Origin of the sequence: Corallococcus silvisoli, from assembly GCF_009909145.1 — a bacterium.
Taxonomy (GTDB): domain Bacteria; phylum Myxococcota; class Myxococcia; order Myxococcales; family Myxococcaceae; genus Corallococcus; species Corallococcus silvisoli.
The window spans coordinates 114,513-169,904 of record NZ_JAAAPJ010000014.1 but is presented as its reverse complement, the minus strand read 5'-3'; the positions used below and the strand labels follow the sequence as shown (position 1 = coordinate 169,904).

49 protein-coding genes, 2 pseudogenes and 2 riboswitches (1 of these 53 cut by a window edge) are annotated in these 55,392 nt (G+C 71.6%); of the genes and pseudogenes, 27 read left to right on the top strand and 24 right to left on the bottom strand.

The annotated features are described in order from the left end of the window. Window positions 1–73 precede the first annotated feature (73 nt). From GTY96_RS26790 to GTY96_RS26760, 7 genes are all read left to right on the top strand, one after another. Window positions 74–1,171 carry a type III polyketide synthase gene (locus tag GTY96_RS26790; RefSeq protein ID WP_143902714.1) on the top strand — a complete coding sequence of 366 codons (1,098 nt, stop codon included), beginning with the start codon at window positions 74–76 and terminating at the stop codon, window positions 1,169–1,171. Next, window positions 1,165–1,740: an isoprenylcysteine carboxyl methyltransferase family protein gene (locus tag GTY96_RS26785; protein WP_143902712.1), complete on the top strand. Its 576-nt coding sequence runs from the start codon at window positions 1,165–1,167 to the stop codon at window positions 1,738–1,740. The genes GTY96_RS26790 and GTY96_RS26785 overlap by 7 nt, the downstream gene beginning before the upstream one ends. Then, the gene (locus tag GTY96_RS26780) at window positions 1,733–2,008 is read left to right on the top strand and encodes an acyl carrier protein (protein WP_143902710.1); all 276 of its coding nucleotides are present in this window, start codon (window positions 1,733–1,735) and stop codon (window positions 2,006–2,008) included. Before GTY96_RS26785 ends, GTY96_RS26780 begins: the two co-directional genes overlap by 8 nt. Beyond that, entirely contained in the window at window positions 2,005–3,759 is a 1,755-nt protein-coding gene (locus GTY96_RS26775; protein ID WP_161666215.1) for a fatty acyl-AMP ligase, read from the top strand. Before GTY96_RS26780 ends, GTY96_RS26775 begins: the two co-directional genes overlap by 4 nt. Window positions 3,760–3,838: 79 nt before the next feature. Next, complete coding sequence (locus GTY96_RS26770; protein ID WP_143902706.1) at window positions 3,839–4,936, top strand: NAD(P)/FAD-dependent oxidoreductase; 1,098 nt, start codon at window positions 3,839–3,841, stop codon at window positions 4,934–4,936. Window positions 4,937–5,033: 97 nt separating this feature from the next. Beyond that, on the top strand, window positions 5,034–5,594 hold the full coding sequence (locus GTY96_RS26765; protein WP_143902704.1) for a gamma-glutamylcyclotransferase family protein: 561 nt from the start codon (window positions 5,034–5,036) through the stop codon (window positions 5,592–5,594). Between the two features lie 148 nt (window positions 5,595–5,742). Next, entirely contained in the window at window positions 5,743–7,203 is a 1,461-nt protein-coding gene (locus tag GTY96_RS26760; protein WP_161666214.1) for a DNA/RNA non-specific endonuclease, read from the top strand. A 9-nt stretch (window positions 7,204–7,212) separates the two neighbouring features. Here GTY96_RS26760 and GTY96_RS26755 read toward each other — a convergent pair whose 3' ends face one another. Next, window positions 7,213–7,905, bottom strand: coding sequence for a RibD family protein (locus tag GTY96_RS26755; RefSeq protein WP_161666213.1), 693 nt, complete (start codon window positions 7,903–7,905; stop codon window positions 7,213–7,215). A 105-nt stretch (window positions 7,906–8,010) separates the two neighbouring features. Continuing rightward, the gene (locus tag GTY96_RS26750) at window positions 8,011–8,256 is read right to left on the bottom strand and encodes a hypothetical protein (RefSeq protein ID WP_143902698.1); all 246 of its coding nucleotides are present in this window, start codon (window positions 8,254–8,256) and stop codon (window positions 8,011–8,013) included. A gap of 404 nt (window positions 8,257–8,660) precedes the next feature. Here GTY96_RS26750 and GTY96_RS26745 point away from each other — a divergent pair, with 404 nt between their 5' ends. The 3 genes and pseudogenes from GTY96_RS26745 (at window position 8,661) to GTY96_RS26735 (ending at window position 11,215) form a co-directional block, all read left to right on the top strand. Then, window positions 8,661–10,001, top strand: coding sequence for a S41 family peptidase (locus GTY96_RS26745; RefSeq protein ID WP_161666212.1), 1,341 nt, complete (start codon window positions 8,661–8,663; stop codon window positions 9,999–10,001). Window positions 10,002–10,378: 377 nt separating this feature from the next. Then, window positions 10,379–10,519, top strand: a pseudogene (locus GTY96_RS26740) (transposase); the annotation flags it as partial. A gap of 213 nt (window positions 10,520–10,732) precedes the next feature. Next, complete coding sequence (locus GTY96_RS26735; RefSeq protein ID WP_161666210.1) at window positions 10,733–11,215, top strand: DUF4156 domain-containing protein; 483 nt, start codon at window positions 10,733–10,735, stop codon at window positions 11,213–11,215. 218 nt (window positions 11,216–11,433) lie between these two features. Here GTY96_RS26735 and GTY96_RS26730 read toward each other — a convergent pair whose 3' ends face one another. Together GTY96_RS26730 and GTY96_RS26725 are read right to left on the bottom strand one after the other, a co-directional pair. After that, window positions 11,434–11,913 (bottom strand): hypothetical protein, encoded by a 480-nt coding sequence (locus tag GTY96_RS26730; RefSeq protein ID WP_161666209.1) that lies wholly within the window; start codon window positions 11,911–11,913, stop codon window positions 11,434–11,436. Window positions 11,914–11,939: 26 nt separating this feature from the next. Then, complete coding sequence (locus GTY96_RS26725) at window positions 11,940–12,668, bottom strand: NIPSNAP family protein (protein WP_161666208.1); 729 nt, start codon at window positions 12,666–12,668, stop codon at window positions 11,940–11,942. A gap of 91 nt (window positions 12,669–12,759) precedes the next feature. Between GTY96_RS26725 and pdxR the strand changes: the two genes are divergently transcribed. The 5 genes from pdxR (at window position 12,760) to GTY96_RS26700 (ending at window position 16,983) form a co-directional block, all read left to right on the top strand. Beyond that, window positions 12,760–14,409 carry a MocR-like pyridoxine biosynthesis transcription factor PdxR gene (gene pdxR / locus GTY96_RS26720; protein WP_161666207.1) on the top strand — a complete coding sequence of 550 codons (1,650 nt, stop codon included), beginning with the start codon at window positions 12,760–12,762 and terminating at the stop codon, window positions 14,407–14,409. 61 nt (window positions 14,410–14,470) lie between these two features. Beyond that, window positions 14,471–14,842: an ArsR/SmtB family transcription factor gene (locus tag GTY96_RS26715; protein WP_328701017.1), complete on the top strand. Its 372-nt coding sequence runs from the start codon at window positions 14,471–14,473 to the stop codon at window positions 14,840–14,842. Beyond that, window positions 14,839–15,294: an SRPBCC family protein gene (locus GTY96_RS26710; protein WP_161666206.1), complete on the top strand. Its 456-nt coding sequence runs from the start codon at window positions 14,839–14,841 to the stop codon at window positions 15,292–15,294. The genes GTY96_RS26715 and GTY96_RS26710 overlap by 4 nt, the downstream gene beginning before the upstream one ends. 37 nt (window positions 15,295–15,331) lie before the next feature. Then, window positions 15,332–15,916, top strand: a complete 585-nt coding sequence (locus GTY96_RS26705; protein WP_161666205.1) for a hypothetical protein — start codon at window positions 15,332–15,334, stop codon at window positions 15,914–15,916. Beyond that, a complete protein-coding gene (locus GTY96_RS26700; protein WP_161666204.1) occupies window positions 15,889–16,983 on the top strand; it encodes an MBL fold metallo-hydrolase in 1,095 nt (364 codons plus the stop codon). Before GTY96_RS26705 ends, GTY96_RS26700 begins: the two co-directional genes overlap by 28 nt. A gap of 33 nt (window positions 16,984–17,016) precedes the next feature. Here the strand turns inward: GTY96_RS26700 and GTY96_RS26695 are convergent, their stop codons facing one another. Genes GTY96_RS26695 through GTY96_RS26685 form a run of 3 tightly spaced genes read right to left on the bottom strand, consistent with a single transcriptional unit; the run spans window position 17,017 to window position 19,052 of the window. After that, window positions 17,017–17,604 (bottom strand): Uma2 family endonuclease, encoded by a 588-nt coding sequence (locus GTY96_RS26695; protein WP_143902677.1) that lies wholly within the window; start codon window positions 17,602–17,604, stop codon window positions 17,017–17,019. A gap of 52 nt (window positions 17,605–17,656) precedes the next feature. After that, window positions 17,657–18,697: a class I SAM-dependent methyltransferase gene (locus GTY96_RS26690; protein ID WP_143902675.1), complete on the bottom strand. Its 1,041-nt coding sequence runs from the start codon at window positions 18,695–18,697 to the stop codon at window positions 17,657–17,659. 31 nt (window positions 18,698–18,728) lie between these two features. Continuing rightward, window positions 18,729–19,052 (bottom strand): MXAN_6627.5 family MYXO-CTERM protein, encoded by a 324-nt coding sequence (locus tag GTY96_RS26685; RefSeq protein WP_143902673.1) that lies wholly within the window; start codon window positions 19,050–19,052, stop codon window positions 18,729–18,731. Window positions 19,053–19,178: 126 nt separating this feature from the next. Between GTY96_RS26685 and GTY96_RS26680 the strand changes: the two genes are divergently transcribed. Continuing rightward, on the top strand, window positions 19,179–20,498 hold the full coding sequence (locus GTY96_RS26680) for a response regulator (RefSeq protein ID WP_143902671.1): 1,320 nt from the start codon (window positions 19,179–19,181) through the stop codon (window positions 20,496–20,498). Window positions 20,499–20,535: 37 nt separating this feature from the next. Here GTY96_RS26680 and GTY96_RS26675 read toward each other — a convergent pair whose 3' ends face one another. Then, complete coding sequence (locus GTY96_RS26675) at window positions 20,536–21,177, bottom strand: hypothetical protein (protein ID WP_143902669.1); 642 nt, start codon at window positions 21,175–21,177, stop codon at window positions 20,536–20,538. 57 nt (window positions 21,178–21,234) lie between these two features. Here GTY96_RS26675 and GTY96_RS26670 point away from each other — a divergent pair, with 57 nt between their 5' ends. The 5 genes from GTY96_RS26670 (at window position 21,235) to GTY96_RS26650 (ending at window position 26,216) form a co-directional block, all read left to right on the top strand. Further along, window positions 21,235–21,732 carry a hypothetical protein gene (locus GTY96_RS26670; protein WP_186001934.1) on the top strand — a complete coding sequence of 166 codons (498 nt, stop codon included), beginning with the start codon at window positions 21,235–21,237 and terminating at the stop codon, window positions 21,730–21,732. Between the two features lie 55 nt (window positions 21,733–21,787). Beyond that, window positions 21,788–22,420, top strand: coding sequence for a thioredoxin-dependent thiol peroxidase (gene bcp / locus GTY96_RS26665; RefSeq protein WP_235685888.1), 633 nt, complete (start codon window positions 21,788–21,790; stop codon window positions 22,418–22,420). 238 nt (window positions 22,421–22,658) lie between these two features. Then, entirely contained in the window at window positions 22,659–23,180 is a 522-nt protein-coding gene (locus tag GTY96_RS26660) for a hypothetical protein (RefSeq protein WP_161666203.1), read from the top strand. Window positions 23,181–23,317: 137 nt separating this feature from the next. Next, window positions 23,318–23,662, top strand: a complete 345-nt coding sequence (locus tag GTY96_RS26655; protein WP_161666202.1) for a hypothetical protein — start codon at window positions 23,318–23,320, stop codon at window positions 23,660–23,662. 208 nt (window positions 23,663–23,870) lie between these two features. Next, window positions 23,871–26,216, top strand: a complete 2,346-nt coding sequence (locus tag GTY96_RS26650; protein WP_161666201.1) for a Kelch repeat-containing protein — start codon at window positions 23,871–23,873, stop codon at window positions 26,214–26,216. A gap of 12 nt (window positions 26,217–26,228) precedes the next feature. Here the strand turns inward: GTY96_RS26650 and nagZ are convergent, their stop codons facing one another. The 4 genes from nagZ to GTY96_RS26630 form a co-directional block, all read right to left on the bottom strand. Beyond that, window positions 26,229–27,293 carry a beta-N-acetylhexosaminidase gene (gene nagZ / locus GTY96_RS26645; RefSeq protein ID WP_201756430.1) on the bottom strand — a complete coding sequence of 355 codons (1,065 nt, stop codon included), beginning with the start codon at window positions 27,291–27,293 and terminating at the stop codon, window positions 26,229–26,231. A 196-nt stretch (window positions 27,294–27,489) separates the two neighbouring features. Continuing rightward, window positions 27,490–29,589 (bottom strand): BatA domain-containing protein, encoded by a 2,100-nt coding sequence (locus GTY96_RS26640; RefSeq protein WP_161666199.1) that lies wholly within the window; start codon window positions 29,587–29,589, stop codon window positions 27,490–27,492. Continuing rightward, window positions 29,586–30,467, bottom strand: a complete 882-nt coding sequence (locus tag GTY96_RS26635; protein WP_143902659.1) for a DUF58 domain-containing protein — start codon at window positions 30,465–30,467, stop codon at window positions 29,586–29,588. Before GTY96_RS26635 ends, GTY96_RS26640 begins: the two co-directional genes overlap by 4 nt. A gap of 12 nt (window positions 30,468–30,479) precedes the next feature. After that, window positions 30,480–31,508, bottom strand: a complete 1,029-nt coding sequence (locus GTY96_RS26630; RefSeq protein ID WP_161666198.1) for an AAA family ATPase — start codon at window positions 31,506–31,508, stop codon at window positions 30,480–30,482. A 529-nt stretch (window positions 31,509–32,037) separates the two neighbouring features. On the opposite strand from GTY96_RS26630, the gene GTY96_RS26625 reads away from it, so the two are divergent. Then, a complete protein-coding gene (locus GTY96_RS26625) occupies window positions 32,038–33,171 on the top strand; it encodes a hypothetical protein (RefSeq protein ID WP_235685887.1) in 1,134 nt (377 codons plus the stop codon). A 24-nt stretch (window positions 33,172–33,195) separates the two neighbouring features. On the opposite strand, the gene GTY96_RS26620 is transcribed toward GTY96_RS26625, so the two are convergent. Genes GTY96_RS26620 through GTY96_RS26610 form a run of 4 tightly spaced genes read right to left on the bottom strand, consistent with a single transcriptional unit; the run spans window position 33,196 to window position 35,195 of the window. Beyond that, on the bottom strand, window positions 33,196–33,612 hold the full coding sequence (locus GTY96_RS26620) for a type II toxin-antitoxin system VapC family toxin (protein ID WP_161666196.1): 417 nt from the start codon (window positions 33,610–33,612) through the stop codon (window positions 33,196–33,198). Then, window positions 33,605–33,994, bottom strand: a complete 390-nt coding sequence (locus GTY96_RS26615) for a type II toxin-antitoxin system Phd/YefM family antitoxin (RefSeq protein WP_161666195.1) — start codon at window positions 33,992–33,994, stop codon at window positions 33,605–33,607. Before GTY96_RS26615 ends, GTY96_RS26620 begins: the two co-directional genes overlap by 8 nt. A 48-nt stretch (window positions 33,995–34,042) precedes the next feature. Then, a complete protein-coding gene (locus GTY96_RS37910) occupies window positions 34,043–34,405 on the bottom strand; it encodes a hypothetical protein (protein WP_235685886.1) in 363 nt (120 codons plus the stop codon). A 1-nt stretch (window position 34,406) separates the two neighbouring features. Beyond that, window positions 34,407–35,195, bottom strand: a complete 789-nt coding sequence (locus GTY96_RS26610) for a hypothetical protein (RefSeq protein WP_235685885.1) — start codon at window positions 35,193–35,195, stop codon at window positions 34,407–34,409. Between the two features lie 178 nt (window positions 35,196–35,373). Here GTY96_RS26610 and GTY96_RS26605 point away from each other — a divergent pair, with 178 nt between their 5' ends. Both GTY96_RS26605 and fliB read left to right on the top strand, forming a co-directional pair. Next, window positions 35,374–38,982, top strand: a complete 3,609-nt coding sequence (locus GTY96_RS26605) for a TIGR02266 family protein (protein WP_161666194.1) — start codon at window positions 35,374–35,376, stop codon at window positions 38,980–38,982. A gap of 11 nt (window positions 38,983–38,993) precedes the next feature. Then, on the top strand, window positions 38,994–40,352 hold the full coding sequence (gene fliB / locus GTY96_RS26600; RefSeq protein ID WP_143902647.1) for a flagellin lysine-N-methylase: 1,359 nt from the start codon (window positions 38,994–38,996) through the stop codon (window positions 40,350–40,352). 9 nt (window positions 40,353–40,361) lie between these two features. Here the strand turns inward: fliB and GTY96_RS26595 are convergent. Further along, window positions 40,362–40,925 (bottom strand): annotated as a pseudogene (locus GTY96_RS26595) (DsbA family oxidoreductase); the annotation flags it as partial. A 182-nt stretch (window positions 40,926–41,107) separates the two neighbouring features. Here GTY96_RS26595 and GTY96_RS26590 point away from each other — a divergent pair. Then, window positions 41,108–43,138, top strand: coding sequence for a prolyl oligopeptidase family serine peptidase (locus GTY96_RS26590; RefSeq protein ID WP_161666193.1), 2,031 nt, complete (start codon window positions 41,108–41,110; stop codon window positions 43,136–43,138). Between the two features lie 37 nt (window positions 43,139–43,175). On the opposite strand, the gene GTY96_RS26585 is transcribed toward GTY96_RS26590, so the two are convergent. From GTY96_RS26585 to GTY96_RS26555, 7 genes are all read right to left on the bottom strand, one after another. Next, the gene (locus GTY96_RS26585; protein WP_143902641.1) at window positions 43,176–43,454 is read right to left on the bottom strand and encodes a hypothetical protein; all 279 of its coding nucleotides are present in this window, start codon (window positions 43,452–43,454) and stop codon (window positions 43,176–43,178) included. Window positions 43,455–43,535: 81 nt separating this feature from the next. Further along, window positions 43,536–44,231, bottom strand: coding sequence for a DUF4142 domain-containing protein (locus GTY96_RS26580; protein ID WP_143902639.1), 696 nt, complete (start codon window positions 44,229–44,231; stop codon window positions 43,536–43,538). Window positions 44,232–44,461: 230 nt separating this feature from the next. Next, complete coding sequence (locus GTY96_RS26575) at window positions 44,462–46,222, bottom strand: peptidase MA family metallohydrolase (RefSeq protein WP_161666192.1); 1,761 nt, start codon at window positions 46,220–46,222, stop codon at window positions 44,462–44,464. Next, the gene (locus GTY96_RS26570; protein ID WP_143902635.1) at window positions 46,219–49,362 is read right to left on the bottom strand and encodes a DUF4175 family protein; all 3,144 of its coding nucleotides are present in this window, start codon (window positions 49,360–49,362) and stop codon (window positions 46,219–46,221) included. Before GTY96_RS26570 ends, GTY96_RS26575 begins: the two co-directional genes overlap by 4 nt. Before the next feature lie 241 nt (window positions 49,363–49,603). Next, window positions 49,604–50,152 (bottom strand): MarR family winged helix-turn-helix transcriptional regulator, encoded by a 549-nt coding sequence (locus tag GTY96_RS26565; RefSeq protein WP_143902633.1) that lies wholly within the window; start codon window positions 50,150–50,152, stop codon window positions 49,604–49,606. Between the two features lie 275 nt (window positions 50,153–50,427). Next, entirely contained in the window at window positions 50,428–50,742 is a 315-nt protein-coding gene (locus GTY96_RS26560; RefSeq protein ID WP_201756425.1) for a ComEA family DNA-binding protein, read from the bottom strand. 35 nt (window positions 50,743–50,777) lie between these two features. Then, window positions 50,778–51,020, bottom strand: a complete 243-nt coding sequence (locus tag GTY96_RS26555; protein WP_161666267.1) for a hypothetical protein — start codon at window positions 51,018–51,020, stop codon at window positions 50,778–50,780. A gap of 266 nt (window positions 51,021–51,286) precedes the next feature. Continuing rightward, a riboswitch (cobalamin riboswitch) is annotated at window positions 51,287–51,525 on the top strand. Window positions 51,526–51,585: 60 nt separating this feature from the next. Between GTY96_RS26555 and GTY96_RS26550 the strand changes: the two genes are divergently transcribed. After that, a complete protein-coding gene (locus GTY96_RS26550; RefSeq protein WP_201756402.1) occupies window positions 51,586–53,607 on the top strand; it encodes a TonB-dependent receptor plug domain-containing protein in 2,022 nt (673 codons plus the stop codon). Then, window positions 53,588–55,186, top strand: a complete 1,599-nt coding sequence (locus GTY96_RS26545) for an MXAN_6577-like cysteine-rich protein (protein WP_161666191.1) — start codon at window positions 53,588–53,590, stop codon at window positions 55,184–55,186. The genes GTY96_RS26550 and GTY96_RS26545 overlap by 20 nt, the downstream gene beginning before the upstream one ends. A gap of 42 nt (window positions 55,187–55,228) precedes the next feature. After that, window positions 55,229–55,392: riboswitch (cobalamin riboswitch) on the top strand (it continues 61 nt past the right edge of the window).

Here is a 55,392-nt window from a genome sequence, read left to right as displayed (position 1 = left end):
GACCATCGCATCCGGCCCGCCAGCCGATTAAGCCAGTGGACTCGACCTCCAGGGTGGGACTCTCCAGGACTTCATGCCCAGCACGACCGTTCACGACCTCGCGCCATCCCCTTCCGTGAGCGCGGTGGGTCGCGCGCTCCCTTCGCATTACGCCAGCCAGGATCAGCTCATCGCGGCCCTGCGCGACCTGTGGGCGACGAAGCACTTCAACCTGGGGCGCCTGGAAGAGCTGCACCGCAACGTGCAGGTGGGCGGACGGCACCTGGCGCTGCCCCTGGAGGAGTACCCGGCGCTCGCGACGTTCCAGCAGCGCAACGACGCGTGGATCCGCGTGGCCACGGAGCTGTCGGAGCACGTCGCGCGCCAGGCGCTGTCGCGCGCGGGCCTCACGCCGAAGGACGTGGACCACGTCTTCTTCGTCACGGTGACGGGCATCGCCACGCCCAGCGTGGACGCGCGGCTGGTCAACCGCATGGGCCTGCGCGAGGACGTGAAGCGCACGCCCATCTTCGGCCTGGGCTGCGTGGCGGGCGCGGCGGGGCTGGCGCGGGCGGCGGACTACCTGCGCGCGTTCCCCCAGCAGACGGCGCTGCTCATCGCCACGGAGCTGTGCTCGCTGACGCTCCAGCGCGAGGACCTGTCCATCCCCAACATCATCGCCTCCGGCCTCTTCGGCGACGGCGCGGCGTGCGTGGTGCTGCGGGGCGCGGAGGCCCCGGCCTCCACCGCCGCCCCGGGCCCGCGCGTGGTGGCGTCGCGGTCGGTGTTCTACCCGGACACTGAACGGGTGATGGGCTGGGACGTCGTGGACACGGGCTTCAAGGTGGTGCTGTCCGCGAAGGTGCCGCAGCTGGTGAACGAGCACATCCGGGGCAACGTGGACGGCTTCCTCGCCGGGCACGGGCTGACCCGCCGGGACGTGAGGCACTGGGTGGCGCACACGGGCGGGCCCAAGGTGCTGGAGGGCTTCGAGGCCGCGCTGGAGCTGGAGGCAGGCGCGCTGGAGCGCTCGTGGAGGTCGCTGCGGCAGGTGGGCAACCTGTCCAGCGCGTCCGTGCTCTTCGTGCTGGGCGAGACGCTGGAGGAGGCGGGCGCGAAGCCGGGTGACTGGGGCGTGGTGATGGCGATGGGACCGGGCTTCTGCGCGGAGATGGTGTTGGTGCGCTGGTGACCGGCACCCAGGGGTTGTTCGCGGGCTTCATGGGGCTGCTCGTCGCGGAGCGGCTCCTGGAGCTGGTGCTGTCCAAGCGCAACGCGGCGCGGGCCTTCGCGCGCGGGGGCGTGGAGACGGGGCAGGGGCACTACCGGTTCATGGTGGCGTTCCACACGCTGTTCCTCGTGGCGTGCGCGGTGGAGGTGTTCGGCTTCCACCGGCCCTTCTGGGGCGCGTGGAGCTGGGCGGCGCTGGCGGGGGCTGTGGTGGCGCAGGGCCTGCGGTACTGGGCCATCGGGACGCTGGGGGACCGGTGGAACTCGCGCATCATCGTGGTGCCGGGGCTGGCGCCGGTGACGGGCGGGCCGTACCGGTTCCTGCGGCACCCCAATTACGTGGCGGTGGTGCTGGAGCTGTGGTGCGTGCCGCTCATCCACGGGGCGTGGGTGACGGCGGCGGTCTTCACGGCGGGCAACGCGGCCCTGCTGTTCGTGCGCATTCGCGCGGAGGAGGCGGCGCTCGGCGCGGTGTATTCCGAGGCGTTCGCCGACCGTCCGCGCTTCATTCCGGAGGTTCGCCGTGGTTGATGCCGTGACGGAGGTGCTGGCGGAGATCCGCCGCATCGCCCGCGAGGAGCTGGAGTTCGAGGGCGCGGTGGAGCCCGCGCATGACCTGCTGCGCGACCTGCACCTGGACAGCCTGGGGCTGACGGTGCTGGCGGTGGGGCTGGAGAACCGCTTCCGGGTGATGCTGTCGGAGGAGGACGCGCAGGGCGTGCGCACGGTGGAGGACCTGGCGCGGCGCGTGGCCGCCCGGGTCGCGGAGTCGAAGCAGGACGCGGGAGCGCACCCGTGAAGGGGCCGCCCCTGCCGGCGCTGAAGCACGCCACGGTGAACGCGATGTTGAAGGCGACGTCGCGCACGTCGCTGGGGCTCGTGTTCGTGGACGCCTCCGAGCACGAGACGTCCCTGCCGTGGTCGCAGGTGTACCGGAGGGCGAAGCGCGCGGCCGCGGGGCTCGCGCGGCTGGGCGTGAAGCCGGGGGACCGGGTGGCCCTGCTGCTGCCCACGTCCCCCGCGTTCATGGACGCCTACTTCGGCGCGCTGCTGGCGGGCGCGGTGCCGGTGCCGCTCTATCCGCCGGTGCGGCTGGGCCGGCTGGAGGAGTACCACCGGTCGACGGCGCGCATGCTCCAGCTCACCGGCGCGGTCGTGGTGCTGACGGACACGCGCGTGCGGCTGCTGCTGGGCCCGAGCGTGGAGCAGGCCCGGCCCCCGCTGGGCTGTCACACCGTGGACGCGGTGATGCACGGCGACGAGGACCTGGAGGTGGAGGTGACGCCCGACGCGCTGGGGCTCATCCAGTTCTCGTCCGGGTCCACGGTGGATCCAAAGCCGGTGGCGCTGACGCACGGGGCGCTGGTGGCGCAGGTGGCGGCGCTGGAGGTGGCGATGCCGCTGTCCCCGGGCGTGATGCCGGTGGGCGTGAGCTGGCTGCCGCTGTACCACGACATGGGGCTCATCGGCTGCGTGCTCGCGGCGCTGTACTACCCGGGCAGCCTGGTGCTGATTCCGCCGGAGGTCTTCCTCGCGAAGCCCGCGCTGTGGCTGCGCGCGCTGTCGCGGCACCGGGGCTTCGTGTCGCCCGCGCCGAACTTCGCCTACGGGCTGTGTCTGAAGCGGGTGAAGGACGCGGACCTCCAGGGCGTGGACCTGTCGGCGTGGATGCACGCGCTCAACGGCGCGGAGCCGGTATCCGCGGACACGCTGCGCCGCTTCGCGGAGCGGTTCGGGCGCTGGGGCTTCTCCGCGCGAGCGCTGCGCCCCGTGTATGGGCTGTCCGAGGCGTCGCTGGCGGTGACGTTCCCACCGGAAGGCCGGGGGCCCCGGGAGCTGGGCGTGGATCCGGAGGCGCTGGCGCGCGAGGGCCAGGCGCGCGACGGGGCGCGGACGCTGGTGAGCGTGGGCGCGCCGGTCGCGGGCTTCGAGGTGCAGGTGCGCGGCGAGGACGGCGCGGCGCTGCCGGAGCGCCGGGTGGGGCGCGTGTTCGCGAAGGGGCCGTCGTTGATGCGCGGCTACTTCGGGGACGCGGAGGCGACGGCGCGCGTGATGGGGGGCGAGGGCTGGCTGGACACGGGCGACCTGGGCTTCAGCGCGGACGGCGAGCTGTACCTGACGGGCCGCGCGAAGGACCTGGTCATCATCCGGGGCGCGAACCACTCGCCCCAGGCCTTCGAGGAGCCGCTGCTCCAGGTGGAGGGCGTGCGCACGGGCTGCGCGGTGGCGCTGGGCTTCACGCCCGAGGGCAGCGAGGACGAAGCGCTGCTCATCCTGGCGGAGTGGGCGGAGCGGGGCGACACCGCGTCGGTGGAGGCGGACATCCGCGCGGCGGTGGTGGAGGCGACGGGCGTGCAGCCGCACACGGTGCGCCTGCTGGAGCCCGGGACGCTCCCCCGCACGTCCAGCGGCAAGCTGCGCCGGAGCGAAGCCCTGCGGCGCTACCTGGCTGGAGCGCTGACGGCGCCGAGGAAGGTGGGCGCGGTGGGGCTCGCGGTGGAGATGGCGAAGAGCGCGCTGGCGATGGTGCGCGCGGAGCACGACTCGTGACGCACGGGCGTGGAGCGGCCTCCGTCGCGGCGCGGGCGGACGGCTTCGGCCGCGCGGTGGCGCGAGGAGCGCGCGCCCCGTGAAGCGCCACGACGTGGTCGTGGTCGGTGGGGGCCCGGCGGGGCTCGCGGTGGCCATCGCGGCGGCCCAGCGGGGGCTGGACACGGTGGTGCTGGAGCGCTCCGCCGCGCCCGTGGACAAGGCGTGCGGCGAGGGCCTGATGCCTTCGGGGCTCGCGGCGCTGGAGCGGCTGGGCGCGCTCGCGCACCTGGACCGGCGCGACAGCGCGCCCTTCGTGGGCATCCGTTATGTGCAGGAGGACGGCGGCACGGCGGAGGGGCGGCTGCCGGCGCCCGGAGGCCTGGGCGTCCGCAGGCTGGCCCTGTCCTCGGCGCTCACCGCGAGAGCGCGGGAGGTGGGCGTGGACCTGCGCGAGCACACGCACGTCGTCTCGCACCGGCGCATGGGCCCGGGGGTGAGGCTGGAGACGCCCGTGGGGGCCGTCGAGGCCCGGTTCCTGGTCGCGGCGGACGGCCTGGGCTCACCGCTGCGCCGCGCGGAGGGGCTGGAGGTCGAGCCCACCGGCCCCCGGCGCTTCGGGCTGCGGCGGCACTTCCGGCGCGTGCCGTGGTCGCCCTTCGTGGAGGTGCACTTCGCCTCCGGCGTCGAGGCGTACGTGACGCCCGCGGGCGCGGAGCGCGTGGGCATCGCGTTCCTGTGGGAGGACGGCACCGTCCCGGGGCGCGTGGCCTTCGAGACGCTGCTGGAGCGCTTCCCCCGGCTGGCGGAGCGGCTCGCGGGCGCGGAGGCCGACTCGCAGGCGCGCGGCGCGGGGCCGCTGGCGCGCATGGCCCGCTCGCGCATCGCGGACCGCTTCGCCCTGGTGGGGGACGCGGCGGGCTACGTGGACGCGGTGACGGGGGAAGGGCTCACCCTGGCCTTCGCCTGCGCGGAGTCCCTGGGCGCGCTGCTCCCGGACGCCCTCGCCAGGGGCGCCGCGCGGGACACCCTGCTGCCGTACGAGCGCGCCTTCCAGCAGGTGTTCCGCAAGTACGCCTGGACGACGCAGGCCCTGCTGATGCTCGCGCGCCGTCCACGCCTGCGCAGGCCCGTGGTGCGGCTGCTGGGGCGGGCCCCCTGGCTCTTCGAGCGCATCCTCGCCGCCGTGGTGACGTGAGCGGCGGTCGGGGGTTCCGGAGAAAGGCCGGATCCTCCGCGCGGATCCGTCCCCCTGGCCCTTGTCCCATCGCCGCGCGCCGGGGACACTCGCGTCCATGGCATCTGGCCCCGTGGCTTCGCGTCCGTGGTTCGCGTTCTCCCTCGACCTGGCCCCGGCCGCGGCGAGCCGGCACCTGCACGGCCTGCCCCCGGTGCCTGACTTCCCGGAAGGCGAGCTCGCCGAGGCCCTGGACGTGGACGTCGTCTACGACGTCCACGTGCCCAACTGGGGCGGCCGGGTCGCACGGCTGGTGGATGCGCCCGGACACCGGCTGTATGGCCGCCTGCGCGCCGTCGCCTCCGAGGCCTGGCCCGCCCTGGCCCGCCTGGAGACCGCCCTCGCCCTGGCCACCGAGGAGCGCCCCGTGCGCGTTCGCACCGCGTCGGGCGCCGTGGTGGAGGCCCATGCGTTCACCCCCGCCAACCGCGACACCTCCTCGCAGGGGCCGGTCAGCGAGGCCTTTCTGATCACCCTCGCCGTCGCCGCCGAGCGCGCGCGGCTGCCCACCCCCGTCATCGAAACCCTCCAGGCCGAAGCCCGCATCGTCCACACCGTCCAGCACGCCCGCCCCGACGGCCACCGCCCTCCGGCCCCTTCGAAGCCCGGCATAAAGTGACAGCCGTGTAGAGCCGGACCAAAAAACGCTCGGTCCCCCAAGAAAAAGGCCTGTGTGACGCAACCGTGACACGCGTCGATTCGACGATGGGTGGAGGGGCCCACTCTCCCTGATCGTCTCCCCCGCTGGCCCCGAGGACGTTCACCGCATGTCGCTGCGAATCCCGACGCGAGCCCTCTCTCCGAGCTCCACGCCCGCGAATGCCGCCGACACCGCCGCCGTGCCCGCGAACGCCGCGGTGCCCGCCGGAGCGGAGCTGCCCACCAACGCGCCCGCTGGCAACGCGGTGGTGGCGCCCACGGGGGGAAGCTGGAAGCGCTCCGCCGCGAAGGAAGTGGCCATCTCCGACCTCCAGCAGAAGTTCGGCTGGACGGATGAGAGCTGGCAGGGGCGGCTGCTGAAGGCGGCGGACGACGGTGGCACGGGCCGCCGGGCCCACAATGGCAAGGTGTCCGCGGCGGAGCTGGAGACGTACCTCTCCGCGCCCACGGACGCGCAGTTCCTCTCGTCCACGGCCCTGCAGCAGCAGCGCGCCGCGCTGGACGCGAAGCTCGCGGGGGGCGCGCAGACGGCTTCGGTGGACAGCTTCGACAGCCCGTGGCAGCGGTCGGTGGCGAAGCGCGCGGACCTGCTGGGCGGCAACGGCGACGGGCAGCTCTCCTCGGAGGAGCTGACGGCGTACATCAACGCGTCCAAGGCGAACCAGGCGAAGGGGACGGGGACCGCGGCGAACACGCAGTGGGTGCCGGATCAGCAGATGGCGGCCTTGGAGAGCCGCGTGGCGGAGGTCGCGGGCGAGGTGGATCCGCTCCAGGGCGTGGGCGCTGGGGGCGCGACGCCCGGGTTGAACCTGGTGAAGGAGTACTCGCGCACGCTGCTGGACACGGACAAGAACGTGCCCACGTTCGTGAGCTACATGCTGTCCGCGGCGGACGTGAAGGAGACGCCGGCGGACGTCAGCCGGCTCACCAGCACCTTCGTGCGTGACCCGGAGCTGCGCAGCGGCGGGGTGACGGACTCCGACTACAACAACACCGGTTTCGACCGGGGGCACATGAAGCCGGCCGAGGACTCGCCCACGCAGGCGGCGATGAACGAGAGCCACTACATGACCAACATCGCCCCCCAGCAGGGCAACCACAACCAGCAGGTGTGGCGCACGCTGGAGCGCGGGGTGGGCGACCTGGTGAAGAAGACCGGGGGCAAGGCGTACATCGTCACGGGCAACCTGTTCCTGGACGCCAAGGGCAAGCCGCTGCCGCCCGAGTCCATCGAGACGACGGGCTCGAAGGACCGGAAGATCGCGGTGCCCACGCACAACTTCAAGACGGTGCTGTTGGAGCTGCCGAACGGCAACCTGTCGATGTTCGCGTACCTGGTTCCGAACGCGAAGGACGGCCCGTCGAAGAAGGAGCAGATCGTCCCGCTGCTGGAGTCGTCGCGCGTTCCGGTGGACCAGCTCGAGGAGCTCCTGGGGCAGGACCTCTACGCGCAGCTGCCCAAGAGCGTGCAGGAGAAGCTGGAGAAGGACCCCGCCGCGTCGGGCATCTTCCAGCAGCAGAGCCTCTACGAGTCCGCGACGCTGCTGCGCGCCCAGCCGTCCAAGTAAGCGCGGGGCTCAGCGGGCGGCGGGGCGCACGCGGTACCGCAGCCAGACGATGCCGGAGTCCCGGCGCTCCACGTGGGTGAGCTCCAGGGCCGCGCCCATGCCGGTGGCGCCCTGGGGCCGGTCGAAGAGGGTGGGGGTGCCGGGCAGGCCGTCGGCGGTGGGGTGCACGAGCAGGCTCACCTCGTCGATGAGGCCCGCGTCGAGCAGGGTGCCGTTGATGCCGCCACCGCCCTCCAGCAGCACCGTCCGGATGCCGAAGGCGCGGCCGAGCGTCTCCAGCACGCGGGCGAAGTCGATGTCCCGCGCGCCGCCGAAGACGTAGGAGACGCCGCGCTCGCGCAGGTGGGCGAGGTGGGCGTCGGGGACGGCTTCGGTGAGGACGATGACGAGGTGGTCCTCGTCGAGGGCGCCGGACTCCCAGTTCAGCTTTCCGTGCGCGTCGACGGCGATGGCGAAGGACTCCGCGTCCTCGCGGGCGATGAAGTCCGTGCGGGGCAGGGGAGACGCGGGTGGGGGTTTGGGCACGTCCTCCGTCGCGGCGAAGTCCTGCATGGTGATGCGGCCGCACATCCACGCGTCGGCGCCGAAGGAGTCGGCGGTGCGTTCATATTCGCGGTGCATCGAGTCCCGGTCGGGCCAGTGCGTGACGACGATGCGGCCGTCGATGGACGACAGCATGTGGCAGATGACGAGGGGCTTCATCGGTGGGCTCCAGGCGGCGGGGGCGCCCGGAGGGTTCCCCAGTGAGCACGGCCTGTCGAACCGGATTCCGCGAGTCCGTTCACAATCCCGCGCCCGGGCGAGCCGCTACCGCGTCGCGCTGGAGGCTTCGGCGGTGGGGGACTCCGTGGTCGGAGCGGACTCCTCTGCCTTCTCGGGCTTGGGGGTCTCCAGGGTCTTGATGGGCTCGGGTTCGGGCTTGCCCACGCGGATGATCGCGGCGCCCGGTCGCGAGGAATAAGGACCGATGCTGTTGTCCGGGGTCGTGGCGAGGCCCACGTAGGAGCAGCCGACCAGGGCGAACCACGGAATGGCGGCGAGCAGGCGACGCATGGAGTGGACTCCCGGGCCAGGGCGAGATTCGGGCGCATTCAACTGGACGCCTCGGTGGGAAGTCCAGTCACGGGGGCCATTGCCCCCGTGGCTCTTCGGGGCCCGGGGCTCCTGGATCCGCTCCCGTGAGAGTGTGTAGTTCGGCCCTTGGTTGGTGGCTGCCCAGCTGATGCGGACTCCACCGACTGCGTTGCCAGGGTCCATCGGCGGAACGTCGGCTGGAGAGCCTCACGCCCGTCAGCGGGCGCCGGGTACGTGCATCCACAAGGACTCCGTGAATACGACTGCCCTTTGGGCGTGACCCGCGCACGCTGTCGCGGCGTGAAGGGCCCCACACGACGCGAGTAGCACGGCGCGGCGACGTCGGTGTTGAAGCCTGACGACTCGCTGGCTTCGAGGTGCCTATGTCTCGCTACCCCGCCGTGCTTGCCCTGGCATTGCTCTGTCTGTCCCTCGCGTGCGGCAAGGATGAGCCAGACGGCGGTGGAAAGCCCTCGCCTGATGACACGCTGGAGGGGAGCTGGCGCACGGATGGCTATGGCCTCGCGATCCGTTTCCAGGGCACGAAGGTCGAACTCTTCGAGATCACCTCCACGAGCTGCCTGCCGTGGATCTCGGGAGAGCTGGTGGACGGGACACTCCCCGAGGCGGACCTTCACTTCCGCGTCGCGGACCACCGGCTGCTTATCGAGGACCCTGGCACCCTCCATGTCACCGGACAGAGCGCGCCCTTGCCGGAGGACTGCTCGAAGCCGGTGTCACAGCCGAATGATCCGGTGCTCAACTTCGAGATCTTCTGGCGCACCTTCGCCGAGCAGTATGCCCTGTTCGACCTGTATGGCGTGGATTGGCAGGCGCGCTATGCGCAGTTCCGGTCGCGCGTCACGCCCACGACGACGGACATCGAGCTCTTCACCCTCCTGTCCGAGATGCTTGCGCCTCTCACTGATGGACACATCCGCCTCGTGGCGGGCGAAGAGGTCTTCAATCCCAAATCGCTCCCCGCGGACTTCGAGGAACACTTCTCCGACATTGGCCCGTACGTCCTCTCCCACTACCTGGGAGGCCCTGGCGTGACGACGGCGGCGGAGAACCGCGTAGCGTGGCAATCCCTCAACGAGCGGGTGGGTTACATCTTCTTGGGGCGGATGGAGAAGTTCAGCACCGACCCGGAGGCCGGCGTCGCGGCGGAGGTTGCGGCGGCGGGACAGGCGTTGGACACCGCGTTGGCTGCGCTCTCCACCAAGCAAGCGCTCATCCTCGACGTGCGCTTCAATCCCGGTGGCCATGACGCCGTGGCCCTCGCCCTCGCGGGCCGCTTCACCGACGTCGAGCGGACCGGCTTCTACAAGAAGACGCGCACCCCGACAGGCTTCACGCCGCAGCGGGAGTTCCGCTTCGCTCCTTCGGGGCCTCGGCAGTTCACCCGGCCGGTCTACCTGCTCACCAGCGGCGTGACCGCCAGTGCGGCGGAGAACTTCACGCTGGCGATGCGGGGGCTGCCGAACGTCACTGTGATCGGGGAACGCACGATGGGGGCGCTGTCCGACGTGCCCACTCGACACCTGCCCAATGGCTGGGAGTTCGGGCTCTCCGTCGAGCTGTACACCGCGCCGGATCACCAGATCTACGAGCGCGTGGGCATCCCGCCGAGCGTCGAGGTTCCGTTCGACGGCGCGGGCTTCGGGCAGGGCACGGACCGCATCTTCCAAGCCGCCCTGGAGCGAGCGAACGCGGGCGGGTGACGCAGCCGCCATGCCCCGCCGGACGGCACGCCTCCCCCGAAGTGCGCCGTCCGACTTCGCGACTGCTGCGGCGCCAGATTCGTCACGAACGCGTCGGGGTTGCCACCTCCTGGACGGGCTCGAACTCCTGCTGTCCGGCCCGCATGGAGCGCTCTGGTCGAAGTGATGCGGGTCCTGTCTTCCAATGGTGAGCATTGCTTGAGGCCCTCGCTGGTAGCCCTCTGTGGAACGGCCGGCCTGCAGCGGCGATAGCGCGTGCCGTTCCACGAACGGGCATGGGTCGAGGCTGCCCCTGCGCCGCAGTTAGGGTGAACTGGCGCGGCTTGGGACGCCGTCTCTCGACCGAGGCAGGCGCCCAACTCGGTCTGGCGCTGGCGGCAGGGCGCAAGGACCAGCGCAATGGCAGCTACCGACGAGGCCTGCTGACGTCCATGGGGCACCTGGAGGTGGCCGTACTACGGACCAGGGCCAGCGGCTCGGCGGAGGCAGTGCTGGGCCGCTACAAGCGGCGCGGTGACGCGAGCGTTCATGGCTGAAATCAAACCCTGAAACCTCTGCTGTATGATGTCTCCAAAGAGCCTTCCTCCTCCGAGCCCCCTCCCAGCCGACTACACATGAGTCGGGACGTGACCTCTCCATGTAGTAAGGAGGTGTGCTCGCAACCCTTCGCACACGTCACGGAGAACTGGCTCTCGGACGGAGGGGACATGGCGAGCGATTCGGAGGAAGCCATGAATTGGAAGCAGATGTTGGTGGGCGTGGTGGCGCTGGGTCCGATGACGGGGTGCGTGACGGCGGCCCTCTCCAAGGCGGGCAGCCAGGTGACGCCGGTGCCCGCGGCGCCGGGGCCCGAGTGTCAGAACCTCGGCATGGTGATTGGTACGGGCGGCGGCAGCTTTGGCGGCGCCTACATCAGCAATGACCAGCTGATGGAGTACGCGCTCAACGACGTCATGAACAAGGCGGCGGCGCGGGGCGCCACGCACGTCCAGGCCAACCAGCCCCAGCTCGGTGGCGCCAGCGGCACCACAACCACGGCGACCGTGATGGCCATTGCCTACAAGTGCCCCGGCGCCGCCGGTGCCGGCGCGGCGCAGGCCTTGCCCCCCGTGGAGAAGTCGTACCTGACGGACTGCCCCGCCAAGGAGGGCGAGTCCTTGCGCGCGCGGGCTATCCGCTGCAAGGCCGTGGCGAAGGAGCAGGCTGGCGAGTAGCCGTCGTACCGAGGGCCCTCCCTCTTCGCGCGGTGGATGGGCCGCGGTGTCTCAGGGCGCCGCGCCCGGCTGCATCAGGGTGAGCGAGAAGCGGTGGCCGCCGGCCGAGGCGCTGTCGAGTGAGGCGGGAGTTGCCTCCAGCAGTTGGAGTGCTCTTGGATTGCGGAGAAGAGTGATGTGCCATGCGCACACCGTTCCGGGCAGGCGTCAGGAATGCCCTACGCCGCCCGGGTGAACTCCATCACCCAGTTGGTCTCCCACGTCTCTCCGTCGAGGGAGAACGCCTGCTCCCAGCTTGCCCTGTCGGTGCCTTGGCGGAGCCAGTGGAAGACGACCTGGACCGGACGGCCTCCTTCGGTGTCCTCGCCGTAGAAGCGGCCGTGGTCGCCCGTGAAGCCTCCGTGCACGGGTGGCGTGAGCACTCCGTTCCGGCTGTCGATCCAATGGATGGACCAGCGGCGCTGTGCCACGTCGAACAACCGCAGCGCCATGCCGGAGAAGCCTCGCTCGAAGACGGTCTCCTCGACGTTCGACAGACCTCCCAGATACGGCTGGCACCGCATCCTCGACGTGAAGACGTCCCAGTCGTCGCTGCCCACCAACCGTTGCTTCAGCTTCCGGTTCACACAGGTCCACTCACCCATGAGGAAGTCGAAGTCGTGCACGTCGCCTGTGGGAAATGGAGGAAGGGGCTTCATGACCATGGGTCCTTTCAGGTGACCGGTCATCGCAGCTCCGACCGGGAGGTGGGGGCCAACAGCAGGTGCTCGAGCGGTGCGCACAGCCACGGCTGAAGGGGCTCCAGCCACGCCGTCGAAGTGGCCCGGCGTCGGAGGTGTTCGCGATGGTGCCCGGCATCCGAGAACACCGTGAGCCAGGCGAAGACGTGCTCGCCCGTGAGCACGGGCAACGCTGGGAAGGTGTTCTCCGCGGGCTCGGTCTCCCACAGTGCCCGCGGTGTGGCCCCCAGCTCCGTGAGCACCGGCCGCACCTGCTGTTCGAAGCGGGTCCGCAGGCCTTCCTCGGCCGGGGCCTTCAAGTAACAGAGCGTGAGCTCCACTCGTGATTCGGGGTGCGCTGCTGTTCCGGAGGCGGGCCGCGACGGGCTCGGATGGGAGAGGCCCGAGCCCTCGCGCACCGGCCGCAGCAGCAGGACGTTGTCGGAGTCCTGCATCGTCGCGTTCGCCGCGTCTCGGTGCGCCTTCCACGCGGGTCCGCCGTAGAACGCATGCAGCGCGTCCCGCCGCGACGCCATGTCGCGGAAGCCGCGCAGCCACACGAACCGGTCTGGCCGGTCCTCGTCACGGAACTGTCCGACGATGTGCATCCCCACCGCCTCCTGCGGCTCGATGAATGCCTGCTCGAAGAGCTGGAGGAGGACGTCGCGCTGACCGGGGTGCAGCGTGTACTGACGCAATTCGAGGACCGAGCAGCAGGCGGGCAGAGACGGCATGGAGGCTTCCTGAGAGCGGGTGCGGAAGCCATCCTTGCCAGGGAACTGGTAGGGTCATGAAGACCACTTTCGACAGAATCGACCCTACCAGTTGAAGGCCTCCACCAGCGTCGTCACCTCGTTGCTCCTGCGGCTGGACTCGCGGTCCACCCTCCCGCTTCATGAGCAGATCTTCGATGGGGTCCGCGCGCGCATCCTCTCCGGCGCGCTGGCCCCCGGACTGCGGATTCCGTCCTCCCGGCAGCTCGCCGCCGAACTGGACGTGGCCCGGAGCACCGTCCTCCAAGCCCTGGATGCACTCACCGCCGAGGGCTACCTCGTCGCCCGAGCCGGCTCCTGCACGCGAGTCGCCCCCGAGCTGCCCATCGTCCCCGACGCACGAAGCCGGAGCGCGGCGCTTCGAGGACCCCTGCTCGCTGCTTCCGTTCGTTCTCCGAGCCCCGCTGCGCGGCCCCTGAACCCGCTGCTCGCCGCCTCCCAACGTGCTCCGAGTTCAGGCGCTGGAGTTCATGGCCTGCTGCCCACCCCCGTCGGAGCGACGGTCCGAAGCACGAAGCCCCATGTGTCGCGAGGGCCCCGGCTCGCCGCCGCCGCACGACGGCTGAAGCCCGCACCGGTCGGTGCCCCCCGCCTGGGCGCCGCGCCTCGTGCCTTCAGGCCCGGTGTTCCCGCGCTCGACCTGTTCCCGACCGCGCTGTGGGGCCGCACCGTGTCGCGCGTCCATGCTCGCGCGAGCACCGGCCTGCTCGAGGGTGGCGACCCCGCGGGTCATGCGCCGCTGCGTGAAGCCATCGCCACCCATGTGTCCGTGTCGCGGGGCGTGCGCTGCGTTCCGGAGCAGGTCTTCGTCACGGCGGGGACCCAGCAGGCCTTCGATGAAGTCCTCCGGCTCGTGCTCGACCCGGGCGACGCCGTCTGGGTGGAGGACCCCGGCTACCCTGGCGCCCGCCGCGCGGTGCTCGCCGCGGGGGGGCGGCCCGTGCCCGTGCCCGTGGACTCGGAGGGGCTCGACGTGGGCATGGGCATCGCCCGGGCGCCTCGGGCCCGTGTCGCGCTGGTGGCGCCGTCGCACCAATATCCGCTGGGCACCACGCTGAGCCTGGCGCGGCGGATGGCGCTGCTTCAGTGGGCGGAGCGTTCGCGCGCGGTGATCATCGAGGACGACTACGACAGCGAGTTCCGTCACCGCGGCCGTCCCCTCACCGCGCTCCAGGGACTCGACGAGTCCGGCTGCGTGGTCTACGTGGGCACGTTCAGCAAGTCGATGTTCCCGGGCCTGCGCCTGGGCTTCCTCATCGCGCCGCCACCCCTGGTGGATGCCTTCGCCGCCGCCCGCGTCGCCGCGTCCGCCCCGGCCTCGTCGCTGGAGCAGGCCGCGCTCGCGGCGTTCCTCGCGGAAGGACACTTCGCCCGCCACCTGCGCCGGATGCGGGCGGCCTACCGCGAGCGCGGCGAGGCCCTGCTCGACGCGCTGCTCGCGGAGTGCGCGGGCGCGCTGACACCACGGCCCTGTGACACCGGCATGCAGGTGTGCGCGTCGCTCGCGGCGCCGCTGTCCGACCTGCGGGTCCGTGACGAGGCCGCCCGCCTGGGCGTGGAGGTGGCGGCCCTGTCCGACTACTTCCTCGGCAGGCGCCGCGAGTCCGGCCTCGTCTTCGGCTTCGGCGGCGTGCGCCCGGATGACCTCCGCGCCGGAGCCAGCACCCTGGCCCGGGCGCTCGAAGCCGCGCGCCGACGCTGAACTCCACGGTCCCTGCCTTGACAGGTGGAGGGCCCGCGTTGATATTCAACCCATAGGTTGAATGATGCGGACTCCGAATCACCTGGACCAGACCCTGCTGGCGCTGGCCGACCCCACGCGGCGGGCCATCCTCCAGCGGTTGTCGACAGGGGAGACGCGCGTGACGGAGCTGGCGCGGCCCTTCGCCATGTCGCTCAACGCGGTGTCCAAGCACATCCGCGTGCTGGAGCGCGCGAAGCTGGTGCGCCGGCGCCGCGAGGGCCGCGAACACTTCCTGTCCTTCATCCCCAAGCCCATGGACGAGGCGGCGCGTTGGATGGAAGCGCAGCGCTCGAACTGGACCGCCCGCCTCCAGGCGCTCGATGACCTCCTCCAGGAGGAGGACCGCGCCGCCGCCTCCGCTCGTCCCGCCACGAAAGGACGCACCCGATGACGCCGCCCCGTCCCGTGACGCTGACCGTCACCCACCGCTTCAAGGCCTCCGCCGAGCGCGTCTTCGACGCGTGGCTGGACCCCGCGAAGGCCCGCCACTGGCTCTTCGTCACCCGCCCGAACACGCCGCTGGCGCGCGCGGAAGTCGATGCGCGCGTGGGGGGCTGCTTCTGCTTCGCGGACCTGCGTGAAGGCGAGGAGGTGGAGCACAGGGGCGTGTTCCTGGAGCTCGACCGGCCCCGTCGGCTGGTGCTCACGCTGTCCGTGCCGAAGTACTCGGCGAACGTTGACCGGGTGACGGTGGAGATCGCTCCCCAGGACACGGGCTGTGTGCTCACCCTGACCCACGAGCTGGGCCCCGAGGGCGAGCCGTGGCGGGAGCGCACCATCCAGGGATGGGCCCAGCTCCTGGACCTCCTCGGCACCTGGCTGGACACCGCCCCGCACGGCTGACATCCCTTCCCGGTCGCGGGCCGTCTACGATGGCGCCATGACCTGGCGCTCTTCCTTCCTCCTGATGGCGCTGCTGTGCGCCGCGTCCGCGTGCGGCCCGCGCCGGAGCGATCCCGCGCGCGTGACGGAGGACCGGATGCGCCCCGCGCCCGTGGGCGCCTTCTCCGAGGGCACGCCTCCTGTCACCACCGAGGAGTGCACGGTGCGCACGGCGAAGCGCTGCTTCGACCAGGCGCTGACGCTGTTGGCCTCGGACGCGCGGGGGCTGGACCGGATGCGCGCGCTGTCCCTGATGGGCAAGGCGTGTGACGGACAGGTGAAGGACGCCTGCTCCTGGCTGTCCCAGCACGTGAAGGAGCCCCGGCGCGTGCGCGGCGGTCCACCGGACGACCCGGTGTTCCAGGAGGCCTTCCAGCGCTGGCGCGAAGGCCGCAAGCACCACGTGCGCGTGACCTGTCGGCTGGTGCAGGGCGGTGTCCCCCAGCAGTGCGAGGTGCGCGACACGACCCTGCCGCCGGACCTGCTGGCGCTCGCGCTCAGCAGCATCCAGGCCTCGCGCTACGCGCTGCCCACCCTCGATGGAGAGCCCTTCGAATGCGACTGGACCATCATCATCAAGTGACGCGGCTGTGGCCCGCGCTGTCCCTGGCGCTGTTCACGGGCTGCTTCGCCGGCACCGTGCACCGGGGGCCGGCCACGGACCACTTCGACGGCGAGGCGTTCCAGAACCTGGGCAACGCGCCGAAGCTGGCCCCGCTGACGCTGGTGAAGGCCGCGCTGGAGGAGACGCGCGGCGCATGGCGCGACTACACGGAGGAGCCCTTCGGAGCCAGGCCCCCGGAGCGCGTGGGCGCGGGCCAGCTGCGCGTGACGTTCATCAACCACGCCACGGTGCTGCTCCAGGCGGACGGGGTGAACGTGTTGACGGACCCCATCTATTCGGACCGGGCGAGCCCCGTGTCCTTCGCCGGTCCCAAGCGCGTCCGCCCGCCCGGCATCCGCTTCGAGGACCTGCCGCCCATCGACGTCGTGGTGGTGAGCCACAACCACTACGACCACATGGACCTGCCGACGCTGCGGCGGCTGGAGGCCGCGCACCACCCGCTCTTCGTGGTGGGGCTGGGCAACCGCGAGCTGTTGGTGGATGAGGGCTTCCAGCGCGTGGAGGAGCTGGACTGGTGGCAGTCCGTGAAGGGCGCGCCTCCGGGCCTGAGGGTGACGGCGGTGCCCGCGCAGCACCGCTCGAACCGGGGGCTGACGGACCAGGAGGAGACGCTGTGGGCGGGCTACGTGCTGGAGACCTCCGGAGGCCCGGTGCTCTTCGCGGGGGACACGGGCCTGGGGCCGCACTTCGACCGCATCGCGGAGCGCTTCGGGCCCATGCGCTTGTCGGTGCTGCCCATCGGCGCGTTCCGTCCGCGCGTGCTGCACCCGGTGCACATGGGGCCGGAGGACGCGCTCCGGGCGCACCGCGTGCTGCGCTCCGGCACGTCGGTGGCGATGCACTACGGCACCTTCCCCATGGCGTTCGACGGCCAGGACGAGGCGAAGTACCTGCTCCTGCGGCTGCTGATGAAGGAGCAGGTGCGGCCGCGCTTCTGGGCGCTCGGCTTCGGCGAGGGCCGCGATGTTCCGGCGCTGGCGGTCGGAGAGGACGCACGGGCCGGGGCGGGACATCGAGAGGAGTGACTCCGCCCCGGCGCGAGGTGGCCTGAGCCCGAGCTAGCCCGGAGGCGGAAGCGACTTCCAGAGCCAACCCAGCCGCAGGTCCCGCTCCTCGAAGGGGGGCGTGCGGATGAGGTCATCGCCCTCACCGTAGACGCCCAGCTCCAGCCAACGGCCCTCGTGCAGCTCACTCACGGTGAGCGTGCGCACGTCCAGGTCCACGAACCACAGGTGCTTGATTCCGATGCGTGCGTAGAACGGCCGCTTGATGCGCTGGTCGTACGCGCGCGTGGACGGCGACAGGATTTCACACGCCCAGTCGGGAACATCCGTCCACTGCCCCCGGGGCATCACGGGCACCCGGTCGCGCCGCCAGCCCGCGAGGTCCGGACTGAACTCCGGAGAGCCGCCCACCCGGATGCCGGGCTCGGCCATGAGCCACCATCCGCCGGGTCCTTCCCCGCCCAGCTGGAAGGCGTCATCCAGCTCCCGGTGGAGCCTGAACTCGAAATAGCCATGCTCGGCCCGGGGCCGGGCCTGCGTGTACAGCATCCCATCGATGATCTCGCCCACCACGCCCTCGGGCAGGGCCTCGATGTCAGCGAAGGTCGCCGGACCTTCGAGGGGTTTCGCGCCATAGGCCATGCCCGGAGTGTGGAGATAGCAATGCCGTCTGACAAGCAGACGCCGGGCGCGGCTACTCCGGCTGCGCGATGAGCAACGTCTGCAGCGGCAGGTGGCGGATGGGCCGCGTGCTCTGCACCCGGAACCCCGCGTCATCCAGGAAGCCCTCCACCTCCGCGGGCGTGTACGCCGCCGCCCCGGACGTGAGGAAGTAGTGCAACCCGATGAGCGGCGCGGAGGTGCCCTGCGTGTCCCGCTCCTCGCGCAGGTACTCCAGCACCGCCAGCGTGCCCCGGGACACCATCGCCCCGCGCACGCGCCGCAGGAGGGCCACGTTCTGCGCGGGCGTCAGGTGGTGCATCACCTGGAACAGCAGCACGCCGTCATACGGCCCGCCCAGCTCCGCGTGCAGCACGTCCCCTTCCCGGTGCGTCACCCGGTGCGACAGCCCCGCCTGGGCGATGATGTCCCGCCCCACGCGCACGCTGCCCTCCAGGTCCACCACCGTGGCCTTCAGCCCCCGGTGCATCCGGCACAGCTCCGCCGCGTACCAGCCATGCGCGCCGCCCAGGTCCAACAGGTGCCGGGCGCCCCGGGGCAGCGGAATCGCCGCGGCCACCTCCGGTGAGGCCAGCCGCGCCAGCTGGTACATGGCCTGGATGTAGTCGCGCCAGCGCGGATCCTCCGGAGCGAACTGGTGGATGTCCACCGACTGCCCGCTCTTCACCGCGCTCTCCAGCTGCCCCCACCAGTCCCACTGGGCGTAGTTGAACTCCAGGAACGAGGTGATGGCCTGCGGAGAGCGCGGGTCCAACCACCGCCGCGCACGGGGCGCCAGCCGGAAGCGGCCCCGCTGCAGCTCCACCACCTCGCAGGCGATCAGCGCCTCCAGGAGCGCCCGCATGCCCTCGGTGCTCGTCTTGAGCCGCGCCGCCAGCGCCTCCGCGGTCGCCGCGCCGTCCGCCAGCGCCGCGTAGACGCCCAGGCGCGCGCCCGCCATCAGCGTGCGCGAGGCCATCATCCCGAAGAAGGCGTGCGCCAGCGGCTGCGGGGCCAGGTTGAGGAAGTCCGCCACCCGCTCCAGGAGGTTGTCCGCCTTGAGGCCCAGCCGCATCGCGCGTCGCTCCTTGGTCGGGGGCTACCGGCTACCGGCGGCGGCGCGAGCCTGCCACGGCGGCAATGCCCAGCACCATCAGCGCTGCTTCCGGCCCCAGCAGACACCCCTGCGTCTCCGCCTGGCGGACGCCGGTGTACTTGCAGGTGCCCGCGGCGCAGCTGAAGCGCGGCGCGCAGTCGCTGCTGCTGCGACAGTTGGTGGGGACTCGCCCGGTGTTGTCGTCGCCCTCCGGGGAGTTTGGGTCGTCCCGTCCCGCGTCCGACTGGGACTGGGCGGTGGCTGTCAGGGGGGAGAGGAGGAGGAACCCGGCCAGGAACCCTGCCGGGAAGATGCGCGAGAAGAGGGAGGACATGATGCGGGCGCCACCCTAACGCCCCAGCGGCACGCTTGCATCTATCCACTGAAGGGAGCAGGCATCCGGGGTTCCCTGGAAACGCTGGCCGCCCAGGCGCCCGAATCTGCTACGGTCCCCCCCGCGATGGCGCCTCGAATCCTCGTCGTGGACGACAACCAGGAGCTCCTCTCCCTCCTCACGCAGCTCTTCGAGGATGCAGGGTACGAGGTGGTGGGTGCCAGCCGTGGCAAGCAGGCCATCGAGGCCGCGCGCGCGCATCCGCCCGGGTGTGCCGTCTTGGACATCCTGCTGCCGGACATGATGGGCTACCACCTGGCGGATACGCTGCGGAAGGACAACCCCCAGCTGCCGTTGCTCTTCATCACCGGCGTCTTCAAGGGCGGCAAGCACGCCACCGAGGCGCGCCAGAAGTACCAGGCCGCCGGCTACTTCGAGAAACCCTTCGAGGCCCAGAAGCTGCTGGAGGCGGTGGCCAAGGTGCTGCCCGCGGAGAAGAAGGTCCCCGCCGCCTCCCTCCAGGACGCCTTCGAGGTGGAGCTGGACATCGACGTGGAGGAGGAGGGCCCACAGGACGCCATGGAGTTGACCGGCCGCATCAAGGTCACGGGCGGGGGCAACCTCACGGCGGAGATCCGCGGCGCCAACCTCACCGCCACGCCCATGCAGAAGGTGCCCTCCACCCAGGTGCGGGCCCCCACGCCGGGTCGTCCGCCGGATCCACTGCCGGTGGGCGCGGGCTCCCCGGGCAGCCGCCGCGGTGAGCTGAAGGACAACCTGCCCTCGCTGCTCACCGCCTTCTACCTGTCGCGTGAGACGGGAGAGCTGGGCATCCAGCGCGGGAAGGTGAAGAAGGTCGTCTACTTCGAGAACGGCACCCCGGTGTTCGCGCTCTCCAACCTGCTGGCGGACCGCTTCGGGCAGTTCCTGGTGCGCGTGGGGAAGATCAAACCCGAGCAGCTCCAGGACGCGTCCGCCGTCGCCGCGCAGAGCCACCGCCGCACCGGGGACGTGCTGGTGGAGCGCGCCCTGCTGAAGGACACGGAGCGGCTGTACTACGTGGGACAGCAGGTGAAGGCCATCATCTACTCGCTCTTCTCCTGGGAGGAGGGCACGTACGTGATGAGCTTCAAGGAGAAGGCCTCCTCGGAGTCCATCAAGCTGGACGTGCACCCGGCGAACCTCATCGTCCGGGGCATCAAGAAGCTCTACAAGCCGGAGCGCCTGCGCCGCCTGCTCCAGCCCGAGGACCGGCTCATCCCCGCCGTCGCCCCCGCCTATGGCCTCAACGAGGTGGAGCTGGAGCGCTGGGAGGCGGAGCTGCTGCCGAAGATCGACGGCAACCGCGTGGTGGCGGAGCTGCTCGCGTTCGCCAACCGCCCGGAGCACGTCGTCCACGGCTTCCTGGTGTCGATGATGGCCCTGGGCATCCTGGACAAGCGGTAGCCCGCCCCGCGCTGGCGCGGAGCTCCTGCCGCGCCGGCTAGCCCAGCCGCGAGCCGATCCAGAACAGGCCGAGCGCGCCGGAGCCCAGCGCGACGCCGCGTTGGATCCACAGGCTGATGCGCGCGTTGGCGCGCGACAGGCCCTCGGCGAACAGCAGGCCCACCGCGCCCATGCCGATGAGGATGCCCAGCGCGAAGCCGGGCAGGTACGTCCACGCGGACAGGCTCATGCTGCCGCCCACCAGCAGCGGGGGCAGGGCGATGAGCAGCGAGCGCACGCCGCTCACGGCCATGAAGGCGCCCGCGGCGGTGCTCACGGTGTGTACGTGCTCGTGTGGCTCGCGGTCGTGGCCGGGCAGGTGCGGGTGCCCGTGGTCCAGGCTGTGCGGGAAGATGAGGGCGGTGACGGCCAGCGCCACCAGCACCGCGCCACCGAACACCTCCGCCCACCGCTCGAAGGTCTCCGACAGGCCCACGCCCGCGAAGAGGCACACCGCGGCGATACCGCCCAGCATGGCCGCGTGGCCCAGGGCGAACCGCAGCGCCGTCGTCAGCGCGACGCGGCGCCGGCCGCCCCCCAGGGTGCCGAGCGTGGCCATGGCGGCGCAGTGATCCGGCCCCAGGGCGTGGAGCAGGCCTTGGGTCAGGCCGAGCAGGAAGGCGAGCAGGATGGGAGCCACGACGCCGCACCCTAGCCGTGGTTTAACCGGGTGGCCAGCAGGAGGAAGCACCACACCATGCGCATTGCCCATCCACGACACTCCGCCGCGCTGCTGTTGGCGGGGCTGCTCGCCCTGTCGGGCTGCTCCACCGATCCCGGTCCGGAGCAGCTGCAGAAGGCCGAAGGCCGCTACCAGGAGTTGATCAACCAGAACGTCGCACCGCAGGACCCGGCCTGGACGGAAGTCGTCGCCCAGTTCGAGGCCGTCCCCAAGGAATCCAAGAGCCGCCCCGAGGCCGAGAAGCGGCTGGCCGCGCTGAAGGCCGCCCGCGAGAAGCTCCCACCGCGTCCCCTGGCCCGCCCCGGCGCGACCGGCGCTGGCGCCAGCGACGTGGAGACGAAGCGCGCCGCGTGCGAGGCCCTGGCCAAGAAGATGGGCGAGTCCCACACGGACACGACGCGCAACATGCTGCGCCACGTGCTGGAGAGCTGCCAGGCGGAGCTGGTCCGGCTGGAGGCCAACGCCCACCCGCCGGGCGAGGAAGTGCATCCGCCGGGTGAGGCGACGCACTGAGCTGAAGCGCGCGTGGAGTTGAGAAGCCCGCGGGGTCTGGGTATGGAGCCGACGCATGCCCATGCCCCAAGCAGGTGACAAGGCCCCCGGCTTCTCGCTCCCCGACCAGAGCGGCGCCACCGTCTCCCTCTCACAGTTCAAGGGGCGGCACGTCGTCCTCTACTTCTACCCGAAGGACGCGACCCCCGGCTGCACCACGGAGGCGTGCGACTTCCGCGACGAGCACTCCGCGCTGGTGAAGGCCGGCGCGGTGGTGCTGGGCGTCTCTCCGGACAGCGTCGCGAGCCACCAGAAGTTCGCCACGAAGCAGGGCCTGCCCTTCTCGCTGCTGGCGGACCCCGAGCACGCGCTGGCGGACGCGTACGGCGTGTGGGGGGAGAAGTCCCTCTACGGCCGCAAGTTCATGGGCCTCATCCGCGCGACCTTCCTCATCGGGCCGGAGGGCAAGGTCGTCCGCGCGTGGCCCAAGGTGAAGGTGGCCGGACACGTCGCCGAGGTCCTGGCCACGCTCCAGCAGCCCTCCGGCGCGGCTGCGGCGCCCAAGGCTCCGGCGGCGAAGCAGGCCCCGGCGGCGGTGACGAAGCCAGCGGCTGTCAAGGCGCCGGCGGCGAAGAAGGCTCCGGCGAAGGCCCCGGCGGCGAAGAAGGCTCCGGCGAAGGCCGCGGCCCGGAAGGGGACCCGCGCCTGAGGCGGCGTGGGGCGGCGGGCTTCGGTGCACTCCTGGCGGGACAGGGAGGCCGGGACCGTGTATGCCTGCCCCCGTGGCTGGCCCCTCGCTCCCCCGGGAGGGACCGGCCGTTCACGATGCAGCCCCACGGGCCTCCGGGCCCGACAGCGGGCGACCGGCGATGCCAGCCCCCGGGTGCGTGCCTGGTGGTTGGTGGGCACGGCATGACCATTCCTCGGGGATGGCGGAGACGATGAACATGCGCGAGCGAGGCATTCAGCGGTGGATGGGAGCGGCGGCGCTGGCGGCGGGCGTGCTGCTGGGCACGGCCTGCGGTGAGCTCCCGGAGACGGGCGGCAGGCAGCCGAACGAGTCGCGGGGCAATGCCTTCGCGCAGCGCGGCGCGCAGCCGGAGCCCGTCTACAACGTGGCCGAGCAGCAGGGCCACGAGAACCCGGCGGACGCGCACCACGGCGACCTGGCCGCGAAGCTGCCGCCGCACGTGCTGACGGTGGACCGGGGCTACAACGGGACCATCGGGACGATTGGCTCCAGCATCGACCCGCGCACCAAGGCCACGGAGGGCAAGTCCAACAACTCCAAGTGGGACGACGCGGGCGGCATGATGGCGCACCGCTACGCCACGCTCGGCGGCGCCGGGTACTCGCCCGCGGCCGTGGGGCTGGGCGGCTGGGCGACGTCCTCCGCGAACGAAGAGGCGCACGGCTACGAGCAGCCCTACAGCTACGTCAGCCCGCCCATCTACCTGCGGGACCGCTAGCCGTCCTGGAGGTCCAGCGGCGTCCGCCGGCCAGCGTGCCTGCGGGCGCCCGCGCTCCGGCCCCGCCACTCCCGGCGGGAGACCGGGGTGGCCACTCCTTCTGTCGAGGCCGTCGCGGCTTCCAGAAGGAGCAGGCCATGCAATCGAAGACCCTTCATCGTTGGACGCTGCTGGGCGTGTGTGTCGCCACGGCCGCCGTGGTGGGCCCCGCCTGCAACCGCGACAGGCCCACCATGCCGCGTGCGGGGAGCCGCTATCAGGGGGTCGTCAACACGCAGCAGCCCGCGCCGCCCGGCACCGGAGGCTCCGGCACGAACGTGCCCACCGACGCGAAGGGGACGCCCACGCAGCCCCAGCCTTCGGGCGCGCAGGGCCTGAGCAACCAGATTGGCGCGCCGGGCTACACCTCGCCCAACGAGAACACGAAGGACCCCGGGGGCGCGCGGCCGTTCATCCAGGGCCACGAAGGGCAACAGCGGTGACGCGCGTCCGTGGCGGTCTCTATCTTGTTGTTGCTTGGATGGTTTGAATTATTGCCTTGTCTTGTTTTGGAGTGGTTGGCGGTGAGGTGGAATCCACCCGGCTCCGCGAAGTAGTTGCTGGATGGAGGCCATTTCGCCGCGCATGGGTCCCCGCTGATATGTGATTGCACTGCCGGGCGGGCTCGCCGGGTGCTCAGAGGGGACTTCCATGCGAGGAGTGAAGAGGCGGTCGCCTGCCCTGGTGCTGGGGCTGGCGCTGGCGGTCATGGCCTGTGGGGGACAGTCGCGCGAGGAGGGGAGCGCGCACCTGGTGGCGATGATCCAGTCCGCGAGCGCGGACAGCATCACCCAGGTCACCGTGAACGTGAGCGGGCCTGGGATGGCGCCTGTTTCAGGCTCCCTCTCCCGGGTGGGAAGCAGTTGGAGCGGCACGCTGTCCGCCATTCCCGTAGGCACTGGCCGCGACTTCACCGCGAAGGCGTTCGACGCCGGGGGCGTGCTCCGCTTCGAGGGCCAGGCGCTGGGCGTCACCATTGGGACCGGGCAGACGACGGTGCTCCTCACCCTGCAGGACCTGGAGCCCCCGCCGCCCTTCGACAACGACGCGCCGCGCATCAGCTCGCTCATCGTGTCCTCCAGCACCGTCGCGCCGGGAGGAAGCATCACGTTGACGGCCGTGGCCAAGGACCCCAACGCGGGGGACACGCTGACGTATGCGTGGACGGCGCCGTCGGGCACCTTCAGCGCCGCGGCCAGCGCCGCCACGACCTGGACGGCGCCCTCGGTGGAGGGGCCCGTCATCCTCACGCTGACGGTGCGCGACTCGCAGGGCGCGGAGGCCCGGCTGGGCGTCACCCTGATGGTGACGATCCCTACGGGGCAGGCGCAGGTCCAGGCCTCCTTCAACCTGTGGCCCCAGGTGACGCGCATCACCGCGTCCGAGACGGCGGTGGGCGTGGGGGGAACGACGGTCGCCACGGCCCTGGTGATGGACGCGGATGGGGACGGGCTTTCGTACCTGTGGACCGCGGGCTGCGAGGGCACCTGGACGAATGCCACGAAGGCCACCGCGTCCTTCACGCCCAGCGCGGTTCCTCCCGCGGCGGAGGATTGCAACCGCTGCCCGCTGACCTTGACGGTGCGGGACGGGCGGGGCGGCGTGGGGACCGGGACGCTGCGCATCTGCGTGGGCCCCCAGGACACCCTTCGCTTCCACCCGGAGATTGTCGGCACGTCGCCCACCACGGCCACGGTGGTGGCCACTTCCCGGATGACCTTCGGGGTGACGGCGTGGGACGCGCAGTCCAGCCCGCTCACGTTCCACTGGACCGCGGGGGGCGGCACCTTCGAGCCGCCTGTGGCGGATGGCACCTCGAGCGAGGCCGTGTGGCTGCCGCCGGCCTGCATCGCCCAGGGCGCTCAGCCCACCGTCGTCGCCACCGTGGAGAACGCCCTGGGGTTGTCCACGGCGAAGACCTTCACGGTGACGGGGCTGCCGGCCTGCGCGTATTCCGGTTGGAGCTCCGCGGGCACGCTGGGCTCCGCGCGGACGTACGTCAGCGCGGCGGTGCTGCCCTCGGGGCGGGTGCTGGCGGCGGGGGGCTACACCGTGGGCGAGGGGGACATGGCGGCGAAGCCCGTCGCGGAGCTGTACGACCCGGCGACGCGCGCCTGGGCGGCGACGGGCAGCATGGGCGTGGGGCGCCGTGAGCACACGTTGACGACGCTGCCATCGGGGAAGGTGCTGGCGGTCGGTGGCTACACCCGCCTTACCGATGTGCCCCTGGCCACGGCGGAACTCTACGACCCTGCGACGGGGAGCTGGACGCCGACGGGCAGCATGGCGTTGGGCCGCTTCGGGCATGGCGCGGTGCTGCTGCCGACCGGGGAGGTCCTGGTGGTGGGGGGCGTGGTGGGCAAGGCCAACGGTGGAAGCCCGACGGACACCGTGGAGCTCTACAACCCGGTGACGGGGACGTGGCGTTCCACGGGCAAGCTGTCCGTGAGTCGCCGGCTGCATGCCGTGGCCTTGCTGCCCTCCGGTCAGGTGTTGGCGGCGGGAGGTGTCTCGGGGGCGGGGCTCCCGCTGGGCCCGGCGGAGCTCTATGACCCCGCGACGGGAGCGTGGACGGCCGCGGGGACCCTGGTCCAGCCCCGGTCGTCGCACACCCTGACGGTGCTCGCGTCGGGGCAGGTATTGGCCGCGACGGGGACGAACAAGACGCAGCTCGTCAGCGTGGCGGAGCTGTACGACCCGGCGACCCGGTCCTGGCGCGCAGTGGGAAAGATGCTCCAGGGCCGCACCCGAGCCGTGTCGACGCTGCTGCCGTCGGGACGGGTGCTCGTCGCGGGCGGCAGCTCCGTGTTCGGGACGACCACCGCGACAGGCCTGTCCGAGGTGTTCGATCCCAGCTCGGGGCTGTGGACCGCCACGTCGAGCCTGGGGCGGCCCCGCATGGAGCCCGGGGCCGTGCTGCTGCCATCGGGACAGTTCATGGTGGTGGGGGGCTTCGCTGGCTTCTCCCTCTCCGCCGCGGAGCTGTACACCGAGTAGCCCTGCGCGCTGTCAGCGCGACGCGAGCATGACCTCCGTGGGGTCCTTGCCGGTGAACGCACTGGCGAGGCCCTGCGCGAGGGCGCGGTGCTCCGCGTCGCCCAGCGTGGCGAGCCGGTCCTCGGCGGGGTGGGCGAAGCGGGCGGCGAGCGCGTCCAGGCGCCGGTGCGCTTCGGCGATGCGCTCGCGCGGGACGCGGCCGGACTCCACCGCCTTCACCAGCGCCTCGATGGCGGTGCGCTGCACGTCCGCCTTGTGGCACACGAGGAACAGGTCCACGCCCGCGAGCGTGCCCTGCACCGCGGCCTCCGCCACGGAGTAGTGGTCCGCGATGGCCTTCATCTCCAGGTCGTCGCTGACGAGCACCCCGTGGAAGCCCACCTCCTCGCGAAGCAGGTCGTGCAGCGCGCGGCGGCTCATCGTCGCGGGGACACCCTGCTCCAGCGCGTCGAAGAGCACGTGCGCCGTCATCAACGACGCGAGCCCCGCCTTCGCGAAGGCGTGGAAGGGCACCAGCTCCACGCGGCGCAGGCGCTCCAGGTCGTGCGGCAGGCGGGGCAGGGTGAGGTGGCTGTCCGTCGTCGTGTCTCCATGTCCCGGGAAGTGCTTCCCGCACGACGCCACGCCCCCTGCCTCCAGGCCCTTCGCGAGCGCCACGCCCAGCCGGCCCACCTCCGCCGGGTCCCGGCTGAAGCTGCGGTCGCCAATCACCGGGTTGGCCGGGTTGGTGTCCACGTCGAGCACCGGCGCGAAGTCCCAGTCGAAGCCCACGGCGCGCAGCTCGTGCGCGAGCAGCCGGCCCACGCGCTCCGCCAGGGCTTCGTCGCCGCGCTGTCCCAGCTCGCGCATGGGGGGCAGGGCGGTGAAGGGCTCGCCGCGAAGCCGCGCCACCCGGCCGCCCTCCTGGTCCACGGAGAGGATGAAGGGCCGGCCCGCGCGCACCTTCAGCTCGTGGCACAACGCCGCGGTCTCCGCCGCCGTGCCCACGTTGCGCTTGAAGAGGATGGCGCCGTAGAGGCCGTCGTCCATCAGCGCCGCGAGGTCGGCGTCGATGCGGGTGCCAGGAAAGCCCACCATGAACAGGCGGGCGCAGTCGCGGTAGAGGGCGGAAGCAGGGCTCACGGCCGCGCAGTGTGGCAGAGCCAGACGCCCCTGGGGCATCGGATGCGCGCCCGGACCGTCGGCTGCCTGTCAGGGCGCGGGGCGGCCAGCGCGTGGCCTCCCCTGAAGCCGTCGTCCGGAGCCGCCCCGGGGGGGCGACGGCACCGGGCCGCTACTTGCGCAGCAGCGTGCCCTCGAAGAAGAACGCCAGGCACGCGGCCAGGATGAGCCACGTCCACAGCGGCACCGAGGGCTTGTCCGAGTCCCCCGTGGAGGCCTTCACCGTGTCCTCGCCGAAGTAGGCGGTCAGCGTGTCTTGCGGCACGCGGGTCAGGTCACTCTCCGCCGGGTCCAACGTGGCGGCGAAGTCCAGCGCGGCCACGGGCTTCCCCTCCGCGCCCAGCACCGTGTGCACGCCGGGCTGCACCGTGGGGCCCGCGACGAACGAGCCGTCCGGCTGCGCCTTCACCGGCAGCTCGCTTCCGTCCGGCGCGCGGACCGCGCTCACCTTCTGCGTGCCCTCGGGGCGCAGCGTCACCGACTCGCCCACGCGCACGCGCACCTCCTCGCGCTCCTCCAGGGAGCCGGTGAGGTACGCGGCGAAGCGCTGCATCAGCGGCAGGAAGCTGGTCCGGATGGCGAAGTCGCTCCAGTCGCGGTCCACCGTGCTGGTGAACAGCGCCACGCGCCCCTTGCCCCGGCGCGCCACGGCCACCGCCGGCGCCCCGTCCTCGTACGTGGCCAGCACCTGGCTGGTGCCCGGCGCGGACGGGCTGTCCGCCTCCAGCAGCATGTACTTGTAGAAGCGCGCCCCGATGAGCCCCTCCTCCGCGCGGCCCGTGAAGGGCGCGAACAGCGGATGGTCCACCTTCACCTGCGCCAGCTTCGCCGTCTTCGTGTCCGCGTCGGGGTCCTCCCGCTCGGCGCTCGTGCGCACGAGGCGCAGCGGGCGGGGCAGCAACGTCCCCAGCCGCTGGTTGTACGCCTCCGGGTTCACGTGGTCGCCCACGCTCACGAACAGGCCGCCGCCGTTCTCCACGAAGGCGGTGAGCTTCGCGGCCTCTTCCTCGGAGGGGGCGGACGTGTTCAGCAGCAGCACCAGGTCATACGCGCTGAAGTCCTCGCGCAGCCCCACCTCCGCGTCGCGCACCGCCACGTCCACCGGCGAGCCGGGTGACGTGAGCGCCGCGTCCACGAAGAAGGCCTCGTCCCGGTAACGCGTCGCGTGCGGCGCCCCGTTCACCACCAGCGCCTTCAGGCCGCGCGGCACCGGCAGCACGAAGGCCCGCTGGTCGTCGTCCGCCAGCGCGTCCGGCGTCAGCGTCACCGCGCCCACCACCGTGCCACCCTGGGGGAAGCGCACCGTGAGCGTCTTCTGCGTCGTGCCACCCGCCGGCACGTCCAGGAAGCCCTTGGCCAGCGTGGACTCGCCCACGCGCACCGCGGCCTCCAGGTCCTTCGCGGGCTTCGCGCCGAAGTTGCGCACCGTGAACGTGAACTGGTACGCGCGCGGCCCCGCCTGGAGCGCGGGCTCCACCCGCAGGTCCACCAGCGCGTGGTTGTCCAGGGACTCGCGCCCCGACGCCACGTCGCGCAGCACGACCTCCGGCTTCACCATCGCGCCCGTGGGGCCCTTCACCGTGGGCGGCGGCGCTTCCAGCCGGAAGCCGGAGGCCGCCATGTCGGAGACCACCACCAGGCGCTTGCCCGGCATCGGGTTCTCCTCCAGCGCCCGCGCGGCCAGGTCCAGACAGCGGGACAGGTCCGCCGCGCCGGAGGTGGGCTTCGCCTCGTCCACCAGCGCCCGCAGGCGCGCGCGGTCGAAGCCCGGGGCCGGAGGCGCCTCCGGCGAGCCCGTGCACACCATCACCGTGGCGGGCTCTTCTGGCAGCAGGTCCTTGAGCGCGTCGCGCGCCTCGTCGCGGCCCTTCTCGAAGTTCGACGTGCCGTCCGACCAGCGCATGGACAGCGAGGCGTCCAGGATGATGGCCGTGGCGGCGGGGCCGCGCGTCAGCGTGGCCGCCTGCGCGTCCCGGGTGAACTCCGGCCTCGCCAGCGCCAGGGGAATGGCCAGCAGGATGAGCGTGCGCAGCGCGTAGAGCAGCAGCCGCTTCAGCTTGAGCCGGCTCGCCGTGCGCTTCTGGCTGCGCAGCACGAAGGCCAGCGGCCCGAAGGGGTGCGCCCGCGGCCGGCGCCGGTCGAACAGGTGCACCAGCACCGGGATGAGCGCACCCAGCGCGCCCAAGAGGAACCACGGGTTGCCGAACGTCACCGGCGCCTCCCTCGGCGGCCCAGGAAGCGCAGCAACACCTCATCCAGCCGCTCGTCGGTGCGCACCAGCTCGTAGTCCACGTCGGCCTCGGCGCACTTCGCCTTCACGTCCGCGAGGAACGCGCCGAACTCCTCCAGGTAGCTCTGCTTGATTTCGCGCGGGTTCACCTCGACGCGGCCCTCGCCCTCCATGTCCAGGAAGAGCGTGGGGTCGTCGAAGGGGAACGTCAGCTCCGCGGGGTCCACCAGGTGGAACACCGCCACGTCGTTCTTGCGCTGCCGCAGCGCCAGCACCCGCTTCAGCGCCTCCTGCCGTTCGTCCAGCAGGTCCGTCAGCACGATGACCGTGGAGCGCCGGGGCAGCACCTCCGCCAGGTGGTCCGCCGCGCTGCCCAGGTCCGTGGGGCCCTTCGCCTCCGTGTGCTCCAGCGCGTCCAGCAGCACGTTGAGGTGCCCGGCCGAAGCGCGGGGCGGCACGTCGCGGAACGCCCCGCCCACCATCAGCGCGAGGCCCGCCGCGTCCTGCTGCCGCACGAGCAGGTAGCTGAGCGCGCCCGCGAGCGTCTTCGCGACCTCCAGCTTGGACAGCGCGCCGCTCTGGTAGCCCATGGACGCGGACGCATCCACGACCATCACCGCGCGCAGGTTCGTCTCATGCTCGAAGCGCTTGACGTAGTACTTGTCGAACTTGCCGTAGGCCTTCCAGTCCAGGTGCCGGAGCTCGTCGCCGGGGGCGTACTCCTTGTGCTCGGCGAACTCCACGCTCTGGCCCTGATGCGGGCTCTTGTGGAGGCCGGACAGCACGCCCTCCATCACCGCGCGGGCGCGCAGCTTCACTCCCTGGAGGCGGGACAGCGTCTGGGCGTCGAGCAGCGCCATGGGGGGACGGGACTAGCCCTTCACCACCGTGAGGAGCTGGTCGATGAGCTTCACCGACGTGATGCCGTCGCTCTCCGCGGTGAAGTTGGGCAGCACGCGGTGGCGCAGCACGGGCCGCGCCAGCGCCCGCACGTCCTCCACCGTGGCCACGAAGCGGCCGTTGAGGATGGCGCGCGCCTTGGCCGCGAGCACCAGGTACTGGCTGGCGCGGGGGCCGGCGCCCCACGACACGTTCTTCGCCACGAAGTCCGGCACGCCCGGCTCCTTGGGGCGCGTGTGGCGCACCAGCTCCACCGCGTAGCGCACCACGTGGTCCGGCACCGGCACGCGGCGCACCAGCTCCTGCAGCGCGAGGATGCGCTCGGGGGAGAGGATCTTCTCCAGCTTCGGAGGCGCGCCCGCGGTGGTGCTCTTGACGATCTGCACCTCCTCCTCGGCGGAGGGGTAGCCCACGTCCACCAGGAACATGAAGCGGTCCAGCTGCGCCTCGGGGAGGGGATAGGTGCCCTCCTGTTCAATGGGGTTCTGCGTCGCGAAGACGAGGAAGGGCAGCTCCAGGGGGTACGTCCGGCCGCCGGCGGTGACGCGGTACTCCTGCATCGCCTGGAGCAGCGCGGCCTGCGTCTTGGGCGGCGTGCGGTTCACCTCGTCCGCGAGGATGATGTTCGCGAACAGGGGGCCCTGCATGAAGCGGAAGGAGCGGCGCCCGGTGGTCTTGTCCTCTTCCAGGATGTCCGTGCCGGTGATGTCCGACGGCATCAGGTCCGGCGTGAACTGGATGCGGTTGAAGGACAGGTTGAGCACGTCCGCCAGCGTGGAGATGAGCAGCGTCTTGGCGAGCCCGGGGACGCCCACGAAGAGGCAGTGGCCGCGGCTGAAGAGCGAAATCAGCAGGTGCTCCACCACGTCGCGCTGGCCGACGACGCGCTTTTCAATCTGCTCGACGATGGCGCTGCGGGCCTGGGCAAGCTCCTCGACGGCGCGCAGGTCCTCGGGGGTGGCGTCGGACGGGGGGAGTGGGGCGGGGGCGGCGCTTTCCATGGAAGGGTTCTCTTAATCGGCGCGCGGGGGGCGGACCAACGGTTTCCGTCGCCTCGGCGCCCGAGCGTGGGGTGGCAACCGTTCCGTGCCCTGTGTATTCCGAGGCGACAGGCACGGGTCCCCCCGGCCCCGCGCCCGTCCCCCCGTCCGCCCCCCGGCCGGTTTCGAGTCCCCTGGGGGAGGGGGGAATGCCGCACCGTGGACACACTGCTTACGTTCCCAAGGCACCTGCGATGGAGCAGGGCAGGCATGGGAGCACGGCATGCGTTCAGCACGACGGGTCATCTGGGGCGGGTGGGCACTTCTGGGCGCGGGACTCCTCGGGCTGGGCGGTACCGCCTGCGGGGGGGCCTCGGCCGACGAAGGCGCGGATGGGACGGCCCGTGCGGAAGTCCAGAATCCCGTCCCCTCACCGGCCCCCGACGCGGCGGCCCCCTCCGCCGGGACCCAGGCCCCCTCTGCTGGGACCCAGCCCCCCACGACGGCGGCTCCCGCGCCCGCGGCCCCGGCGGTGAGCCCCTGGTCTCACATGCTGGGAGGTCCGCAGGACGACACGGGGGCGGCGCTGGCGGTGGGGCGGGGCGGGGATGTGCTGTGGGTGACGTCCGGCACGCCGCGCTCGGACGAAGACCGGGCGCAGGTGGAGGGTGAGCGGCTCGTGCTGACGCTGTCGCGCTACACGGCGGACGGGACGAAGCTGTGGGCGAAGGAGTTCGAGCGCAACCGCTTCTCCGACCTGCGTGTGGCCGCCTCCACGGGGGCGGACGGCGCGGTGTTCCTGTCCGGCAACGCGTTCCTGTACTCGGCGGACTTCGGACTGGGAGAGGCGCAGGACGGCTTCCTGGTGAAGTTCTCCCAGGCCGGCGCCCCCGAGTGGCAGCGCCGCGTGGGTCAGAAGGTCTACGGGGTGGCGGCGGACGCGGCCGGCGGCGGGGTGGCCCTGGGGGAGGAGTGGACGACGGAGGCCCATACGCCCCGGTTGGTGCGCTACGCGGCGGACGGCACGGCGCGCTGGACGCGGACGTTCGACGGCGCGCGGGACGGCTCGCGGCTCTCGGCGGTGGCGCTGTCGGCGACGGGGACGTCGGTGGTCGCGGGGCGGCTGGTGGGCCCGGTGACGGTGGACGGGCGCACGTTCGACGCGGAAGGCGCGGGCGGCTTCGTGGTGCTGGCGTTCGACGCGGCCGGCAAGCTGACGTGGGGCCGCGAGGTGCCGGGGGGGAACGGGAGCGTGGGCTCCGTGTCGCTGGGCGCGGACGGCACGGTGGCCGTCGCGGGAGAGGCCGTGGGCCCGCTGGTGTGGAACGGCGCGGCGCTGGATGGGGGTGGGCCGTTCGTGCTCACCGCGAGCGCGGCGGGTGAGGAGCGCTGGGCGAAGCAGCCTTCGTGCGGCACGGCGTCGGTGGGCACGGTGGCGGCGGTGGAGTCCTCGGGCGCGGTGGCGGCCGCGTGCGGCAACACGCTGACGCGCTACGCGGCGGACGGCGCGCTGCTGGGGACGAAGACGCTGGAGCCCGAGGCGTGCGGCAGCGGCACGTGCTCGCTGGCGACGACGGCGCTGGTGGCGCCGCCGACGGCGGGGTTGCTGGTGTCGGGCTGGCAGCGCGATGGGGCGGGTGACACGTGGAACCAGGATGCGTTCCTGCGGCTCGTGGCGCCGTGATTCCAAGCGGGCATCGGGGCCGCGCTACCACGCGACCTCGATGCCTCCGGTGTCTTGCGCCCAGTCGGTGATGGCGCGGTCACGCGTGAGCAGCGGCAGCCCGAGCCTGCGGGCCGCCGCCACGATGAGCCGGTCGAAGAGGTCCCGATGCTCCCAGTCGAGCCGGGCCGCTTCCCGGACATCCGCTTCACTCATGGGCTCGTGAACCAGCTCCGGACAGTCGATGTCGGACCACCAGGCGTCGAGCGTCGTCGGGAACCGCAGCTTCCCTCCTTGGGCGAGCAGCCACGTCTCCAGCACGACAGGGGCAGGCACCACCAGATAGCCACGGCCCTGCTCGAAGGCCGAGAACGCGCGCTTCGCCGTGGGGCCGAGCTTCTGGACCTGGTCGCCCGCGTAGTAGAGCAGGGCATTCGTGTCGAGCACGTAGCCTTCACTCAAGGTCCAATGCCTCCGTGGACGTCAGCACCGAGCGTTGGAGCTGTTCGCTGGGGCTCTCATCCAGGGCTTCCAGGTCACCTGTGATGCGAAGGGAGCCGCGAAGCCTCGACTCGCGCTTTCGTGTGGGGCGCGCCTTGCGCTCCGCTTCCAGCAAGGCCTCCAACCGCGCCGGCGCGATGAGGTACGCCTTCAACTCGTCGTGCACCGTGATGGCGGTGACATGCCGCTGGGTCGCCGCCCGCTGCACGAGCGCGCTGAGCTGGCTGCGCGCTTCGCTGAGCGGGATGCGCTGAACGGCGAGGGGCCACGTGGGCCTGGATGAAGAGGAGGGCCTCGCTGTCGCGGGACGGGGCGGCGTCCGCCGCCGGTGTTTGCTGGCCATGATGTACAGATAATATGGACAGGTCCGACACACCATGCGGCCCGGGTGTCACGCCGCCGCGGTGAGCAGCTTGAGGTCCTGGTTCAGGCTCGGGTCCCTGCGCACGCGCCAGATGTACTGGTCCAGGAAGTAGTGGTGCAGCGCGAAGCCCCAGATGAAGCCCTCCATCAGGTCGCGCAGCGTGAGCCCGTGGGGGCCCAGGGCCACCTTCGCGTCGAACGCGCCGCAGCCCGGGTGCACGCCCATGCCGCAGCCCAGCGTCCGGTACGCCAGCGTGAACGCGAGCCCACAGAGCGCGTAGACGATGAAGCGCTGGCTCACCTTCGGAGCCCATCCGAACGCGGCCCGGTCCACGCCGTCCGCGTGGTAGCGGTTGCGGTGAAAGAACCAGACGATGCCGTGGTACTGCACGTTACTGCACGTTGTGGAACGCCGTCACCGCCACGGTGAACATCAGGAAGTCCATCCGCCGTGACACCGACGGCCAGAACACCAGCGACGTCAGCCCCAGCGCCGCGCCCAGCATCAACAGCTTGGGCCCGTTCACCCCCAGGCCCTGGCGCCACCGCCACACCTGCCGCGCCGCGAGCACGCCCACCACCCCGAGCACGACCGCGAAGCACGCGTGCGCGGCCACGACCTCCCAGGTCGGGTCCGCCATCAGCCCCAGCCGTCGCCTTGCCCCCGGGTGCGTCAGCGCGAACGCCACGAACGGCGCGAGCAACCCCACGTACAGCGTCACGCTGTCCAGCCGCCGGTCCCACGCGTCCCGCTCCCCGGCCTTGCGCTGGTAGAGCACCATGATGCCGTAGTGCTGGCGCACCACGTGCCAGTACGCCCACAGCGCCGCCAGCGTCACGAACACCGCGAACGGCCAGCGCTGCCCCGCCAGCATCGACACCGCGAACACCGCCGGCCCCGCCGCGAACCAGCCCAGGCTGCCCCACAGGAGCCGCGCCCGGGCCTTGCGCTCGCGCGTGTCCAGGTACGTGCGCGACACCGTGGCGAACAGGTGCGGCCCGTCCAGCAACAGCACCCAGGCCCACCACAGCGGCGGCCCGCTCACCCCACCCAGCAGGTGCAGCCCCATCAACGCCAGGCTCGCGCCCAGGCCCCCTACCGTGGAGAGCAGGTCGTGCCGCCGGTCCACCAGCCACCGCGCATGGAGGGGAACCGGGGCGAGAGAGAGAACCGCTTCCATCGGGGACTCCCGTCCGGTGAACCCGGACTCCTTCTCCAGGAAAACGAAGTCCCAGGATAGCTGGGACATACAGGTAAGTCGCAGGCGCACCTGGAGGTATCGTTGGGATACCGGACGGCCGGACAAGGGCCCAGAACCCCCTTGAGGGAATGGCCCTGGCCCGCGACAGTGCCGGTCCATGGATCAAGGTCGGCGTACCTCGGACCGCAAGTCGGTCGGTCTGTTGGTGAAGCTCAAGCATGAGTCCGTGGGGAGCTTCACCGAGGAGTTCGCCACCAACCTCAGCCCGGGCGGCATGTTCATCCGGTCGCGCACGCCGCAGCCGGTGGGGACGCCCGTGCGCTTCGAGGTGCAGATCGCCAACGGCGTGCGCGTGCTCCAGGGCACCGCCACGGTGCGTTGGGTGCGCGAAGTGAACGACCCCGCGGGGCCTCCGGGGATGGGGTTGCAGTTCCAGGAGCTGGATACGCCGAGTCGCGCGCTGGTGGAGCTGATGCTCCAGCGCAAGCCGGGGGGCGGTGCCGCTCCGGTGGCCGCGCCGCTGCCGTCCATCGCTCCCGTGGTCGCGCCCATTGCCGCGCCCGTGCGTCCGGTCGCCGTGCCGCCCGTGGCCGCGCCCGTGCGTCCGGTCGCCGTGCCGCCCGTGGCCGCGCCCGCGCGTCCCGTGGCCGTGGCACCTCCCGCCGCCGCGCCTGTCCGCCCCGCCCCGCAGGCTCCGGGCGGTGTCGCGCTCGATTCGCTCTTCGACGACCTGGATGCGCCCGCGAGCCCCGAGCCCGCCGCGGATGAGCCGTTCTCGCTGGGGGGCCTGGACGAGCCGTTCTCGCTGGGGGGCGCGGACGATGACGGGGGCATTCCGCTGACGGATCCGTCCAGCGAGGTGGACATCCCGCTGGATGAGCTCATCGCGGGCACGCCGCCTCCCACGGTGCAGGGCGTGCTGACGGGCGACGACGAGCCGCTGCCTGGGTTGGACTTCGAGTTCGAGGTCCCGGTCTCGGACTCGCCCATCGCGATGGGCGAGTCGCTGGACGAGGTGCCCATCGAGATGGGCTTCTCGGTGGAGGATGGATCCGCGTCGGAGTCCGGTGACGGCGGCGGATTCGAGCTGGACATGTCGGACGCCTTCGAGCCCGCGCCGCCGCGAGTCGCGCCAGTGCCTCCGGTGTCCGTGCCGCGAGCGGCCCCACCGCCGCCCGCCGTGATGGCGGTGGTGCCTCCCGTCGCTCCTGCCCAGACCTCCGGTGGCAGCACCGAGTTCGAGCTGGACCTGTCGGTGGATGACGACGGGCCGCTGGAGCTGGCGCGCGAGCCCGCGTCGTCGCCGGGTCGTCACCGTCCGCTGGGCCGCGAGCCCGCATCGTCGCCGGGTCGTCCCGCGCCGGGGTTGGGGCGCGAGCCTGGATCCGCGTCTGGCCGTGCCGCGCCGGGACTGGGCCGCGAGCCTGGATCCGCGTCTGGCCGTGCTGCTGCACCAGGGTTGGGCCGCGAGCCTGGATCCGCGTCTGGCCGTGCCGCGCCGGGACTGGGGCGCGAGCCCGGCTCCGCTTCAGGTCGTGCCGCTGCACCGGGGCTGGGCCGTGAGCCTGGATCCGCTTCAGGCCGTGCCGCGCCGGGACTGGGCCGTGAGCCGGGTTCCGCCGCCGGGCGCCCCGGCGCGCGTGCCCCTGCTCCTGGCGAACTGCCGCTGGAGCCCGGCTCCTTCGCCAACCGCCCCGCCGCGCCGGGACTGGGCCGCGAGCCGGGCTCGGCCTCCGGGCGCCCCGGCGCGCCAGACCTTTCACAGGAGCCCGCGTCCTCCTGGGGCCGCGCCGTCCCGCAGCAGCCGCCGCCCCCCGCGCCGCGCGCGTCCGGCGGCAGCGCCGAGTTCGACCTGGACCTGTCCTTCGACGACGACGGGCCGCTGGAGCTGATGCGCGAGCCCACGTCCTCGCCGGGACGTCCCAGCGCGAGGCCCGCCGCTCCACCGCCGCAGGCGCGTCCGGAGGTGCTTCCTCCGTCCGTGCGCCAGGCCCCCGCCGCCCCCGCCGCGCCGAGCGCCCCCGCGATGCTGGCCCCCGCCGCCGCGCCCCAGGTGGCCACGCCCGCGCTGGACGCCAATGGCCAGCCGCGCCCCATCTACCTCACGCCGCCGCAGGCGTTGTCCGGCACGGGGCCCGTGATTGGCATCGACCTGGGCACCACCAACTCCTGCGTGGCGCTCCTCACGAACGGCCGGCCCGTCGTGCTGCGCTCGCGCGAGGGTTACAACACCATCCCGTCCGTCATCTCGCTGAACGCGCAGAACAAGCTGCTCGTCAGCCACCGCGCGAAGAACCAGCTCGTCCTCCGGCCCACGCACACCATCTACGGCGCGAAGCGTCTGGTGGGCCGGCCCTATGACAGCGCCGTGGTGAAGCAGGTGCGCGAGCGCTTCCACTACGAAATCACCCCCGACGCCGCCGGTCGCGCCGCCGTGCGCCTGGGCCCTGACGTGCTGTCGCTGGAAGAGGTGCAGGGCATCATCCTGCGCGAGTGCAAGGAGATGGCCGAAACCCACCTCAACCAGAAGGTGGAGCGCGCCGTGGTGACGGTGCCGGCCTACTACTCCGAGCCCCAGCGTGAAGCCGTCCGCAAGGCGGGCCACATGGCCGGCCTCAAGGTGGAGCGCATCCTCAACGAGCCCACGTCGGCGGCGCTCGCGTATGGCCTCAACCGCGAGCTGAACAAGAAGGTGCTCGTCTACGACCTGGGCGGCGGCACCTTCGACGCGACCATCCTGCGCATCGAGAAGAACGTCTTCGAGGTGCTGGGCACCGGCGGCGACATCTTCCTGGGCGGTATCGACTTCGACAACCTCATCGTCGACTTCCTCCTGGAGCGCTTCCAGGAGAAGGAGGGCATCGCGTTCAACGGGGACGGCATCGCGCTGTCGCGCGTGGGTGACGCCGCCGAGCGCGCGAAGATGGGGCTGTCCGAGCGCAGCACCTTCGAGGTCCACATCCCCATGCTGATGATGGACGACGCGGGCCGCCCCCGGGACCTGCGCGTGACGCTGTCGCGCCAGGACCTGGAGAAGATCTGCGATCCGCTGCTCAACCGCACCATCGACGTGGTGCGGGACGTGCTCCTGGACTCCAAGCTGCGCGCGTCCGACGTGGACGACATCATCCTCGTGGGCGGTATGAGCCGCATGCCGCTGGTGCGCGACAAGCTCAAGGGCCTCTTCGGAAAGAACGCGCAAGCGAGCGTCAACGCGGACGAGGCCGTGGCGCTGGGCGCGGCGCTGTACTCCGGCTCGGTGGACAAGGTGAGCAGCGTGGTGCTCATCGACGTGCTGCCCATGACCATCGGCGTGGCCATGCCCGGTGGCGGCTTCAAGCGCGTCATCGAGCGCAACAGCCCGTTGCCCACGCAGCGCTCGTTCGCCATCAGCACCTCGCAGGACAACGAAGAGCGGATGGAGCTGTCCATCTTCCAGGGCGAGGACAACCACATCTCCGCCAACGAATACCTGGGCACCGTGCGAATGGAAGGACTGCCGCGCGGTCCCAAGGGCTCCGTGCGCGTCGCCGTCACGCTCAAGCTCGACTCCGAATGCGTGCTGCACGTGGAGGCGCGTGAGTACTCGTCGCGCAAGGAGGTGAAGGCGACGCTCGCCACGCGCTACTCGCCGGAGGAGCTCCAGAAGCAGCTCCAGGTGAGCAAGGAGGCGGTCAGCGCCGCCGAGGAGCGCCGGGGCGCCGACCTCAAGGAGCGCGCGGGCCGCTTCTGGGGCTTCGTGAAGAAGGCGCTGGGTCGCAAGTAGACTCCGGGCCCATGACCGCTTCGGCCCCCCGTTACATGGCGCGCTTCCGTTGCATCGCGGAGGCGTGCGAGGACACCTGCTGCGCGGGGCTGACGGTGCCCATCAGCGAGTCGCGCTGGAGCCTGCTGCGCCAGAAGGTGGCGGGCGGTCCGGACGAGGCGCGGGTCTCGGCGTTGATCACCCCCAATCCGGACGGCGCCACGGGCCAGCAGGCGGGCATCCTGGGCAAGCGCGCGGATGGGCACTGCGCCTTCCTGGATGAAGCGAAGCTGTGTTCGCTCCAGCGGAAGCATGGCGAAGCCGTGCTGCCGGACGGCTGCTCCGTCTTCCCGCGCGTGCTGACGCGCTGGGGCGCGCAGGTGGAGATGGCGGGGTCGCTCGCGTGTCCGGAGACGGCCCGCCTGTGCCTGCTGGCGGAGGACGCGCTGGTGCGCGAGCCCGTGCCCGAGGCGCAGGCCCTGCGCCCGCAGGTCGCGCGGCAGGTCGCCTCCGGTGACGACGCCTGGACGGCCCACGCGGACGCGGTGCGCGAAGCGATGCTGCGGCTGCTCACGCGCGGTGAGGTGCCTTTCGCCACGCGCCTGTACGCGCTGGGCTCCATGGCGCTGGACCTGGGGGACTTCTATTTCCCGGAGACGCCAGCGTTCACGGGGGATGGCGCCGCGCATCCAGGCGAGGCGTCACCCGCGAGCGCGCGCGAAGCGGAGCCCGGAGAGGCAGCCTCCGCGAGCGACGTGCGGACGGCCCCACGCGAGGAGTCCGCCGAGGCGCGGCTCGCGCGCATCCTGAGCGAGTACGAGTCCACGGACACGTTCACGTCCCTGCATGCGCGACTCGACGCCCTGGAGCTGCCCGGAGGTCCCTGGGCCGGCATCTGCGGCGCCGTGCTCCGCTCGCGCGAGGCCGCCGTCGGCAGCCCCCGGTTCCTCTCGCTCGTGCGCGACGTGCGCGCATCGTACGGTGGCGCGGACGCCTCACCGGACGATGCGTGGCGCCTCCACGCGGCCCGCCGCGCGGCGCTGGAGTCCCTGCACGGCGAGCGCTTGCACCGCTACTTCCTGCACCACGCGCTCAACCACGTCCTGCGCCACCCGTTCACCGAAGCCCCGAGCCTCCTGAACGCCGTGTTCCTGCTCGTCCTGCGCGCCTCCGTGGTGCGCTGGGTCCTGCTGGGACACCCTGCCGTGGTGGCGCTGCTGGATGCTCCGGAGACGCCGGCCGCGGCCCTGGACGCCGCCGCGGTCGAGTCCTTCCAACTCGTCGCCAAGCACGTCGAACAGGCGCCCCCGTTCCTCGACTTCGCGAAGGGGCTGGCCGGCGAAGGTCCGGAGACCTTCGCGCGGCTGCTCATCCTGGTGAAGGGCCTGTAGCGCCGCCCGTCAGCCCTGGCCCTTCGGCTTCGCGCCCAGCTGCTGCATGGCCCGCTGGAACGACGGGTACTCGTGCGCGCCCTGGATGGCCACCTTCTCCCCCAGGATGAACGTGGGCACCGCGCGGATGCCCATCTCCTGGGCCTCGCGCACGGACTGCTCCACCACCTGTCGGTAGCGGCCGTCCTCCACGGCGCGCTGCAAGGCGTCCGGATCCAGCCCGGCCTCCTCACCCGCGCCCCGGAGCGTGTCCCACTGCCAGAGGTCCTGACCCTCGCTCCAGTACCGGCGCAGGATGGCGGCCTGGAAGGGCTCCAGCCGGCCTTGTGAGCGCGCGTACTCCGCCGCCTCGTGCGCACGGCGCGTCGACGGGATGATGTCCCGTTGCACCATCTTCAGCCCGGCCTTCGCGGCCCGCAGCTTCAGCGGGTTGTTCGGGTCCTTCATTCCCTGGCGCACGTACTCGGGCAGCGGCAGCCCTTCCGGAGGGGTCTCCGGGCGCAGGAAGTAGGGATGCCACTCCACCTGGACGTCGTATTCCTTCTTCAGCTTCTCGACCTCACCGAGGCCGACGTAACACCAGGGTCAAACGAAGTCGGACCAGATGTGGATGACGATGGGTGCGCTCATGGCTTGAATCTCTAGCACCGCGCGTCAGGGCCTTCCACCCCTTCCAGCGTGGCCCGCACCCAGCGGTGGACAGAGCCTCCCGCCAGAGGCACGGTCCCGGTTCCATCTCCCAGGAGGAATCTTCCGTGCCCCTGTCGCTCCTCGCGGCCCTGGCCCTCGGCGCCGCTCCGGCGCCCGCGCCCCGGCCGTTCACCCAGCAGGACCTGGTCACGCTGCGCCGGCTCAGCAGCCCGCGCGTGTCACCCGACGGCCGCCAGGTCGCCTATGTCCTGCGCTCCACCGACCTGGAGATGAACCGCGGTCGCACCGACCTGTGGCTCGTCAACCTGGACGGCACGAACGGCCGGCAGCTCACCGCCCATCCGGACAACGACAGCGACCCGGTGTGGGCCCCGGACGGCAAGAGCCTCTTCTTCCTGTCCTCGCGCGGCGGTTCGTCCCAGGTGTGGCGCCTGCCCGTGGATGGCGGTGAGCCGCTGCCCGTCACGCAGCTGCCGCTGGACGTGAACAGCTTCGCGCTGTCGCGCGACGGCCAGCAGCTCGCGGTGGCGCTGGACGTGTTCCCCGACTGCGCGAACCTCTCCTGCAACACCCTGCGCTTCGCGGAGGCGCAGAAGAAGAAGACCACCGGCCGCGTCTACGACCAGCTCTTCTTCCGCCACTGGGACACCTGGCGGGACGGCACGCGCTCACACCTGTTCGTGGTCCCCGTGGCCGGGGGCACGCCCGTGGACGTGATGAAGGGCATGGACGCGGACGCGCCCAGCAAGCCCTTCGGCGGCGCGGAGGAGTTCACCTTCACGCCGGACGGCAAGGGCATCGTCTTCGCCGCGCGCGACGTGGGCCGCGCCGAGGCGTGGTCCACCGACCTGGACCTCTTCCTCGCGCCCATCGACGGCAAGGCGAAGCCGCGCAAGCTCACGGAGAAGAACCGCGCCACCGACACCAGCCCGGTGTTCAGCCCGGACGGCAAGACGCTCGCGTACGCGGCCATGTCGCGCCCCGGCTACGAGTCCGACCGCTACCGCATCATCCTGCGCACGTGGCCGGGCGGCCAGGAGCGCGTGCTCGCCGAGAGCTGGGACCACTCCGCCAGCTCGCTCGCGTGGAGCCGCGACGGCGCCACGCTCTACACCACCGCCAATGACGTGGGGCAGAACCCCGTGTTCGCGCTGGACGTGGCCTCTGGCGACGTGCGCCGCCTCACGCAGGGCGGCAACGCGGACGGCGCCCAGCCCGCGGCGGACGGACAGGTCGTCTACGCGCTGGATGACCTGGACTCGCCGTCGGACCTGTACGCGGTGAAGGCGGACGGCACCGGCGCCCGGCAGCTCACGCAGGTGAACAAGGACGCGCTCGCGGGCCTCAAGTTCGGCGCCTTCGAACAGTTCGAGTTCAAGGGCTGGAACGACGAGACCGTGCGCGGCTACGTCGTGAAGCCGGTGGACTTCGACCCGAAGCGCCAGTACCCGCTGGCCTTCCTCATCCACGGCGGCCCGCAGGGCAGCTTCGGCAACCACTTCCATTACCGGTGGAACCCGCAGGTGTACGCGGGCCGCGGCTACGTGGCGGTGATGATCGACTTCCACGGCTCCACCGGCTATGGCCAGGCGTTCACCGACTCCATCGGCGGAGACTGGGGCGGCAAGCCGCTGGAGGACCTGCAGAAGGGTCTGGCCGCCGCGCTCCAGAAGTACCCCTTCATCCACAAGGAGAAGCGGTGCGCGCTGGGCGGCAGCTACGGCGGGTACATGATCAACTGGATCGCCGGCAACTGGCCGGACGGCTTCCAGTGCCTCGTGAACCACGACGGCAACCTGGATGAGCGCATGGCCTACTTCGACACCGAGGAGCTGTGGTTCCCGGAGTACGACCACAAGGGCCTGCCGTGGGAGAACCCGCAGGGCTACGCGAAGCACAACCCGGTGGACCACGTGGCGAAGTGGAAGACGCCCATGCTCGTCATCCACGGCGGCAAGGACTACCGCGTGGTGGACACGCAGGGCATGTCCACCTTCACCGTGCTCCAGCGCAAGGGCATCCCGTCCCGCTTCGTCTACTTCCCGGACGAGAACCACTGGGTGCTCAAGCCGCAGAACAGCATCCAGTGGCACGACGAGGTGCTGGGCTGGCTGGACCGCTGGACGGGCAGGTAGCCCGCCCGCGCGGCGTCCCCTGGGGGACTGACGGACCTCAGGGGATGCCGAAGCAGTCGTCGATGCAGTTGGAGAGGACCTCCGCGCAGGTGCGGTCGGAGATGCACTGCGAGCACTCCGCGGTGCGCGCGCGGCGCTTGTCCTTCTCGCTCTCCTTCTCGTCCTCCCAGGCGCCGATCTTCTCCGCGCACTTGCCGGTATCCAGGTCGGAGTCGAAGCACTCCTTGCGGCGGTCGCAGATGGAGTCGGCGTCGTTGGAGCAGCCGGTGAGCAGCAGGACGGAGACGCAGGAGGCCAGGGCAATCAGTCGGGACATGGCCCGGCACTTAGCACGCACCCGGTGCCCCCCGCGAAGGCGCTTCGCGAGAGGCACCCCGCGCGCTTCACCAAGGCTGCACTACTTCGTCTTCGTCGAACCGCTCGGCGAGGTGCCGTGGTTCATGCCGCCGTGGTCCATGCCACCGCCCTGGCCGGCGCCACCCACACCCAACGCGTCATTCAGTTTGCCCAGCGTCTGGTAGGCCATGTCGCGGTGCTTGGGCAGCTCCTGGCTGAGGTTGGTGAGCATCGTGGCCAGCTCGCCCGTGGCGCCCATGCCGTGCTGCGCGGCCAGCACCATGCCGATGGCCTCGTCATGGGCCGCGACCTGGCCGGCGACATAGTTGGAGTCGAACGGCGGGCCCTTCAGCCCCTGGAGCTTCTCCATGTCCGCCTTGTCCGCGGCCATGGACTTGCGCTCCGTGTCGTTGGTGGCCTTGGGCGTGTCCGCCAGCTTCAGGCTCTGCGACTTCGCATAGTCCGTGACCTTCTTGTCGGCGGCCGTATGCGCGTCCACCATCATCTTCGCGTAGCTCTGCACGTCCGGATTCTGTGAGTTCTGGAGCGCAAGCTGCGCCTGCTTGATCTCCGACTGGTTGATGTAATGCAGGCGCTCCAGGAAGGCCTTCGGGTCCGTGGGGGCCGTGAAGCCCTTGAACTCGGCCATGCCCTGGGTGCCGGACTTCGTGCTGGGGGACGCGGAGCTCTGGGCCAGCGAGATGCCGCCGGCGAAGAGGACCGCGGCCAGGGTGACTCCGTGCAGGGTGCGCTTCATGGGGTGCTGCTCCTTTCAGGGCCTCGGGAGCGAGGCCGGACGAGGTCGGAGGACCCGGCACGACCGGGGCCGCGCGACGCACGTTGGAGCAGGACAGGACAGTGCACCCAGGGGCTGGGCTGGCGGACGTGCGGCAATGCACGTTCCTCCCGTCTCCGGGTAGGGCAGTGGACATCCTCCCTGCCCCCGGGGCCGGGGACGGCGTTCAGTGCGGCACGGTGGGTGGGCGGCTACTTCGCGGGCTTCGGCGCGGGCGCGGGCTTCGGCGCGTCGGGCGTGACGGCGGGGACGTTCTTCGTCTCCGACAGCTCATCCTCCGCGCGCAGGAAGGCCTGGGCGGCGCGGTCCACGTCGTCGGGCTTGAGGCCGGTGAGGTTGGCGGCGGCCACCCGCGTGCGCGTGGCGAGCGCCGTCTCCCCCAGCGCGCCGTGGATGCGCGTGAGGGCCACGTGGATCTCCGGGTCGAACGGGTCGGAGGCCAGCGCCTCCAGGTAGGCCGTCTTCGCCTTCGGGTAGTCCTTGCGGAACAGCAGGATGCGGCCCAGGTGCACGTTGGTGGAGGGCGAGCCCGGGTGCATGCGCAGCGAGCCGCGCAGCACGGCCTCCGCCTCCTCCAGCCGGCGCAGCTCCAGCAGCGCGAGCGCGAACTTGTTGGAGACGGATTCGTACTTGTCGCCCACCAGCTTGTGCGCCCGCGAGTACTCCTCCGCGGCGGCCTTCACGCGGCTGCGCTCGCGCAGGAGCTCCCCCAGATGCGCGAACTTGCGAGCGGGCACCTCCGTGACCTCGGAGAAGCCGCCGAAGGAGATTTCCCGCCCCTTCTTCTCGCTGTCCTTCCGAGCCCCCTTGGCGTCCTCCTTGAGCACCACGCGGTCGTCGCGCGGCACCAGCTCCTGGGGGAAGGGCTGCTTCTTCACGTAGGTGAGCCAGGTCTTCTCGAAGAGGGGGAAGGGCATGCCCGTCGCCGCCTCCACCGCCTTCTTGTCCGGCTGGCCCGCCTTCAGCTCCTGGAGCACCGTGCGCAGGCCCGCGGTGCCCTTGGTGCCGTGGATGTAGTCGATGGCGTAGAACACCTCCGCGAACGCGGTGGCCGCGTCCTCCGCCGTGGGCAGCATGGCGATGGAGGGGTGCATCTTCTCGAAGGGGATGAGCTTGTCCTCCTTCACGCGCTTGCCCAGCAGCGCCTGCGTGGAGGGCGTCATCGCCAGGCCGCCCCGGCCGCGCCAGCGCGACTCCAGGAACTTGGCCAGGCCCTCGTGCAGCCAGATGGGCACGGTGTTGTGGGACATCTGGCTGACCACCAGGTGCACGTACTCGTGCGCCAGCGTGTCCTGCCAGTCGTAGCCCTGCGCCACGGCCTTGGGGCTCGTCACCATCAGCTTGTTGAACTTGCAGATGGCGATGGTGCCCGTGGTGCGGATCTGCTTCTCCGTCAGGGTGCTGACGCGGGACAGCTCGCGCGCGTTGTTCACCACCTCCACGCGCACCTTGCCCGGCGGCGTCCAGCCCAGGTCCTCCGCGAGCGCGCGGTGGATGGACTCCAGCGTCTCCAGCGCGTAGGGCACCAGCACCTCTTCCTTGCCCTTCGGGTAGATGAAGATGAAGTGCTCGCTCTCCGCGCGCTGGTGGTCCTTGACGATGGCGCGCGTGTCCTTCGCGAGCCGCAGGTAGCTGCCTGGCTTGTCCTCGATGTTCGCCCCTTCCAGCAGCGTCACCGCGTCGTCGTACTGGCCCTCCTCGAAGGCCACGCGACCCTGGAAGTACTTGAGGGGCTCCAGCTCCGAGGGCACGCGCTTCTCCACCTCCGCCAGCTCGCGCCGCGCGGTGCCCACGTCCCAGTCGTCCAGCGACTGCTCCACCTTGCCCAGCCGCGTCTTCACCTCTTCCTTGAGGGCCGGGTCGGGCGGCTGCGCGAGGGCGGCGGGGACGGCGAGGAGGAGGGCGCAGAGGGCGCCCAGGCTCCGGATTCCCGCGTGCGTGCGGTGGCTCACTTCACCAGCTCCTCGTAGTAGCGCTTCACCTGCTCGCGGTACTTCTCCGGCGCGCCCTGCTTCATCGCGTCCAGCAGGTCCTTGCGGAACTCGCGCGGCGCCTGGAAGGCGTCCTCGTCCGGCAGCTCCACCTTGTCCTGTGGGTTGCGGCCGTTGCCCTCCTGGCGGCGGCCGGAGCCCATGGGCATGGGCAGCCCGCGGCCTCCCTTGCGGCCCTGCTGGCTCTGCTGCATCTGCTGCTGGAAGCGCTTGAGGCCCTCCATCGCGGCCTGCTGCTCACCGTAGCCTCGGCCCGGGTCGCGCCCCTGCATGCGCTGGGACGCCTCTCCCATGCGCTGGCCAATCTCATCCATCTGCTGGCCGGCCTCCTCGCCGAACAGCGGCGCCGTCTGCTCCATGTCCTCCATCTGCTGGCGCAGGCCCTGCGCGCGCTGCTCCAGCTGCTGCTGGCGCTGGCCCAGCTGCTGGAGCTGCTGCTTCTCCTGCTGCGACAGCTGCGAGCCCGGGGGAGGGAAGAGGCCCTGCAGCTGCTGGCTCACGTCCGACACGTCGCGCGCGTCCTTCTTGAGGCGCTCCGCGAGCTGCGCGGACTGCTGGCGCACCTCCGGGGGGTTGCCGAACATCTCATCCAACTGGCGCTGCTGTTCGCCCATGCCGGAGAGCTGGCGGGCCGCGTCCTCGGCGCGGGCGGCGGACTCCGCGGCCAGGTCGAAGTCATCCACCTTGAGCGCGTTCTCCACGTTGCGCAGCTCGGACTGGGCTTCTTCCAGCGGGCGGGCCGCGCGGCTGTTGAGCCGGGAGGGGTCCAGCTTCTGGTAGCTCTCCTGCACCTGCTTCACCTTGCGGGCGAGCTCGTCCTTGAGGGCCTGGCCCTTCTCCTTGAGCCGCTCGCGGTTCTGGCCGCGGGCCTGGTCGCGCAGGGCGCGCGTCTGGTCCGCGACCTTCTGCTGTTCGTCCATGGTGCCCTGGAGGTCATCCATGAACTTGCCGAACTTCTCCGCCAGCTCCGGGTACTGCTCCGCGCCGAAGTCCTCCTGGGACTTGTCCATGGAGTCGAGCATCTCGTCCATCTGCATGCCCAGCTCCTGGAGCTTCGCCAGGGCCTCGTCCGCCTTGCCTTCCTGCATCAGGCGCTCCACTTCATCCATGGCGCCCTGCATGTCCTCCTGCTGCATCATCTCCGACAGCGCCTCGGCGTTGAGGTGCTCGTCGCGGATGCCCTTGCGCAGCTCGGCCATGCGCTGCATCAGCTCCTGGATGCGCGACTTGAGCTGCTGGATCTGCTGCATCACCTGCTCACGCGCGGACTCGTCCGGGTTGGCCTTGTACTGTTCGATGAGGCGCGACAGGTCGCGGCGCTCGTTGGCCAGCTGCTTCGTCAGGTCCTGGAGGGCCTCCAGCTTCTGCCGGTCCAGCAGCGACTCCAGGTAGAGGATGTCGCGCTCCACGCCCTCGATTTCGTCCTCCACCACGGCGCCGAGCCGGGTGCCGGTGCCCCAGTCCTCGCCGCGCGCGCGCTGGGTGCGCAGGAACAGGCGGCGGAAGTCGGAGGTGGTGCTCACGCTGCGCTTCAACTCTCCGCCGATGTTGATGAGCGCGGAGACGATCTCCTTGGGGACGTCCTTCTCGCGCGACAGCTCCTGGCCCTGGGCGCGGAAGTCGTCCGCGAGCGCCTGACCGCTGGTGTCCACGGTGCGCGCCGCCTCCACCGCCTGCGCGTCCTTCTGCTTCGCGCGGTCGGGGCCCTCCAGACGGTCCGCCAGGTGGTCCACGAGCCGGCCCCAGAGGGCCTCGGCCTTCTCCAGGGCGGCGCGGCGGTGCTCGGCGGCGCTGTAGACGCGCAGGGTCTGCGTGCGGCTGACGCCCTTCTTGGGGCCCTCCACCGCGTCGTTGTCCTTCGCCTCCACGTAGTAGGTGATGCGGTCGCCGGGGGCGGGCTTGAGCGGGCCCAGGTCCCAGGCGTACGTGCCCCGGCTGCGGCGGCTGTCCTCGCGCGGCAGGTTCACGCGCGTCTCCTGCTTCGCGCCGGGCATGCGGAACACCAGCGCGAGGCCGGACAGGCCGTAGTCGTCGGTGGCCTCGTACTTGAGCGTCACCGTCTGACCGGGGTCGACCTCGATTTCAGTGGAGGGCGTGAGCAGCGTCACCTGGGGCGACTTGTCCGCCTCCACGGTGAGCGGGATGTCCGGGCCCACCGCGAGGGGCTTCGCGCGCGCGCCATAGAAGACGAAGTGGTAGTGGCCGCCCTGCTTCGCGATGAAGCTGCCGGTCAGCTCCCGGCCTCCCGCGACGGTGAGGGGCAGCACCTGATCGTTGACGACGACCTCCGCGCGCTGGATGGCGCGGTCCGAGCGCGTCTTCAGCGCGACCTCGGTGCCGGCGGGCGCGCTCACCTCTCCGTTGGTGCCCGGCACGGTGCGCGGCGCGAGGCCGGTGTACGCGGGGTAGCGGTACGTCAGCTCGATGTCGCCGGTGATGGGCTCCACCTGCGCGGCGGTCTCCGGGCGCGCGGCCTGCTCCCGCAGGTGCTTCCAGCCCGCGGCCCAGCGGCCGCCCACGAAGAACATCAGCACCGCGAGCGCCAGCACCGCGCCGGCGCAGGCCATGGCCACGCGGCGCAGCGGCTGGGTGTCCACCACGAGGCCGGGGTCCACCGTGCCGGCCCGCGCGTCCATCTGCGCGAGGAACGCGTCCGCGAGCTGGGGGGACCAGCCCGCCTCCTCGCGGCGCTCGTGTGACAGCTCCACCGCCGCGAGCACGTCCAGCGACAGCTCCGGGCGGCGCTGGCCCACGAGCCGGGCGGTGAGCAGGTCGTCGCCCACCTGACGGCGCGCGAGCACGACGCCGAAGAAGCCCGCCACCGCCGCGCCCACCGGAACGGCGAGCCACAGCAGCACCTCCGCGAGGCCCGGCGCGACGCGGCCCAGGAGGCCCGTGGCGAAGAGGAGCCCGAGCGCCGCGACGGCGCCCAGGAGGATGCCCTGGGCCCAGAGCTGGCGGCGCTGACGGGCGCGCACCTGGGCGAGCAGGTCCGCCACGCCGCCCGAGCGCGCTTCGCGCCGGGCCTGGGGCGGTGGGGCCGGAGGAGGCGGCGGGGGCGGCAGCTCGGGGCCTGGGCTCTGCGGTGTCTCGAGGTTCACGCTGTCTCGTCCGCTCGTCGGTCGCGGGCCAACCCCGGGCAGGGCGGGCTATTTCCCAATAGTGACGCACTCCCGCCGTCTTCGCGCGGGCATCTGGGGGAAGGACGTCGGATGGGGCGGCCCTGTGTCCGCCGCAGGAAGGGGTGCGGACGGCAGGGTTCGGGGGACAACGCGGAAGGAGGACCCCGGACCTCCCCCGCCCGGTGGGAACGACCGGAGGGCAGGGGAGCGGGATGGACGCTCAGCCTTCGGCGGTGGGCTTGGACGGCGTCTCCGCGGGGGTGTCCTCGTGGGGCGCGGAGAGCCCGCCCAGCTCCTCGGCGAGCGCGGTGAGCACCTCCTGGGTGAAGACGATGCGGTCGCGGGGCATGCGAGCGAGCACGCGCTGCACGGCGGACTCGACGGTGCCCTCGGACGGGATGTCCAGCGAGCGGCCGGCGTCGGTGAGCGCGAAGAGCGCCTTGCGGCCGTCCAGCGGATCCGACTTGCGCTCCAGCAGGCCGCGCTTCTCCAGGCGCTTGAGCACGCCGGTGAGCGTGCTGGGGTGCACATGCAGGATGTTCGCGAGCGTGCCGGCGGTGATACCCGGGAAGCGTCCGACCAGACGGATGACCAGGCGCTGAGGGCCGGTGAGCCCCAGCGTGGACTCCATCCGCTTCGACGTGGATTGCAGGCCGTGGTCCACGGCCCAGAGCAGGCGCATGAACTCCAGCACTTCACCCAGTTGCGGTCCCCGGGACTTGCTGCCGTCCGGGCCTGCCATCGACTCCGGGGCTTGAGTGTCCTTCATGGGCGCATCCTCCCTCACCTACGGCCTCCCTGTCTTTCTACGGTGGTCCAACCTGTTTGGTGTGTCCTAGCGCGTCGGCCCGGCCGTTCCAGCAAAATCAGGATGGGATGAACGGCGCAGGACGGGGCTGCCCGCCTGGAGCCGGGACTGGCGTCATGACGCATCGGGGCGTCCAGGGGAGAGGCTTCAGAGGGAACGAGGGCCGCCACCCCGGGCATGCCGGAGCCCGGAGGCAGCGGCCCTCACGAGCCTGACTCAACCGATGGTTGTGTTTGTCATGGGTTCGTGACGTTTCCCTCCCTTCCCGGCGGCTGGGGGGCGGGGACCTTCTCCTGCTTGAGCGTCGTGGGGCCGCTGAGCGCCAGGTGCGCGCGCAGCTTGAGGAACTTCTTCTTGCCGAAGCCCTTGACCCGGACCAGCTCCTCGACGCGACCGAAGGGCCGCTTCTTGCGGTGCTCGAGGATGCGCTGCGCCGCCTTCTCACCCACGCCCGGCAGCAGGTCCAGCTCCGCCGCCGAGGCTTCGTTCAGGTTCACCACCCCCACGTATTGCGTGCGGGAGCTGGCGGCGTCCGAGCGCCCCGACCCCATCAGCACGCAGCCCAACACCCACGCCCAGGCCCACTTCACGAGTGGCCCCCCACGCCCGCCTCCAGCGCCGGCTCGCCCGCGAAGCGCCCGCCCGCCGCCGTGTCGCGCTTCTCCGCCGCCTCGCGTACGTGCAGCTTCCCGTCCAGCGGCAGCACGTCCAGCAGCACGTTGAGCGAACCGTCCTTGTTGACGAACGCGCTGCCAGCGCGCACCCAGATGCTCCCGCCCTTGCCCTCGCGGATGGAGAACACCGCCAACCGCTTCCCCGCCATCAGCATCGACACGCTTCCCCCTTCAGACTCCCGCGCCACCACGGCCCGGGCACCTCGCTGGCTCGACCGCCTGAGGTCGCGTCCGGGCATGAGCAGTCCGCATGCCAGCGGCGCCTTGCTCGGGGACGTGGCCCTCGCACCGTGCGGCGGTGCACGAGGCGTCCACGCGGAGGGATGGGCGCGGATGCTCCAGCGTGGGTCTTGTCAGGTGAGAGACGTGGCGGGTCGGGACGCGCACGGGCCGCGCCTTGACGGGCTACAGGTGACCTCCTAGAAGGGCCGGGCCCTTGGGTGCCCATGCCGGGCTTTCAAGAGGGAAGCCGGTGCGAGTCCGGCGCGGTCCCGCCACTGTGAACGGGTCGCCCTGAGGTCCAGGGCTGGAAGCCTCGGCTGTCACCACTTCCGCGTCAGGACGCGGAGGGAAGGTGGAGGGTTCCTTCCAGAAGGGCGCGGTGTGCGCCCACGTCTGGAGTCCGTGAGCCAGGAGACCTGCCCGGGGGTGCGGCCGTGTCCTCAAGGAGGACCCGCCGTGAGGCCTTCTCTCTTCGAGGAAGAGAGCGGAAGGCGGAGCATGTGGCGCTCGCTTCTCGCCCGGGCCGCGTGGGTCCTGGGGCTCGGCTTCCAGGGACCCGCTCAGGCCGGGCAGGAGCCCGCTGCGTCCGAAGCCACGCCCCCCGGGTCCGCTGCTTCCGAGGCGGAGGCGCCCCTCCCCGAGTTCATCCTCCCCACGGTGGACGTCATCGGGAGGGTGGTGCCCGACGCGCCTCCCGACTCCGTGCGACGGCGCGACCCCACGGGGGCCATCACCGTCATCGACGCCCGTGAGCGCGCGGGCGAGGCGCGCGACACCGCCGAGCTGCTGGGGGGCTCGGCGAGCCTCGTCGTGCAGGACGCCGGGGGCTACGGCCAGGGCAAGAGCCTGGTCGTGCGCGGCGCGTCGTCCAATGGCGTGCTGGTGTTCCTGGATGGGATTCCGCTCAACGGCGCGGGGGGCGTCGCGGACCTGTCGCTCATCCCCGTCGCGCTGTTGGAGCGGATGGAGATCCTCCGCGGCGCGGCCGGGGCCCGCTATGGCGCGGGGGGCCTGGGCGGCGCGGTCAACCTCGTCACGCGCGCGCCCGCGTCACGGCTGCTGTCCAGCGGCGAGGTCACCTACGGCAGCTTCGACACCGTGATGGGACATGTCGCCGCGTCAGGCGCGTTGCTCGACGGGCAGGCGCTGGTGCTGCTGCACGGGGGCCGCTCGCAGGGGGACTTCAGCTACCGCGTCGACGAGTTGCCCGCGCTGGATGACAACCCGCTCACGCAGGAGGTGCGCACGCGCAACGATGCCCGCGGCGGCGGCGCGCTGCTGAAGTACCAGCGGAGCCTGGACAGCGGCGGACGCGTGGACGCGCTGGCGGAGCTGTCGCTGGAGGACCGCGCGATCGCCGGCACGGTGCAGAACCCGACCGAGTCCCGCCGCCAGGACCAGACGCGCCTGTCGCTGGGCGCGCGTTGGAGCCGCCCCTTCGGAGACACAGAGGAGGGCAGCGCTCGCGGCTTCTTCCGGCGCGACTGGCTGGATGTCACCGGCGGCGCGATGGGGCTCGATGCCGGCGCGCAGCACTACACCGTGGGCGGCGCGGAGGTGGAGGGTCGCGCGGTGGTGGGGCGCAACGCGCTCGCCGTGACGCTCGCCGCCTCGTCGGAGGCCGTCACGCAGGCGACGGGTGCCCAGGCGGCGTCGTGGTGGCGCGCGAGCGTCATGGCCATGGACGAGCTGTCCCTGTTCTCTGAACGCATGAAGCTGGTTCCGTCGCTGCGCGTGGAGCGCGTGGGGCACTACTCGCTGCTGTCTCCCAAGCTGGGCGCGAGCGTGGACCTGGGCCACGGCTTCGGCGTGCGCGCCAACGCGGGCCAGTCCCACCGCGCGCCCTCGTTCCTGGAGCTCTACATCCGCCAGGGACTGCTGTTGCCCAACCCGGAGCTGAAGCCCGAGCGCGCCCTGTCCGTCGACGCCGCGGGCCTGTGGCACGACGGCACCTGGAGCGTCACCGCGGGAGGCTTCGCGGCGGTCTACGAAAACCTCATCGCCTATGAGCTGTATCCGCCGATGCTCGCGAAGCCCTACAACTTCGCCGCCGCGCGCGTGTGGGGCGCGGAGGTGGAAGCGGAGGCCCGGCCGCGCACGTGGCTGGTCGCCACCACGAGCTACGCGTGGACCCGCACACAGAACCGCTACGGCGACCCGCGCTATTTCGGCAAGGAGCTGCCGTATCGCCCGCGCCACAAGTGGGTGGGCCGGCTGCGCGTGGGCCCGGACTGGCTCAACGGCCGCACGGAGGTGCTGGTCCAGTCCGCGCAGTTGATCAACCGCGTGGGGGAGGCCCGGCTGTCGCTGCCTGCACGCACCTGGGTGAGCGTGGGCGCCTCCAGCACCTTCCTGCGCCGCCCGGACCTCACGGTGTCGTTCGACGTGAAGAACCTGCTCGATGCCCGGACCGCGGATTACACCGGCATGCCGCTGCCGGGCCGGGCCGCCTACGTGACGTTCGCCGTGGCGCTCGAACCCTCTGCCCCCAAGGACTCCCATGTCGCGTCCCCTCCTTGATGCGCGGCTCGCGCTCGTGTTGCTGGCCCTGGTCCTCACCGGCTGTCCGGAGGAGAAGGTGCTGTGCACGTCCGGCCTGAGCGTCTGTGGCGCCGAGTGCGCGGACCTCCAGGGCGACTCCGCGAACTGCGGCGCGTGTGGCGTCACCTGCGGGACAGGGGAGGTGTGTCAGGCGGGCGTGTGTGGATGCCAGTCGGGCACGGAGACGTGCGGCGCCGCGTGTGTGGCACTCGCGAGTGATCCGCTGAACTGCGGCGCGTGTGGCGCCGCGTGCCCCTCCGGACAGGTCTGTGAGTCCGGCACGTGCCGCGAGGGGTGCTCTCCCGGGACCGAGCGTTGCGGCGACGGTTGCGTCGCGCTCGCGAGCGACCCGCTGAACTGCGGCGCGTGCGGCGCGGCGTGTCCGGACGTGCAGTCCTGTCATGCGGGCCGGTGCATGTATGACGTGGTGACGGCCTGCTACACCAACGGGCAGTTGGTCGGCATCCAGGCGGGGACGGACCGGATGGGGCCCCGGCGGCAGTTCGGCTCCGGCGTGCAGTCGCTCGCGGCGTGGGACGGGGTGGTGCTGGCGGCGGACGCGGCGCGCTCGGTGTTGTCCCAGGCGCTGGCGGGCTCGCTGGGGACGGTGGTGGAGGAGGATTCGCTGGGCGCGGTGGCGGCGTCACCCAATGACATCCTCGTGGACCCTCCGTATGTGTATGTCCTCGACTCCGTCAACAACACGCTCCAGGTGCTCAAGCGGGAAGGACCGTCGCAGGGCGGAGGCCTGGGGCTGCGCACGGTGGGGCAGGTGAACCTGGGCGCGAACACCAGCCCGCAGGTCATCGCGAAGCGCGGCGACACGTTCTACATCCCACTCTTCGGCACGGCCGGCTCCGACTTCCGGCAGGGCAACGCCGTGGCGCGCGTCAGCGTGAGCGACCCGGAGCATCCCCGGCTCGTGGACACCGTTCCGCTCACGGGGCTGGACCTGAAGTCGTTCGATGGCGGGACGACGATGGCGCTCCCCTATGCCGCCGTGTCGGTGGACGCGGGCGTCTACGTGGCGCTCACCAACCTGAACCCCGTGAATGACTATCTGCCCAACGGCCCCGGGATGCTCGCGCGCATCGACCCCGCGGACGGCGGGGTGCATGCCATTGACCTGGGCGCGAAGGACTGTCTCAACGCGGGCGACGTGCAGGCGGTGGGCGACCAACTGGTGGTGAGCTGCCTGGGAGAGGCGGTGTTCGATACCGCGAGCGGCTACCGCGCGAAGTCCGTGCGCGCCACGGGCCTGGTGCTGGTGAAGGACGACCGGCCCGTGGCCTCGTACGCGCTGTCGCCGGGCTGCACCGGAGGGCCGGAGACGGGTTGCAACCTCGCGGTGGGCGGCCGGCTCGCGGTGGTGGGCAATGCCGTGTACGTCACGGACGTGAACGCGGGCCGCGTGTTCGTGGTGGAGGTGCGCGACGGCCAGTTCGTCGAGCGGCGCGGCAACTCCACGCCCGAGGCGAAGGGCGCGGCGCTGGATGCGTGTCCGGTGGACCCGCGGCGCTCGGTGTCCAATGCCATCGACATCGTCGCGGTGCCGTGAAGCGTTGCAGGCGCTCGTATTGACAAGCCTTGCCTTCCGCCATACTTCAGCGACCGTCGTCGGTACTCCTCCTCATGCAGAGGCGGAGTTTAAAGGGAACCCGGTGTGAAGCCGGGACTGCCCCGCAGCGGTGAGCAGGAACGAACGCCGTCCTCGCAAGCACTGGCCCCCGAGTGGGCTGGGAAGCGACGGCCAGTAGGTGGGTG

What these genes read in the sequence shown, in the direction of transcription:
- GTY96_RS26790 (WP_143902714.1), top strand. Translation starts at nt 74, where the DNA reads ATGCCCAGCACGACCGTTCACGACCTCGCGCCATCCCCTTCCGTGAGC.
- GTY96_RS26765 (WP_143902704.1), top strand. Translation starts at nt 5,034, where the DNA reads ATGGCATCTGGCCCCGTGGCTTCGCGTCCGTGGTTCGCGTTCTCCCTC.
- GTY96_RS26760 (WP_161666214.1), top strand. Translation starts at nt 5,743, where the DNA reads ATGTCGCTGCGAATCCCGACGCGAGCCCTCTCTCCGAGCTCCACGCCC.
- GTY96_RS26755 (WP_161666213.1), bottom strand. Translation starts at nt 7,905, where the DNA reads ATGAAGCCCCTCGTCATCTGCCACATGCTGTCGTCCATCGACGGCCGC.
- GTY96_RS26750 (WP_143902698.1), bottom strand. Translation starts at nt 8,256, where the DNA reads ATGCGTCGCCTGCTCGCCGCCATTCCGTGGTTCGCCCTGGTCGGCTGC.
- GTY96_RS26745 (WP_161666212.1), top strand. Translation starts at nt 8,661, where the DNA reads ATGTCTCGCTACCCCGCCGTGCTTGCCCTGGCATTGCTCTGTCTGTCC.
- GTY96_RS26735 (WP_161666210.1), top strand. Translation starts at nt 10,733, where the DNA reads ATGAATTGGAAGCAGATGTTGGTGGGCGTGGTGGCGCTGGGTCCGATG.
- GTY96_RS26730 (WP_161666209.1), bottom strand. Translation starts at nt 11,913, where the DNA reads ATGAAGCCCCTTCCTCCATTTCCCACAGGCGACGTGCACGACTTCGAC.
- GTY96_RS26725 (WP_161666208.1), bottom strand. Translation starts at nt 12,668, where the DNA reads ATGCCGTCTCTGCCCGCCTGCTGCTCGGTCCTCGAATTGCGTCAGTAC.
- GTY96_RS26715 (WP_328701017.1), top strand. Translation starts at nt 14,471, where the DNA reads ATGATGCGGACTCCGAATCACCTGGACCAGACCCTGCTGGCGCTGGCC.
- GTY96_RS26710 (WP_161666206.1), top strand. Translation starts at nt 14,839, where the DNA reads ATGACGCCGCCCCGTCCCGTGACGCTGACCGTCACCCACCGCTTCAAG.
- GTY96_RS26705 (WP_161666205.1), top strand. Translation starts at nt 15,332, where the DNA reads ATGACCTGGCGCTCTTCCTTCCTCCTGATGGCGCTGCTGTGCGCCGCG.
- GTY96_RS26700 (WP_161666204.1), top strand. Translation starts at nt 15,889, where the DNA reads ATGCGACTGGACCATCATCATCAAGTGACGCGGCTGTGGCCCGCGCTG.
- GTY96_RS26695 (WP_143902677.1), bottom strand. Translation starts at nt 17,604, where the DNA reads ATGGCCTATGGCGCGAAACCCCTCGAAGGTCCGGCGACCTTCGCTGAC.
- GTY96_RS26690 (WP_143902675.1), bottom strand. Translation starts at nt 18,697, where the DNA reads ATGCGGCTGGGCCTCAAGGCGGACAACCTCCTGGAGCGGGTGGCGGAC.
- GTY96_RS26685 (WP_143902673.1), bottom strand. Translation starts at nt 19,052, where the DNA reads ATGTCCTCCCTCTTCTCGCGCATCTTCCCGGCAGGGTTCCTGGCCGGG.
- GTY96_RS26680 (WP_143902671.1), top strand. Translation starts at nt 19,179, where the DNA reads ATGGCGCCTCGAATCCTCGTCGTGGACGACAACCAGGAGCTCCTCTCC.
- GTY96_RS26670 (WP_186001934.1), top strand. Translation starts at nt 21,235, where the DNA reads ATGCGCATTGCCCATCCACGACACTCCGCCGCGCTGCTGTTGGCGGGG.
- bcp (WP_235685888.1), top strand. Translation starts at nt 21,788, where the DNA reads ATGCCCATGCCCCAAGCAGGTGACAAGGCCCCCGGCTTCTCGCTCCCC.
- GTY96_RS26660 (WP_161666203.1), top strand. Translation starts at nt 22,659, where the DNA reads ATGCGCGAGCGAGGCATTCAGCGGTGGATGGGAGCGGCGGCGCTGGCG.
- GTY96_RS26655 (WP_161666202.1), top strand. Translation starts at nt 23,318, where the DNA reads ATGCAATCGAAGACCCTTCATCGTTGGACGCTGCTGGGCGTGTGTGTC.
- GTY96_RS26650 (WP_161666201.1), top strand. Translation starts at nt 23,871, where the DNA reads ATGCGAGGAGTGAAGAGGCGGTCGCCTGCCCTGGTGCTGGGGCTGGCG.
- nagZ (WP_201756430.1), bottom strand. Translation starts at nt 27,293, where the DNA reads ATGGTGGGCTTTCCTGGCACCCGCATCGACGCCGACCTCGCGGCGCTG.
- GTY96_RS26635 (WP_143902659.1), bottom strand. Translation starts at nt 30,467, where the DNA reads ATGGCGCTGCTCGACGCCCAGACGCTGTCCCGCCTCCAGGGAGTGAAG.
- GTY96_RS26630 (WP_161666198.1), bottom strand. Translation starts at nt 31,508, where the DNA reads ATGGAAAGCGCCGCCCCCGCCCCACTCCCCCCGTCCGACGCCACCCCC.
- GTY96_RS26625 (WP_235685887.1), top strand. Translation starts at nt 32,038, where the DNA reads ATGCTGGGAGGTCCGCAGGACGACACGGGGGCGGCGCTGGCGGTGGGG.
- GTY96_RS26615 (WP_161666195.1), bottom strand. Translation starts at nt 33,994, where the DNA reads ATGGCCAGCAAACACCGGCGGCGGACGCCGCCCCGTCCCGCGACAGCG.
- GTY96_RS26610 (WP_235685885.1), bottom strand. Translation starts at nt 35,195, where the DNA reads ATGGAAGCGGTTCTCTCTCTCGCCCCGGTTCCCCTCCATGCGCGGTGG.
- GTY96_RS26605 (WP_161666194.1), top strand. Translation starts at nt 35,374, where the DNA reads ATGGATCAAGGTCGGCGTACCTCGGACCGCAAGTCGGTCGGTCTGTTG.
- fliB (WP_143902647.1), top strand. Translation starts at nt 38,994, where the DNA reads ATGACCGCTTCGGCCCCCCGTTACATGGCGCGCTTCCGTTGCATCGCG.
- GTY96_RS26585 (WP_143902641.1), bottom strand. Translation starts at nt 43,454, where the DNA reads ATGTCCCGACTGATTGCCCTGGCCTCCTGCGTCTCCGTCCTGCTGCTC.
- GTY96_RS26580 (WP_143902639.1), bottom strand. Translation starts at nt 44,231, where the DNA reads ATGAAGCGCACCCTGCACGGAGTCACCCTGGCCGCGGTCCTCTTCGCC.
- GTY96_RS26565 (WP_143902633.1), bottom strand. Translation starts at nt 50,152, where the DNA reads ATGAAGGACACTCAAGCCCCGGAGTCGATGGCAGGCCCGGACGGCAGC.
- GTY96_RS26560 (WP_201756425.1), bottom strand. Translation starts at nt 50,742, where the DNA reads ATGGGGTCGGGGCGCTCGGACGCCGCCAGCTCCCGCACGCAATACGTG.
- GTY96_RS26555 (WP_161666267.1), bottom strand. Translation starts at nt 51,020, where the DNA reads ATGCTGATGGCGGGGAAGCGGTTGGCGGTGTTCTCCATCCGCGAGGGC.
- GTY96_RS26550 (WP_201756402.1), top strand. Translation starts at nt 51,586, where the DNA reads ATGTGGCGCTCGCTTCTCGCCCGGGCCGCGTGGGTCCTGGGGCTCGGC.
- GTY96_RS26545 (WP_161666191.1), top strand. Translation starts at nt 53,588, where the DNA reads ATGTCGCGTCCCCTCCTTGATGCGCGGCTCGCGCTCGTGTTGCTGGCC.